Below are 57,671 nucleotides of genomic sequence, written 5' to 3'. Positions count from 1 at the left end.
CCCTTGGCGTGCTCCTTGCCCTTGCTGATGTAGCCCCGCTGGCCGGCCAACTCCGGGTTCTCATAGCGCTGCTTTGCCTCGTCGGGCAATTGAAAAAAAGCCTGCACATCGGCATAAAGCTGCTTAGTTTGCTCATCGTTCAGCCCATGGTTTTTCAGGGCGATGAACCCGATGTTTTGGTAGGCTTCGCCGAGCTGCTGCACAAAACGAGCCTTGCGCTCGGGGTCGCCGGAACGGAAATCGGCGAGGTCAAGCGAGGGAATGTGTTCAAGAAGTTGGTCTTGCATGGGAAATTTGAGTTTACTTTGGGGCTGCGTAAGCTCCACGTGGTGGGTAACGCCGCAAGTTAATCAAAACCCCGCACCGGTTCTGCGCCGTAAGCGGCATCGCTCCAAGCTACTATTAAAATAAATTACTACCACTTTTTTTGAGTCTTCAGTCTATGAAACGCCCCCTCTGGCTGCTTTGCAGCACCACCGCTATGCTGGCCTTGCTGGCAAGCTGCGAAACAAGCAAGCCGGCTACCGATGTTAGCGCTACTGCTGGGGCCAACGGTGCTTCCACCAGCAGCACTTCCACCAGCGGCGAAAGCATGGAGTCGAATGGCATTCGTTTGACGCCCTTCGGCGACTCCCCCAAATTTCCGGAGGCACAGATGCAGCTCCGGTCTCCCATCGCCAACTCGACGGTCCCCAGCGGCGACGCACCGTTCAATTACCTGGTCACCAACTTCCAGCTCACCAAAATGAGCGGTGGTCCGCACATGGCCGAAATGGCTAATTCGATGAAAGGCCAGCACATCCATAACATCGTGGACAACGAGCCCTACACGGCGCACTACGAGACCAGCTTCACCAAGCCTATTCCTGACGGCCAGCACGTGGTGCTGTCGTTCCTGTCGCGCTCCTACCACGAAAGCCTGAAGCACCGCGGTGCCTACGACCTGCGCGTTATCAACGTGGGCAACACACCGCCCCCGGCCACGCCCATCATCGACGTAAAAGCCCCGAACCTGTTCTATAGCCGCCCGAAAGACACTTACGCCGGTGCCGATGCCAAACGCATCATGCTGGATTTCTACTTGGTGAATACCACGCTAGAGCCAGGTGGAAACCGCGTCCGGGCCACCATCAACGGCACCGAGTTCATGCTCGACCGCTGGATGCCCTACATGATGGAAGGCCTGCCCGCCGGCGAAAACACCGTGAAACTCGAGCTGGTAGACAGCAGCGCCAACCTGATTGCCGGCCCGTACAACTCGGTAACGCGTAAATTCACTGTAACGCCCTAAGTATGGTGCGGCTGCTTCAGCCTGAAGCCGTGGCTTTTGCGTTATTATTAAGTTATCCAAAAAAGTCTCCCGGCCCGGCCGGGGGACTTTTTTAGTTATGGCCGTTTGTTGCTGTAGCGCTACCTTCCCGCCATGTCCGCTGCCCCCACCGCTGCTACCATCCCTCCTCTGCTCACCCGTGAGCAGGTACTGCGGGCCCTGCGCCAGATAGCCCGCGAAGGCCACACCCTGCCGCCCAGCACGGTGTATGAACTGGTGTACCGGGGCCGCCGCTACCCACCCCGCGCCGTGGCCGAGCTAGCCTACCGTCTGGCCACCGGCAACGCCGCGGCGCACTGGCCCCGGCCGGCCGGCGCACCGACCAATGCCTTGCTGGAAAGCCTAGATTTCACCATCAGCACCAAGCGGCCGGTGCTTACCTCCGGCTCTGGCCCCGACGGGGAGGAAATAGCCCACCAACAGGCCGAAGACTTGTACACAGGTTTGGCAAAAGATACCGGACCACCACTTACAGTACCCACAAAAGCAGCCGAGCCAAGTGCCCCTTATACTGCGCCCGCCTACACCCGGGCCGATGCACTGGCCGAGCTTTTCATCACCGAAACGGAGTTGGAAGCCACCTTGGCAGGTCTGGAACGTCGGCGCAACCTGCTATTGCAAGGCCCGCCCGGCACCGGCAAAACCTTTCTGGCACGTCGGTTGGCCTGGCTCATGCTGGGCGCGCAGGATGAGCGCCACATCGAGCTGGTGCAATTTCACCCCAGCTATGGCTACGAGGACTTCATGCTCGGCTTCCGACCCGATGCCGAGGGCCGCTTTCACCTCGTGCGCGGCGTGCTGCCGCTTCTTTGCCAGCGCGCCGCTGCGGACCCTGGCCGGCCCTACTTCCTGCTCATCGATGAAGTGAACCGGGGCAATATCCCACGCATCTTTGGCGAGCTGCTGCTGTTACTCGAAGCCGACAAACGCGGGCCGGCACATGCCCTGCGCCTACCCTACGCCCCACCGGATGCCCCACGGTTCTTCGTGCCGGATAACCTATACGTCATCGGCACCCTCAACCTAGCCGACCGCTCGCTGAGCCCGCTGGATTATGCCCTGCGCCGTCGCTTTGCCTTTGTGGCACTGGGGCCGCAATTTGGTTCGCCGCTGCAACGCTTTCTTAAGTCACGGCAAGTCCCGTATGCCCTCATTGAGCAGCTTTGTGCCCGCATGCAAGCCCTTAACCAAACCATTGCCGACGACCCCGAGTTAGGCCCTGATTTTGAAATCGGCCACAGTTATTTCTGTCAGCCACCGGTGCAGCCGCAGCAGGCTGCCACATGGCTCCGGGCCATCATGGAGCAGGAAATCGGGCCGCTGCTGGCTGATTACTGGCGCGAGCAGCCTGCTACGGCCGCTACGCAGCTGCGTAAGCTATTGGCTTAGCTTTCCATCCTTTATGATTGCAAAGAATCTTATACTCGGTTTTCGGAAGGGCTGCATTCTACTGCTCAATCTGTCTGTTCTCGGGTGGCTGACAAAGGTTATTCTGCTCGATGAAAACAGTGATGTAGCGGGCTTACTTGTCCTAATCGTCCTTTTGTTTTTAGGAATCTACAATGCATATGCATGGTTCGTATATCAGCAGCGCATCTCTAAAACAGCGCTGTACATTGCTTTATTAGGCTTGCCTTTTATTCTCCTTTGGGCCTTTACATCCTGAGTCAGATAGAAGGGCAGCAGCAGAATTAATACTGTTTAGGAAATCAACACCGGGCCTGTGATACCGCTCCCCACCCTCTACTATTTCCTCTGCTACGCCTGGAACCGGCTGCCCGAACCGGCGGTGCTACAAGCCACTGAGGCAACGCCTTTTCATCGGCCGCTGGGGCTGCTGGCGCAGGTGCTGCTGCACGGCACTCGGCGCTTGCTACGTAATGGATTGCCGCGCACTTTCGCAACCCAAGAGGCGGAATTAGGCAGCCTGCGCGGCCGGGTAGAACTGGCGCCTACGCTGGGACGAGGCCTAATGGGCCAAGGCCGGGCCATTTGCACCTTCGACGAGTTGGGCGTTGAATCGCCTTTGCACTACCTCATCGTCCAAACGCTGGCCGTGCTGAACCGGGCTGCTGCGTTGCCGCTGGCGTTGCGGCGCGAACTGAGCCAGGTACGCCAACGGTTTCCGACTGTACTAACGGCAGTCAATATGCCATCGCCCACGGCTGCCACCTTTCGGGAGCTGCGGCGGCAGCGACCGGATGGTCAATCGGCCTTCCTGCTGCATGTGTGCGAGCTGGTCTGGCTTATGGCCCTGCCCGAGCCCACAGCAAGCGGCCGTAGCCGCTTCACCGATTTCCAGCGCGATGAAATATTGATGGCGCGGCTGTTTGAGCAATTCACGCGCAATTTCTTTCGGCGCGAGCAACGTCACTACCGCGTGTATGCCGAAACCATTGCCTGGCAAGCAGAGGCCCACCAACCCGACGACCTGGCCCTGCTACCCACCATGCTCACAGACACAACCCTCGACGCGCCCGACCGAAAAATCATCCTCGATACCAAATATTACGCCGCAGCCCTGCGCCCGCGCTACGACCGGCAGCGGCTCATTGCGCCGCACCTCTACCAGCTCTACGCCTACCTGCAAAACCAGCACCCCATCGCCGGTCAGGCACTGGAAGGTATTCTGCTCTATCCGGCCGCCACGCAGGCGGTGGACTTGCGCTACATGCTGGGTGGGCATCCCGTACGCGTTGTTACACTCAACCTGCACCAACCCTGGGCTGGTATTGCCGCCGACTTACTGCGCTTGATTGACTAATGCCTTCACAGATATTACGGGCACAAAAAAGAGGCCCGGATTCTCCATCAGGAAAATCCGGGCCTCTTTTTCTGAGATACGAAGTAAAGCGCTGGCCAAGGGCCAGCGGCTAATTACTTGGCAGCAGCAGTGGTATCAGCAGCAGGAGCAGCCGTTGCATCAGCAGCGGGAGCAGCCATAGCAGTGCTGTCGGTGGTAGTAGTCGTGGTGGTTTCGGCACCAGCAGCAGGCTGCTCAACCGTGGTAGTGGTTTCTTCGGTCTTCTTTTCGCCGCACGAAGTCAAACCAGCGGTGAGGAACAGGCCAAGGGCAGCAGCTTTAAACAGATTTTTCATCTTTGGGGGTAATTTTGAAAATGGGTTAACTTAAAAACGCCCTTTATCCCGGGTTTCTGAGAAGGTAACCCGGTTAAGAAAAATATTTTTTCGTTGGGTTACTTGCAGCCCGCGTTTGTATTAACCCCCAAAGTGAATGAGCAGAGGAAATTCCTCCGTTTTAACTCCCACCGACGACGCGCTGATTGCGGCCATTCGTGGCGGCGATGAGCGGGCGCTGGCCCACCTCTATCGGCTGCACTGGCCCATGGTATCGCACTTCGTGCTGCAAAACAGCGGCACTGAGGACGACGCCCAGGACGTGTACCAGGAAGGCGTGATGGTGTTTTATGAAAAGGTCCGCGACGGCTCCCTGGAGCTCAGCTGCCAAATCAAAACCTACCTGTACGCTGTGTGCCGCCGGCTGTGGCTCAAACGGTTGACCAGCAAAAGCCGCTTCGGCGTGCGCTTGCTGGATGACGAAGAGCACGGCGTGTACCTAAACACCGGTGCCGAGGACGACCTGCTTGCCGCCGAGGAACAGGACCGCCGTTTCGCCACCATGAGCGAGGCCCTGAACCACTTAGGGGAGCCTTGTCGTTCGCTTTTAGAAGGTTTCTACCTGCTCGATAAGTCGATGCAGGATTTGACAGCGGAATTCGGTTATACCAATGCCGACAATGCTAAAAATCAAAAGTATAAGTGCCTTGTGCGTCTAAAAAAATTATTTTTCACTCACTATAAAGAAGAGCCTATCTAATACCCATTAGCTGCGAGCGTTTGGCCCGCAGAAACGCCCATTCGCTTGCCGCCGCGTGTCTCCCACCCCGCGGCCTTTACCCATGATGACCGAAGCAGATTACTACGCCTTATTTGAATCTTACGCTCAAGGGGAGCTGGCCGGACCGGCCCGCGCCAACCTGGAAGCGCGCCTGGCGGCCGACCCGGCGCTAGCCCTGCGGTACGCCGATTTTACTGAGATGACCGGCACGCTACGCGCCTATGGCCAGCGCCAGCAAACCCGCCAGCAGCTCCGCAGCATCCACGCCGCCATGCTGGCCGCCGATGCGCCGGAAGAAGTTGCCCTGCCCGGAACCAAGCTCACCCACACCGTAAACCCGATGCTGCGCATTTCACGCACCGAGCGCAAGCTGCGTGAGTTCTGGAGCGGACACCGCGCCACGGTGGGTGTGGCCGCCTCGGTAGCCGTAATGGCCGTGTTTGCCACTCTGCTGGCTCTGGACATCTGGCGCACCAATCACCTCCCGATTCCCGCAGGTTATCAGGCACTGCGTCGCGAGATAAACAACCTCAAGCAAAATCAGAAGGCGCTTAACAACACCATCAAGCGCATCGACGTCAACGTGCCGCCACTGGCACCGGTGAGCAAGTTCAGCGGGACAGGCTTTGCCCTTACTTCGGAAGGCTATATTGTGACGAGCTACCACGTTATTCAGGATGCTGATTCCGTGCTGATTGAGGGACGCAACCACCAGCGGTACCACGCCGAGCCGGTATACTCCGACGTCAAGCATGACCTTGCTATTCTGCGCATTACCGATAAGAAGTTTACTGGCTTCGGCCGTTTGCCTTATGCCATCAAATCTGGCCAGGCCGATTTAGGCGAGCGGGTGTACACGCTGGGCTATCCGCGCGAGGACGTAGTATATGGTGAAGGCTCGCTGAGTGCCCGCTCGGGCTTCGAAGGCGACACCGCTTTCTATCAGGTGAGCATCCCGGTGAACCCCGGCAACTCCGGTGGCCCGCTCATGGACGAGCGTGGCAACCTGATTGGGGTGGTGAGCGGCCGACAGAACGATGCGCAGAGTGCGGCTTTTGCTACCAAGTCGTCTTATCTGGTGCATCTGGTCGATTCGCTCGCGGCAGCTAAGTCGGCGGCTACTTACCCTTACCACCTGCCACGCTTTGGCCAGTTGGCCGGCACCGGGCGGCCCCAGCAGCTGAAAAAGCTCCAGGACTACGTGTTCGTAGTAAAGGTGTTTGAATAGGAATTAACGCCTTCGTGGCGACTTCTTCTATTACGCAAAGGCCTGTTTCTTTATTGGAACGGGCCTTTGTGGTGTAATAACTTTCTCCTTGCTGCGATTAGTATCCGTGACCAGCTTAATCAGGCCGGTAGTTTTGTTAGTTGGCAGCGCGAATTGCTGCGTTTTTCATAACCTTAGCCCTCCTAATATAGTATTCAGGCTTTAGATAAGCCCTGCTTGTTTTTCTCTCTTTTTGCACTCAGTAAACTCCGAATTCCGTGGCTCAAAATACCCAAACCCCGCCTTCCAGCAATGATGTTGCCGGCTCGGCCATTTTCAAGAAATTCCTCCAAACGGCTGAAGGCTATATCAAGCAGCCTACCCGTCTGAAAAAGCTATTGACAGACGCTTACCAGAAAGCCAGCGAGAAAAACGAAGTCGGTACGCTGGCTCACGAGGCTTGGGAAACGCTTCAGACGATGTTCCGGCTCATCAAAGTGTCGATTTCGGGTGAGTACACCGGCGTGCCTGGCACCACAGTGGCCGCAGCCGTAGCCGTACTCATCTATTTCCTGAGCCCAATTGACCTGATTCCGGACTTCATTCCGGTGTTGGGCCTGCTCGACGATGTGGCGCTGGTAGCTTGGTTCTCAACCACACTCAAGCACGAGATGGACCGCTTTCAAGAATGGGAGCAGACCCGGCCAGCTGAAGTGAAAACCAGTATTGCTCAAGCTTCGGCTCCCACGAGCGGCCTCACGCCGGAAGCGACGCCTGCTGCTCATCCCTCGCACTCCAACGACCCAGCCGCTACCACCGCGCAGCCATCTTCTGAATCGGCAAAGCATGCGGGCCTGATTCACGAGTTTCCAACCCCTAGTACCGATTCCGGGCTGGGCTCGCCCGAGAGCAGCAACCCGAACCCGGTGCACGAGACCAGTCCCGATGCCGAATCTACTGGCCCCAACAGCGGCACTGCCAATGCCTGGGAAGGCAGCCGCAATGCCACTGACGCCGGCAATCTGGAAACCGGCGGCAACGCGCGTTAAGCACAAAACCCTAAGTCACAAAAAAGCCCCGCAACAGTATTGCGGGGCTTTTTTGTGGCTTAATGCTCCAACTCAATTCAAAGGCTGCTTAGGCAGCAGCGGCGTGGTCGCGCACGTAGCGCACGAAGTCGCCCACGGTGGTGAGCGGTACTTCGTCGGGGATGGTGATGCTGAAGTTGCGCTCCAGTTCAAGGATGATGTCGACTACGTCGACAGTGTCGAAGCGCAGGTCGCGGGCGAGGCTGGCGGTTTTGCGCACGCGGCTGGCCCGGATAGCCTTACGCTTGCTGATGATGCGAAAAACCTGCTGCTCGATAGTAGGCGTGTGATGAGCGGAGCTAGTGGATACGTACATAATAAAGTTGCGAAAAAAGGATGGCGGAGTGAAAGCCTTCCAAAGATGCTGAAGGCGCCCATCGGTAGTTGCTGCTGCAACAAAAACCAGCCGATGGGCCCCAACAACGCAGAAATTGTTAGGCTAGTACAGGCGGCGTGGCCGCCTGTATTTCTTCAGAGTCCACCTCGTGGGAATTGGTTGCAAGGTGGTCGGGATTTTTTCCGGAAATTTTTGCTTTGAGTGATTCACTCAGCAAATACATCACCGGCACTACTACCAGCGTAACGAGCGTAGCAAAGCTCAGACCGAAAATGATGGTCCAGGCCAGTGGGCCCCAGAACACCACCGACTCACCGCCAATGAAGAAATGCGGGTGGCCGGAGTTGAACAGCTCGTAGAAGTCAACGTTCAAGCCGATGGCCAGCGGAATGAGGCCGAGGATAGCGGCCGTAGCCGTCAGGATAACCGGATTGAGGCGAGTGCGGCCGGCCAACACGATGGCCTCACGCAGCCCCATACCCTGAGCGCGGAGCATGTCGGTGAATTCGACCAGCAGAATCCCGTTTTTCACCACGATACCGGCTAGGGCGATGATGCCCACACCCGTCATCACAATGCTGATGTTCATGCCCGAAATGGCCAGGCCCAGCAGTACACCGATGATGGAGAAAATAACTTCTGTGAGGATGATGAGCGGCTTGCTTACCGAGTTGAACTGCGTGACGAGCACCAGGAAGATGAGCGCCAAAGCACCGCCAGCAGCCACGCCAAGGAAGTCGGACGTTTCTTTCTGGTCTTCTTGGGCACCGCCCATTTTCACGGTGTAGCCGTTGGGCGTGGGGAAGGATTTCAGGGCGCGAGCAATGTTTACCACTACATCGGGACCAGTGAAGCCGTTGAGCACGTTCGAACTGATGGTGATGATTCGCTTGGTGTCTTTGCGCTTGATGCCACCATAAGTAGTGCCATAGCTCACGTTGGCCACCGATGAGATAGGCACCTGGCGGATGGAGCCGGTGGCATCACGGAAGGACAGCGGCGCGTTCAGCACCGTGCTGATGTCGTCGCGGTAGGGCTTGGCGTAGCGCACTTGGATGGGGTATTCATCGTCAGGAGTTTTGAATTTGCTGGCCTCGTAGCCATAGATGGACGTCCGCACTTCGGAGCCAATCTGGGCGGTGCTGATGCCTTCGCGGTTGGCACGGGTCCGGTCGATGTTGACAGCAATTTCGGGGTTACGGTCCTCCAGGTTGGAGCGCAGCTGCTCAACGCCGCCGATTTTCAGCGAATCGATGTAGCGGGTCACTTTCTTGGACAGGGCAGCCAGCTTAGGGTAGTCGTCGCCGCTTACTTCGATGGCAATGGCTTTGCCTTGGGGCGGGCCGGCGGCTTCCTGGTCAACCGAGATTTCGGCGCCGGGAATGCCTTTTACCACTTCCCGAATCTTATCCATATACAAGCCGGTGTGCGGGCCAGTCTGTTCGCTGAGCTCCTTGAAGGCCACGCCAACCTTGGCCAGGTTCGACTGCGAAACGCCGGTAGCGGTGGCTTCCGTTGGGTCGCCGGCGCCGATGGCTACGTTCGTAATCACCGATTCCACGTCGTGGTTGTGCTCGCCGATAACGCCGTAGATGCGTTTCTCCAGGATGCGGGCGATGGAATCAGTCACTTCAACCCGCGTGCCTACCGGCATTTTCAGGTAGGTGTAGATAAACTTGGGGTCGCCTTTGGGGAAGAAGTCCACCTTGGGTTTGCGGGCGCCCACGGCGAAAATCGAGAACACAAATAGCACTAACAGACCCAGCATGATAGCCCCCTGCCGCCAGAACGACCCGCCGATGGCGGCTGCTACCAAGCGCCCATAGGCATTCTGGAAGCGTGGCAGCACTTTGCTCTGGAAACCGGCAATCATGTACACGAACACGTACTTATCCAGCAAGCAGAGCACAATGATGGTCATCATCAGGTTGCCGAGGAAAGTGGAGCCGGCTAAATACCCAATCAGGGCAATGCCGCCCATTACACCCAGGCCAATGGCAAAGCCTTTGGTCATTTTGGGCTTATCGACGTGGTCCAAGTGCTCGTCGCGCTGCATGAAGCTCACAGCAAATACCGGGTTCATGATGAAGGCAACGATGAGTGACGCGCCCAACGTGAGGATGAGCGTAACCGGTAGGTAGAACATGAACGAACCCACGATGCCGGGCCAGAACATAAGTGGCACGAACGGCGCCACAGTGGTCAGCGTACCAGCTAAAACCGGAATAAACACCTCACCAGCTGCGTATTTGGCTGCCTGAGCAGTAGTCAGATTCGGATGCTCGTGCAGCAAGCGGTGGGTGTTTTCGATAACCACAATGGCGTCATCGACCACAATGCCCAGTGCCAGCAGGAAGGCGAAGAGCACAATCATGTTCAGCGAGAAGCCCAGGGTGGGCAGCAGCACGAAGGCCAGGAACATGGACAGCGGCACCGACAACCCTACGAACAAGGCGTTGGTGGTGCCCATGAAGAACATCAGAATCAGCGTTACCAGCAGGAAGCCGATGATGATAGTGTTAATCAGGTCATTCAGCGTCACGCGGGTGTCGTTTGAAGTGTCACCGGTCACGACGACGCTCAATTCCTTAGGCAGCGTGGTTTTAGAATCCTTGATAATTTCCTTGATTTTGTCGGAAGCGTCAATCAAGTTTTCGCCCTGACGCTTTACTACGTTCAGCGTCACGGCCGTTTTGCCATCGAGACGGGCGTAGCTTTCGCGGTCCTTAAAGGCATCTTCCACGGTGGCAATGTCGCCGAGGCGCACGGCCGCGCCGTTGAGGTTCTTCACCTGAATATCGGCAATGTCGGCGGCGCGGGCGTACTGGCCAGCCACGCGCACGGCGCGTTTCTGGGTACCCACATCCACGGAGCCGCCCGAGATGGTGATGTTTTCACGGGCAATAGAAGCCGTGATATCATTGAAGCTGAGACGCGAGGCGCGGAGCTTATTAAGGTCCACGTCCACGTTCACCTGCTGGTCGAGGGCACCCACGATGTCGACGCGGGTGATTTCGGGAAGCGCCTCAATCTTGTCCTGGAAGTCGTCGGCAATCTTCTTGAGCTGGCTCACGGGAAGGTTGCCGGCCAAGTTGACGTACATAATAGGCTGCTCCGAGATGTTCACCTCCTTCACCGTGGGGTCGGAGGGCAGGTCGTTCGGCAACTCGGTGCGCGCCTTGTCCACGGCGTCCTTGATGAGCTGCTTGGCGTACTGCACGTCCACGCCGGAGTTAAACTCTACGTCTACGATACAATAGTCCTGATTCGAGGTGGAGTTAATTTTTTTCACCCCGTTCACCCCTTTAATCTCCTTTTCGAGCTGGCGGGTCACCAGGTTCTCGATGTCGGCGGGCGACGTACCAGGGTACACCGTGGCCACGATGATACGCGGAATCACGATGTCCGGAAACTTCTCCTTGCCCAGCTTGATGTAGGCAAAAATGCCCATCACCGTCAACAGCAACGTAATAATGTAGATGCTGGTCTTATTATCAATGGACCAACTGGTGGGCCCAAACTCTTTTTCAATGTCCTGCATAATATGTTAGCTAGTAGCTTTTTGGTTGGACAAGCGGCTGATGAAGCCCAGGCCATCGGGTCGGTCCTCTGGAAAGGCGAACTACCCAATAAAGGCCATCGGCTCATAGCCCAATCTAGATTTTCACAGGCTGGCCGGGGTTCAGGTTTTCGTAGCCGGCCGAAATCACTTTGTCTCCGTCTTTCAGGCCGCTGGCGATTTCTACTTTGCCATTGTATGTCTGGCCTACTGTCACCACGCGGCGCTGGGCCACGGTTTTGCCCGACTCCTGAGCAGCTACATACACGTAGGAATTCTGGTCGTCGCGCTGCACCAAGTCCACTGGGATTACCGTGGCGTTGGCGCGGCCGTAGTTCTGGATGCGCACGGCGGCCACCATATTGGGGCGCAACTGGCTGGCTTTGTTCGAAGGCAGGCGCAGCTCCACCGTGAAGGTGCGGCTGGTGGCATTGATGCCCTGGCCTACCGTGCGGACGGTAGAGGTAATTTCCTCGTCGCCAAGGTCGGGGATTGTCACGATGGCTTTGTCGCCCGGCTTGATGCTGCCTGCGTAAGCTTCGGAGATGTCGGCCAGGATTTTGCCGCCCGTACCGCTAGCTAAGCGCGCCACCGGCGTACCGGGAGCCACAGCCTCGCCCAGTTTCAGCATCACATCATCTACAGTGCCGCCGAAGGGCGCCACCACGTTGTAGAGGGCGCGCTGCTGGTTGAGGGTGCTCAAGTTGCGCTGCAGGGCCTCGTAATTGTTCTTGGCTTGCAAGTACTGTACTTCGGTACCGATTTGCTGCTTCCACAGGCCAGCTTGCTTGTCGTAGATGGTTTTGGCCAAATCCATGCGGGTGCGCAGCTCGGCAATGTTGGCGTCGAGCACCGAGGCGTCGATGGTAGCCAGGGTCTGGCCCTTGCTCACCCGGTCGCCGCGCTGGATGCGCACGCTGGTGAGGGTACCGGCAGCGCGGGCGCCCACGTTGGCGTTCTGGTCGAAGTCGACGCGGCCCTGCACCTGGAGGTAGCTGTTGAAAGCCGTCGGGGCAATGTTAATAACCGATACCGGCGTGGCTTCGGTGGCCGGGTTGGCAGGCGTGCCGGTTTTGGCTTCCAAGTCAGCAATTTTGGCTTGGGTAGCAGCCTGCTGCTCTTTCAGCTTGGCCAGCTCGGCCTTGGGGTCTTTGCCGCCCCCATCGCCGCACGAGGCCAGAAATAGACTGGTAGCGAGGAGCTGGTAGCTGATGGCTTTGGTGAAATTGGTATTCATATCAAAAAAGGTGTTTCGAAGGAGAAATGGCTATCAGCTAAAAGCTACTTTTTGACCTGGTTATAGAGTTCGCCGGTGGCTTTGTCGCGGTCTACCTTGGCTACCAGCACGTCGTAAATAGCGCCGTAGTAGTTGGTCTGGGCCGAGCGCAGGTCGGTTTCCGCAGTAATTACTTCCAGGTTGGAGCCCACCCCGGCGTTGAACTTGATGCGCGTCACGCGGGCCACATCGGTGGCCAGGTCAAGGTTAGCTTTCTGATTGTCAAGCACGTCCAGGGCGTTAATGAGCGTGGTGCGGCTCTGGGCGTCCTGCAGGTCGATGCTTTGCTTGAGCGTTTCGAAGCCGCGCTCGATGGTTTGCTGCTGCAGGCGGCTCTGTTGCACCAGGTATTTGCGGCGGAAACCATCAAACACCGGCACCGACAAGGTCAGGCCCACGTTGCCGAAACCGAACCAGTTCTGGTTGGCGAAGCCGTTGCTGTTGCGCGAGTCGGGCCCACGGAAGGCAAACAGGTCGCCCGCCGTTGGGGCCGAGCCGGTGAAACCGTAGGCACCCGACAGCACGAGGCGCGGGTAAGCGCCGGCCTGGCGATTGCGCAGGTCGAGGCCAGCCAGGGCCTGCTGGGTTTCCAGGGTTGAGAATTCGATGCGGTTGTTGTAGTTGATGGCTCCGAGGGCTGCCGGTGGCAAACCGCCCGACAGCGCATTTTGCTGGTCGACACGGTTTTGAGTGGTCGTGTTATCACCGCCGGGAGTGGCAGGAGCCGTGGGCACAGCGCCCAGGCCCACCCCGCCGTTGCTCAGGCTGGCTACGCCGAGGCGCTGGCGCAGCGCTCCGGCATCGACCACGGCCGCGCCGAGTGAATCGGTCAGCTGCACGTTCTGCTGCTGCGACAGGCCCATCTGGAATTTCAGCAATGACACGCTCAACTCGGTGAGGCGCTGCGCTTTCTGCTGCTCCACCACCAGGTTGTTGCGCTGCACACGCAGGCGGTCCACGTCGAGCTTCTCCGCAAAACCGGCCTTGAATGTTTTATCGGTTTGGTAAAGCACAGTGTCGAGGCGCTGCACGTTGCGGGCCAGCAGGGCGAGGCGCGAGCGGGCTACCAGCGTGCTGTAGTAGGCCTTGCTGACCTGCTCGGCCACGTCGATTTCGGCTTGCTGGGTTTGCTTTTTAGCCAGCTCGGTATACACCTTAGCGGCCTTCAGGCCAATGAGGTACGAGCCATCAAAAAGCAGCTGCGATACCGACACACTGGAGTTGCCGGCGTATTGCAGGCCGAAAGCAATGGCCTGGGGCGGCAGCGCCACCACGGGGGCCGCTACCTGGGTCAGGTTCACGGTCTGGCCGCCCTGCGCGTTGGCAATGTCGGTGGCCGTGAGGGTGGTATTGCTGGCCCCGCCACCGAAAGCGCCCACGTCTACCAGGCTTTTCTGCAGCTTAAAGTTGTCCGACAGCGTGGCTCCCACGTTCACCTGGGGCAGGCCCTGGCTCTTGATTTCGCCCACTTTGGCCGCCGCTGTGGCCTCGGCCAAGCGAGTAGAAAGCAGCGTCGACTTGTTCTTGATGGCGTAGTCCACGGCCTGCTGCAGGCTCAGAGGCATGGTGCCTGTGGTAGGCGGTGCGGCCGGCATCGCGGAGGGCGAGGTTTGGGCAAGCAGCACCTGCGGCCCAGCCATGCCAAGGGCAGCAACCAGCAGGAATCTGGTTCGAAACAGCATCTTCATAAACAGCAAAAAAGGTAACAGTAAGCGAGGAAAAGCAGGATTATTCGGCTTCGGTGATTTGCCGGTAATGATTGATGAGCTTGTGCCCCTTCAGGGTAGCCACGCCCAGCAGAAAATGCTCGTCGAACACGCGGTTAACACGCATCGGGCTGAACTGCGAGGCAGGAAACAGCTCCGAGTCGAACGCCATTTCTATCTGAGCCAGGTTGAGGCGGGCCAGCACTTCCACGTCAAGGTCGGGCCGGAACAGGCCCTCGGCCATGCCACGGCGCAGGTTCTGAACTATCTGGGCCAGGATGAAGGTGTTTTTATGCGACCGAAATAGCTCCCAGGCCGTGGGATGGTATTTCTTCATATCGTTGAAGATGCTCGGGTGAACGTCGGCAAACTGCTCATCGGCCCACTTGGATATCAGCAACATTTCCTCCACGGCATCGGCCGCTTTGCTGGCCATCACCGCGCAGTCGCCCTGCACACCGGTGAGGTGCTGGGTGATGCCCGCCATCACAATCTGGTCTTTGTTTTCGAACCATTTGTAGAGGGTCTTTTTCGACATCGCCATGTCGGCGGCGATGTCATCCATGCTCACACTTTTGATGCCGTTGCGCAGGAAAAGTTTCTGGGCGTGGTTCAGGATTCGTTCTTTGATTTCCATAACTAACGCCGCAAAGATACAACGGAAACTTTCATTGTACTCAAAGTTTCCATTTTCTTTTTGGCGTTCCCAGCCAGCCCGGGCACTTTTCGCCACTACTTGACGTACACCCAGCCCGATTACTTTACCATATCCCGAAAAAAAGTGAGTTGCGGCCCGCATAGCCAACTAATTTGCCTGGTAATACAAAGCTAATAATTTTAGCCGAATAATATTTACTAATTCCAGTATTAATTTAAAAAAAGGCTTTGTCGCCCCTGCCAGCGCAATACCACGGCTGCGGGTACTTTTGCGGCGGCCCTGTCGGCCCGCTCTTATTTCGACGCTTATGAAAATCCGAACCGGCTTCGGCTACGACGTTCACCAACTACAGGAAGGCCTGCCGTTTTGGCTCGGCGGTATTCAGGTGCCGCACACCCACGGCGCCCTTGGCCACTCCGATGCTGATGTGCTCATCCACGTTATCTGCGACGCGCTGCTGGGTGCCGCCAACCTGCGCGACATCGGTTTTCACTTCCCCGACACCGACCCACAATACAAGGGCATCGATTCGAAAAAGCTGCTTTCCGGCGTGATGCGTCTGCTTCGCGAGCGCGGCTACGAGGTGAGCAACATCGACTCGACCATTTGCCTGGAGCGGCCCAAGGTGAACCCTCACATTCCGGAAATGCAGCGCGTGCTGGCCGCCGTAATGGGCATAGCCGAGGAGGATATCTCCATTAAAGCAACCACCACTGAAAAACTGGGTTTTGTGGGCCGGCAGGAAGGCGTGGCAGCTTACGCCAGCGTCCTTATCCAGAAATCGTAACCCTTGCTGTTGCCGCCCGGCATGGCGACCTGGTTTGACTCCCATCTACCCTATCCAACCCGACTCCCACCACACCAATTAAAATGAACAAAACTCCCCTCCTACTGGCGTTTCTGGCCCTGGCCAGTACCGCGCCGGCCCATGCTCAAAGCAAGGTTAAAGTCAAAAACAAGTCAGACAAAAACACTACGAAGGACATTCTGCGCGCCTCCGACCCGGCCGTAGCACCCGAAAAGGTGAGCGTCGATGAAAGCGTAAAATACGCCGACCTGGTGAATGCCGAGCGCCTGCGTAAGCATTTGGCCGTGCTGGCTTCGGATGAGTACGAAGGCCGCGAAACCGGCATGAAAGGCCAGCACATGGCCGCCACCTATGTAGCCGAGCAGTTTAAGGCCGCCGGGCTGACGGGCCCGTTAAAAACCGACGACCCGTACCAGCAGCATTTCAACGTGGAGCAGGTGACCTGGGCCGACGGCGCCACGCTGAAAGTGGGCAAAACCAGCTACGCCTGGCTGACGGATTTCTATGGGTTGAACGACTCGCCATTCGCGCAGGAAACCACCGTTAAACCCGTTTTTGTAGGCTACGGCATCGAGCAGCCAGGCTATTCCGACTACACCGGCGTGGACGTGAAGGGCAAAGACATTCTGGTGCTGATGGGCGAACCCACCGGCGACGGCGGCAAGGCCCTGCTCAGCGCCGACGGCTCGCCTACGAAATGGGGCAATGACTACCGCGCCAAGGCCCAGCTGGCCGCGCAAAAAGGCGCCCGCACGGTGTTCTTCGTAAGCTTCAACCCCACCAGCAACTTCGCCAAGCAAACGGCACGCATGGCTCCTTACATCAGCCGGGCCGCTACGGTGATGGTGAGCGACGACAAGCCCAGCCGCACGCCGTCGTTCTTCATTTCGCCAGCCGTGGGCCTGCAGCTATTAGGTACCAAAGACGCTACGATGCAGGCTTATCTGGCCAAAATCAACACGACAAAGCAGCCGGTGCCCGCCACTTTTAAGGTGGTGCCCATGCAGATTAAAGCGGAGCGCAAGCGCACGACCCTGGATACGGAGAACGTGCTCGGCTTCATTGAAGGCACGGACAAGAAGGACGATATTATCGTCATCTCGGCTCACCACGACCACCTAGGCATCCACGATGGACAGGTATTTAATGGCGCAGATGATGACGGCTCGGGCACGTCGGCCATTATTTCGATGGCCGAGGCTTTTGCCCAAGCTAAGAAGGACGGGCACGGCCCGCGTCGCAGCTTGCTGTTTCTGAGCGTGACGGGCGAGGAAAAGGGCTTGTTTGGCTCCGAATATTATTCTAAGCACCCGGTGTTTCCGCTGGCCAACACGGAGGCCGACCTGAACGTGGACATGATTGGGCGCACCGATGTGGAGCACGAAGGCAAACCGGACTACGTGTACGTCATCGGGTCCGACAAGCTGGCCTCGGAGCTAAAGGTGATTCTGGAAGCCCAGAACAAGCAGTACAACCCCATCGACCTGGACTACCGCTTCGACGACCCGGCCGACCCAAACCGCTTCTACTACCGCTCCGACCACTACAACTTCGCGGTGAACAAGGTACCAGTAGCCTTTTTCTTCAACGGTGTACACGCCGACTATCACCAGCAGAGCGACGAAATCGATAAAATCGAGTTTCCGAAAATGGAGAAGCGGGCCCGCTTAGTATTCCACCTGGCCTGGGAGCTGGCCAACCGCGAAGGCCGTATTGTGGTCGATTCGAACAAGCCCTAAAGAGGTTGTTTGCGTAAGCATCGCTGGAACGTCATGTCGGGCATCGCCGGGACACCTCGCGGGCAGTAGTAAACCAATCGATGGAGCTATTACCGTCTGCGAGGTGCCCCGACGATGCCCAACATGACGTTCTTCAATTTTCCGCGTCTCTCCTACTTCCGCTCTTTTGAATTGATGAACAAACTGATAATGCAGGGGCTGCTGGCCCTGGCTTGCGGCCTACCCGCTGCCGCGCAGCAAGCACCTGCCAAGATTAAAGTCAAGACCAAAAATGCAGCGGCTTCCGCTACCTCCGCAGCCGTGGACTGGTCGCGCACCTACGCTGCTACCATTGTGCCCGCGGAACTGCGCCAACGCCTGACGGTAGTGGCTTCCGATGCTTTTCAGGGGCGCGAGGTGGGGCAGCCGGGCCAAAAGCTGGCGGCGGACTATTTGGTGAAGCAACTCACAGAAATTGGCTTGCAAGGGCCGGTGACGGGTGGCGACACCCCGTATTTGCAGCACTTTCAGCTAACACGCGGCAACTACGCCGAGGGCGGCTATTTGAAGGTGAACGACCAGCGCTTTGAGTGGCTGAGCGACTTTTTCAGCTACGGGCCCATGGCTTCGCCTTTTTTAAAGGAAACGGTTTCGAAGCCGGTGTTTGTGGGCTTTGGGGTGGAGCAGGGAACGTATTCAGACTATAACGGGCTCGATGTGAAAGGCCGGGACGTGGTGGCCCTGATGGGCGAGCCACAGGACGACCGGGGCCACAAGCTGCTCAAGCCCATGGGCCGCAAGCCCGACTACTGGGACTCGGGCCTGCGCAAGGCGGCGTTGGCCAAGGCGCACGGGGCCCGCAGCATTTTCCTGGTGACGTTTGCGCCCACCGCGGCTTTTCGGAAGGAGGCCGAGCAGTTTGCCAGCACCTTGCACGACCCCGCTTTTTCGCTGCCCGAACCCGGCCCGGAAATCATCGACACGGTGGCGGAAAACATCCCGCCTGGCATCGGCGTGTACCTGACCTCGCAGGACCTGGGGCTGGCTTTGGCCGGCACTACCATGAATGGCTTGCTTGACTACGTGCGGGCCGTGGGCGCTGCCGGGCGGGCGCTGCCCTCTCCCTTTCAGTCCCCCACAGCCACCGTTTTTCTGCCCCAAAAGGAAGAGCAGCTGACCACCGAAAACGTGATGGGCTACCTCGAAGGCTCCGATAAGAAAGACGAGGTGCTGGTGATTTCGGCCCATTATGACCACCTGGGTGTGAAACACGACACCATTTACAACGGGGCCGACGACGACGGCTCGGGCACAGTGGCGGTGCTGCAAATTGCCCAAGCGTTTGCCAAAGCCAAAAAAGAAGGACACGGCCCGCGCCGCAGCATCCTGTTTGTGCTGATGACGGCGGAGGAAGAAGGGCTTTTCGGCTCGGAGTATTACACGGCACACCCGGTGCTGCCGCTGGCCAGCACCATCGCCGATTTAAACATCGATATGGTGGGCCGCACCGACCGCAAGCATAGCCCGAAGAAGCATTTTGTGTGCTTGGTGGGCTCGGATAAGCTGTCGTCGGAGCTGCACACCATCAGCGAAGCAGCCAACCGTGACTACACCAAGCTGGAGCTGGACTACCGCTTCAACGTACCGGGCGAGCCGGAGCATATCTATTACCGCTCTGACCATTACAACTTTGCACGTCGCAAAATCCCGGTAATTTTTTACACCACGGGTGAGCACGTTGACTACCACAAAGCCACCGACGATGTGGAGAAAATTGAGTTTGATAAATTAGCCGAGCGGGCGCAACTGGTTTTCCACACGGCCTGGACGCTGGCCAACCGCGAGCAGCGCATTGTTGTTGATTCGAACAAGCCATGACCAACGCCACCAAAGCCAGCCAATTTCAGCTCGACGCCGAGCGTAAAGCCTTCGACCGCGAGCACCGCCGCAAAATCCGCTTCAACATCGGCAAGTACGATGCGGCCGTGAGCGCTGGCATGAAGCTTTACCACGAGCACGAGCTGGCCCGCGACCGCGGCGCCTACCTGAAAGCCTCCGTGCTGGAGAAGCTCGACGAGTACCTGCTGCAATTCGAAACGGCTTTCACGGCCCGTGGCGGCCGGGTAATCTGGGCCCGCGACGCAGCCGAGGCTCTGGCCGAAATCGGCAAGCTGACGGCGGCCCGCAACACCAAAACCGTGGTAAAGGCTAAGAGTATGACCACCGAGGAAATCCACCTCAATAAGTACCTCGCCACGCAAGGCATTGAATCGGTGGAAACGGATTTGGGCGAGTACATTGTGCAGCTCAACGGTGAGCGGCCCTACCACATTGTGACGCCCGCCATGCACCTGAGCAAGGCCGACATCGCCGATATTTTTGTAAAGCACCTCGGCATTGAGCATACCGACGACGCCCAGACGCTGGTGCTTACGGCCCGGCACCTGCTCCGCAACAAGTACACCAGCGCCGAAGTAGGCGTAACCGGCGGCAACTTCCTCATTGCCAAAGAAGGTGCCATTGCCGTGACCGAGAACGAGGGCAACGCCCGCCTCTCGGCCACCTTCCCCAAGCTACACATTGCCATTGTGGGCATCGAGAAAGTCATTCCGCAGCTCACGGATTTAGACCTGTTCTGGCCCCTGCTCAGCACCAGCGGCACGGGCCAGCAAGTGACGGTGTACAACACGGTGTACTTCGGCCCGCGCCAGCCCGATGAAGTGGACGGACCGGAGGAAATGGTGGTCATCCTGCTCGACAACGGCCGCACCAACCTGCTGGCGCAACCCGACAAGCGTGCCGCCCTGCGCTGCATTCGTTGCGGGGCCTGCCTAAACGTGTGCCCGGTGTACAAGAACATTGGCGGCCACACCTATGAAACCACGTATTCCGGCCCCATCGGCTCGGTTATCAGTCCGCACCTGAGCGGCCTGCCCGAGCACAAGCACCTGAGCTACGCCAGCAGCCTGTGCGGCGCGTGCACCAGCGTGTGCCCGGTGCGCATCCCTTTGCACAACCTACTGCTGCTCAACCGCCAACAGAGTGTAGAAGAAGGTTATGCACCAACGGAGGAGAAGGTGGCCATTAGCCTGTGGAAGTGGAGCATGCAGCACCGCTGGGCCCTGGATATTCTGCCCACCAAGATGAAAGACTGGAGCCTGGGCCGACTGCTGGGCCAGGTGGGCTGGAGCAAGCGGCGTGAGAGCCTGCACATTGCCGGTCCGTCGTTCCGGGAGTTGTGGAAGCAGCGCACCCCGCCGACTGAGTAGCCGCAGCAAATCAACAGGTTTGCAGCAAGGTAGCAACTCATCAGACAGGCCACATAGTGACGACAGAAATGCCCAGGAGCCTGTCGCCGCTATGCGGCTTCATTCTGCGCGCCCATTTTTGCTACAGAGCAGTCGCACTACGCACCACCTCAACACTTCAGGACTAGTGCAAATGGACTATGAGGGCTAAACTCCCGTAGTGTTGCCGCATGTTGCATTGCCAAGCAGTTTGCCTCCTCTACTACTCAATAAATGGCAGGCATGAATTAAGCTAATTAATAGCCTATTTTTTGCACTACTAATTAGACCATTACCCCACAATATGATAATTAATAAGCACAACTATACACCAAGAGCCATTCTTATTGACTTTTTCCGTTATTCATTAGTCAATCGATTGTCTAGAATTTTGGGAAATTAAGCTTCTCTTATAGCTTTTGAGCAGTAGTTAACCAAGCTTATTGCGCTATATTTCGGACAGCAAAACAATAATTTACTACTTGATTAATTGAGGCTCGCCTTGCACAGCGATGTCTTTATTCAATTTGGTCATCGGATTTTTCTTAGCAAGCAATATAATTGTTATAGCTACCACCCAGCTATTAGCTCGCGCTTTCCAATATAGAATTTTCCTTTGAACTAGCTGTTTGCAAAAAAGGCAAATCGTGCCCCAGCACGATTTGCCTTTTGGAAGTTTTTTCTCCTCTTTTTCTTATTTTCTATGCTGGAGCTTTTTCATTCCGGAGGGCGAAGCGTGCCTCATTCTTTCCACAGGCGTTGGTGCTGCCAATGAACTGTTCCGGGCCGCTACTACAGGTATATCCATGCCCTGACCGAAACTCAATGAGCGCCTATCCGGCCTCATTGGTATTTCCTGGGCCGGTAGCATAGCGAGTTGCCAGACTGGCTACGTGCTCTACCACCAGAAGGGGCCACACAACCGCTGAGAATATATCGGGAACCGCCGCGGTGCAAGCCACACCAAGGCTACTGGGTTGGCCATGCTATTGCTGCCAGCTCCGGCAGCCTGCTTTGGCACGCCCATGTTTTTCCACAAAAATTTAACAATCAATTTTTTTAATTACGAAGGCATGACCCAACCCGTACTTCCCCATTGGCCCCTCCGACAGCCGGCTCCATCAACTCGAACTGCCTGCTGGCGGTGGCTGCTGCCGCTTCTCACACTGCTCCTTTGCCATGCGGGAGGCTGGGCGCAAAGTACTGCTAACTACGGGTTCGTGACGGAAAACAGCGGTGGTAACGCTACACTGGTGAGCATGACCTCTACCACCAGCTTGCTTGCGACCGGCACCTACCGCGATGATGTCGCATCAGCGGTGGTACCCATTGGGTTTGATTTTGGGTTCATGGGCAAGCGCTACAGCGAGTTCAGCGTCAACTCGAACGGGCAGCTCCGGTTGGGTGCATCCCTTATCGCAGGCACGGGCTACACGGCGCCGGTTGCGGGGGCGGCCATCATCGCGCCCATAACCGGCGACAATGATATGCTGGCCACGGGCAAGGTTCATTACAAGCTTATCGGTAGTGCGCCAAACCGAATCCTTGCCGTGGAGTGGCTGAACATCCGCCTTCCGGGAGATGATGCCAACCCAACTACGGGCACTGCAAGCCTTGTGCAGGCAACCTTAAGCGAAACGACCGGAGTCATTGTGTACCGCTACGGCGCCATGGTCAACAACTCGACCACGTCGCAGGCGCGCTCTGTGGCTTTCTCCTCGGGCCTGGGCACTGCCGCGGGCCTGGTAGGAGCCGTGACCACTATTACCGGAACTCCTGCTTATACCGCAACGGGTGTTACGCTCTACGCCACGACGTCATTTACTGCTTCGGCAGCGATGACCAACTTAAACAGCACCAACAACACGACCCGGCGCGTCTTCACCTTCACGCCGAACGCAACCCCTAGCGCCGCGCCTACTAATCTGACTTTCACCTCTATCGGCGCAAGCTCGCTGGCACTAAACTGGACGGATAACGCCACCAATGAGGTGGCCTATTCTATTTATCGGTCGACGGACAATGTCAACTTCACCTTCGCTGGGGAGACGGCTGCTAATGTCACTTCGTTCACAGACATGGGCCTGACGCCCGCCACCCTGTACTATTACCAAGTGCGGGCTACGGCGGAAGCCAAGCAAAGTGCTTCGCTCACCGGGAGCGTAACTACGATTGCTCCGGCGCCGCTCAACGGACTTTATACCATCAACCAGACCGGCTCGGGCAGCAATAACTTCGCGTCGTTCACGTTGGCCATTAATGCGCTAAACGACAAGGGAATCAGTGGGGCCGTGACGTTCAATGTGGCGGCGGGCCAGACGTTTGCGGAAAACCCGCCGGCCATCACTGCCACGGGCACGGTGGCCAATCCCATCGTGTTCCAGAAAACTACCGGCACCAACCCGGTACTGCAAGTGACGACCGGTGCGGCGGCCATCGACATTGCGGGCGGCGACTATTTCACCTTCATGGGCATTGATGTGAGCGCCGGGGCCACTGGCCCCATTTATGGCTACCGCATCCGCAACGCCACCGCTACCAACGGGGCCTTTAACAACACAGTGCAGGATGCCCGTATCACCCTGGACCGCACCACCTCCACCAGCGGCGCAGGCCTAATTCAGACCAGTAACTTTATCGGCGGAGGTGTGGATGCCTCAGCTGGTAGTGGCCTAAACCAGAACAACCGTTACCTAAACCTAGCCATATTTAACGCTTACAACGGCATCTGGCTATATGGCACCAGTACCGCCGCAGCCGATTTAAATACCGAAGTGGCCTACTGCACCGTGGGTAACCCAGCCGTGCCCGGCGACATTGGGAATGGCAACGGGACCACGGCCACCACGGCTTACGGCATCCGCTCGGTGCTGCAAAACAAGCAGTCCATCCACGACAATACCGTGACCAATGTGTGCGCGACCACCACTGTGTATGGCATTAGCATTGAGGACAGCTATGGCACGGGCGCAAACAGCGGCAAGTTTTTCAACAACCGCGTGAGCGGGGTGCGCAACAACACGAGCACCACCTCGTCGACCACCGTAGCCTACGGCATTCGCGCTGATGTGGTCACCACTGTGGGCACCCACACGCTGAACATCTACAACAACTTCATCTGGAACATTACCCACGGCCGGACGGGCACCACGGCAACTGCCACCCGCATTATCCGGGGCCTCTACTTACAGAGTGTAGGCAACGGCTCGGGTTCGGCCATTAATGTCTATTTTAACTCGATAAGCATCGACGGCTCGGGCTCGCCGAGCGGCAGCAACACCTGCCTTGAGATAGCCACAACCTCGGGACCGGTATATAACATTCGTAACAATGTCTTCGCCAACATTACCGGGGCGCAGACAGGAGGCAAGCATTATACTTTTGTTTCAAGCAGTTCGACGCTTGTTGGCGCGGCGGGCTCGGTGTCGAACTATAACGACCTGTACGTGGCCGGCGGTACCGGCGACGCTACCCACGGGTACGTGGGAGCCATGGGCGCGCCGTCGACCACCGTACCCAGCACCTCCGACCAAAGCATGCTGACGGACTGGCGGATGGCCAATTCGCAGGACGCCAACTCCAGCTCGACCGACCCCCTGTTTACCTCTGCCACCGACCTGCACCTGCTGGCGACTTCGCCCGCGAAGGGAGCCGGGCAGGCCATTGCCAGCTATACTACTGACATAGATGGCGATACCCGCAAAGCCATTCCCGACCTAGGCGGCGATGAGATTCCGGCTTCAGGCACGGACGTAGCCACTTCTACCCTCAACGGGCCCACCACGGGCTTCGCGCCTGGTGCCATGCCCGTCACCATCAGCATTGCCAACGTTGGGCTCTCCACCATCAGCACGGTAGACGTCAGCTACGTTCTCAACGGCGCCACTACCAACCTGGGCACCATCACGCTGCCTACACCCCTAGCCTCTGGGGCTTCGACCATCGTTGCGCTGGGCAGCCTCACGTTTATTGACGACGTCAACACACTGTCGGCCATGGCCACGACCGTCGGCGATGCCGACGCCAGCAACGATACCAAAGGCCCGCTTAGCTACCGACCGGCGCTCAGCGGCGCCTACACCATCGACAATACCCAACCCACAGCGGCCCACAACTTCGCAAGCTTCACCGACGCGGCCGCGGTGCTAAACACGGCCGGGGTGCGTGGCGCGGTGACGTTTGCGGTAAGCAACGGCCCGTATAACGAGCAAATCAGCCTCGACCCTATTGCCGGAGCCAGCGCCACCAACACCATCGTATTCGACGGCAACGGGCGCACCATTCAGTTCGGCTCGAACGATTCCGACCAGCGCGCCGTCATCCGCCTCAATGGGACCGATTTTGTCACTTTCGACAATTTACTGATTGACACCACTGTGGGCGGAACCTCGGCTACGACCTACGGCTGGGGTGTACAGCTAATTAATGCAGCTGACTACAACCGCATCCTGAACTCGACTATCATCTGCACCGTGGCTTCGACATCGGTTGGCTACGCTGGCATTGTGGCCAGTGGCTCGAACAGCTCGCCCACCACAGCGGGCGACGCGGCCAACTTCCTGACCGTGCAGGGCAACACGGTTGTGGGCGGCTACTACGGCATCATCCTCAACGGCAGCAGTGCCGCTGCACTGGCCGGTGCCCACCAGATTCGCAACAACACCATCCGGGACTTTTACACCTACGGTATTGATGTGGAAAGCAATAATGGCGTCCAAATCATTGGCAACGACATTCATCGCGCCACCCGTACAGCTGCGGTCAGCTCCTTCCTAGGCATCTACATCACGGGCGGCACCATCAACGCCGACATCGAGAAGAACCGCCTTCACGATACGTTCACGGCCACATCCAGCACCAGCGGGGCCGAATACGGCATCTATTTCTCCGCGAACGACGCCACGACCACCACGGCAAACGACGTTGTGAACAACCTGCTGTACAACTTCAATTCTCCAAGTGGCCTTGAATATGGCCTGTACAACACCGACTCCGACTACGTGCGCTATTACCACAATACGGTGGTGCTGAACACGGTTAGCGCGTCGACCACCTCGACCACGGCGGGCTTTTACCAGCTCACCGCGGCCACGGGCATTGAGTTGCGCAACAACCTTTTCAGCGTGACGCGCAACGCCGCCGGCACCGGAAGCAAATACGCGCTGGCTTTTGGCACCGCCACCTCGACCATTGCCTCGAACTACAATAACCTGCACATCGGCACGGGTACGAACTTCTACACTGGTCTTAAGGCCAGCACTTACGCTACGCTGGCTAACTGGCGGACGGGTTCAGGGCAGGATGCCAACTCGGCGCAGCTGGACCCCGGCTTCGATGCCGCCTTCAAGCCCAGCCTCGTGGCCCTCGATAACCTGGGCGTGCCGCTGGCACGTGTCACCGACGACTTGGCCGCAGCACCCCGAAGCGCAACGACCCCCGACATGGGCGCTTATGAGTTCACGGGTGCGGCCTGTGGAACGGTCCTCAACCTAACCGCGACCAACCTGAAGGCTACTTCGGCTGACCTCACCTTCAACCCCGGCGGCAGCAATACCAGCTTCATTGTGATGGTGAACGACGGCACCACGACCACTACGGTAACGCCCAGTCCCACGGCCTCGCCGGTGTTGCTAACCGGCCTGCTGCCAGGCACCGAATACACCGCTACCGTGACCGCCGACTGCGGCGGTGGGCAAACCTCGCCGGCCGCTACCGTGATATTTACGACCCGCGTAGCCAACGACGAGTGCGCCGATGCCATACTGCTGACGCCCGGTGCGGCTGGGGCAGGCTGCACCACACCCACCAGCGGCACTACACTCAACGCTACCTCGACCCTGGCGGCCACGCCCTGCACCGGCACTGCCGACGACGACGTGTTCTACTCATTCGTGGCCACGACCACCCAGCACTCCATCGTGATGAACGAAGGCACCGGCTTCGACGGCGTTATCGACCTACGCTCGGGCACCTGCAGCGGCACCAACCTGCTGTGCCAGGACCTGACCGCCAGCGGCGGCGTGGAAACCATGGTGGCAACCGGCCTGACGGTGGGCGGCACCTACCTGGTGCGCGTGTACAGCTTCTCGGCCACGGCTCCTACGGCAAGCAACAGCTCGTTCACCATCTGTATCACGACGCCAGCGGCATGCGACGTACCGACCACTGTGGCAGTCAACACCATCGCGCTTACCTCGGCTAATGTCACGTTTGCCGCAGGCTTTGGCGCGACTTTTTATACTGTAACAGCTACCCCGGCTTCGGGGCCCGTTGTGACGGCAACGGGGCTCGGCTCGCCCATTGCCCTGACCGGCCTGACCAGCGACACCCAATATTCGGTGGCTGTGACCAGCAACTGCGGCGGGGGCGCGACGGCAACATCTGCGCCTGCCGTCAGCTTTAACACCCTCATTACCAACGATGACCCCAGCGGTGCCATTGCGGTAGCGCTGACGGCTGATTGTACGTCGGTCACATATGGCACGAACGCAGGTGCCGGTACCACCACGGCCAACGGCTATGCCAACCCTGGCACCGCATCCAATAGCTGCGGTATTGCCACCTCTCCTAAAGACGTGTGGTACACCTTTACCACGCCGGCCACAGGTGCTGGCAGCGTTATTATTACGGTGACGGGCAACCCCGCCGGGCAAATCCGGGCGTTTTCCAGTGCTAGTGGCACGGCGGGCCCGTTTACCCAAATTGGCTGCTCGGCTTCAGGTGCTGCCAATATGGTGGCACCGCCGCTGACTTTATCAGGCTTAGCGGCTTCTACTACATACTTCGTGCGCGTTGCCGGTTACAGCACTACCGATACGCAAGGAGCCTTCACTCTTTGCATCACGACGCCGCCGGTGAGCTGCGGCGCTCACACGCTCCTAGCCGTAGCCAACATTACTCAGACCTCGGCTGATGTGACCTTCACGGCCGGCTTGGGCAACACCAGCTTCACGGCTATGGCTATGCCCCAGAGCGGCGGCGCAACAATCACCGGCACGGGCACTGGCTCGCCCATTACCCTAACTGGCCTCACGGCGGGCCTTACTTACGACCTAAGCCTGCAGGCCGTGTGCGCGGCGGGCGGCACCACGCCGGCCGTGACCACAACCTTCAGCACCCCGGCCACCTGCACGCTCACTACCTGGACCGGGGCTACCAGCGACAGCTGGTTTGCCAGCACCAACTGGAGTAGCTGCGTGCCATCGGCCGGCACGGACGCTGTAATTCCGGCCGGCCTAGCCCGCTACCCAAGCCTGACCACCGGCACCGCCGACGTCCGGACCCTGACGCTGGCCAACGGTGCCAGTCTGCACCAGAGCGCTGGCACCCTGAACGTGTACGGCGACCTGACCAGCAGCACACCCGCTGCCAATGTGAGCCTGACCGGTGGCACCGTCGCCTTTCGGGGTGTGACGCCAACCGTGACCGGCCCGCTGACCCTCTACGACCTGACTGTGAGCCTGACCGCGCCCGCTGGCATATTGGCCCTGAACGCCAGTTCCACTGTGACCCACACCCTGACTATGACCCAGGGCGTGCTGACCACCGGCACGTTTGTCCTGACGCTGCCCACCGCTGCTACCATCAGCGAGACCAACACCAGCTACGTGCTCGGCCATGTAGCAGTACCCGGCCGCAGCCTAGCCACGGCCACCGCTGAAACGTTCGGCGGCATCGGCCTGACCCTGACGCCGGATGCGGCCTCTGCCGTTTTCCCTGGTCCGACCACCGTGTTCCGCACCACCGGCACGGCCCTGACCGGTGCTGGTACTAGTACGAGCATCACCCGCTACTTCGACATTCAACCCACGGTGAACACCGGCCTGAACGTAGCCCTTGACTTTGCTTACTTCGACCACGAGCGCAACGGCATTGCCCCGAGCAATCTGGTGCTGTTCAAGTCCGTGAACGGCCCAGCCGGCCCCTGGGCGAACCAGTCGCCCGTTACTACCCCGGGCAACTTGGTGCGCAAGACCGGCATCACCGACTTCTCTATCTGGACACTGGGCAGCATTGCGGCCCCACTGCCCGTGGTTCTAACCACCTTCACGGCCGAGCGGCAAGGCACCGATGCGGCCCTGACTTGGACCACGGCCAGCGAGCAGAACAACCGTGGCTTCGAGGTGCAGAGCAGCGCCGACGGGCGGGAGTTCCGCACGCTGGATTTTGTAGCCGGGGCCGGTAGCAGCACCGTTCTGCACCGCTACGCCTTCGCCGACCACGAAGCGGGCACCGCCGGCCGCCGCTACTATCGCCTGCGCCTGCTCGACCTAAGCGGCGCCATGACCTACTCCCCCATCCGCAGCGTGCGCTTCGACAACGAGAGCCTGACTGGCAGCTTCACGGCTTCACCTAACCCATTTGCGGGCGGGTTTATGCTGGGATTGCAGGCCCGGACGGCACAAGCGGCTGTGAAGGTCACCTTGCTTGATGCCACTGGGCGCCAGGTGTACCAAGGCTTGCTTGATGTGCCAGCCGGTGGCAGCCAGCTACCGGTTGCGGGCCTAGAAGGACTGCCTGCCGGGATGTACCTGCTGAATCTGACGCTGGATGGCCAGGCCCTGCGCCTGAAGATGATAAAAAATTAGTGCTGCACTGAACAAACTGACCACCCACAGATAGCCATCAAACAGAGCCCCGCTGGATTTCCGGTGGGGTTTTGTCTAGCACGCAAGCTGTGAAAGGCTTTTGCACGCAGGGTATCGCCAAAACTACTGCCTGAAACAACGGGTGCGGTAGGCCTGAGCCTTCGGCTGCTAGTGAGTGAGGACGAAGAGCGTTGGACTTCCCCAAAGGGGCTGATTTGTAGCTAAATTGTTTGCAAAGTGCGAAAAGTCTACTGTTGAGTCGTTTGTTGTCAGCACTTCACCAGGCTTGCTCGTATTAGGGCATTTGGCTAATTATGTACGCTTATCTGTTGATTGCCTTGCGCATCATTACCGGCCTGGGCGGCATGGTATTGGTCATCACGACGCTATCGGCGGCTATTCGCTCGTTTGTGTTGCCGCGCAACGAGGTGGTGCGGCTGAACGTGTGGGTTTTCATAAGCATTCGCGTGTTTTTCAACTTTGCCGCGAAGCTGGCCAATTCGTATGAGCGGCGCGATAAAATCATGGCCCATTACGCGCCGGTGGCCCTGGTAGCCCTGCCTGTGGCCTGGGAAACGCTGGTTAGCGTAGGCTACACGGGCATGTACTGGGCAGTGGGCGAAGGCAGCTGGCTGCACTGCTACCAGCTAAGCGGCAGCTCGCTGCTCACGCTGGGCACCATTGATGACTTTAGTGTTGCGGGGGGTATTCTGACATATTCTGAAGCCACGCTGGGGCTGCTGCTGCTCACCCTGCTACTCTCCTACCTACCCACTATTTACCAGGCATTTGCGCGGCGCGAGACGACGGTGGCGCTGCTGGAGCTGCGGGCCGGCACGCCGCCCACCGCTGCCTGCCTGCTGGGCTGGCTCAACCACGACGGCTCGGTGCAGAACGACGACCAGCAGTGGGCCGCCTGGGAGCAATGGTTTGTCGAGATTGAGGAAAGCCATACCTCGCTGCCCATCCTATCGTTCTTCCGCTCGCCGCAGCCCGGCCGCTCCTGGGTAAGCAGTAGCGGCCTGATTCTGGACACGGCCGCGCTGCTCTTCGCCGTCGTGGATGGGCCGCGCCCCCGGCAGGCCCAGCTCACGTTTAAAGCCGGCTGCCTGACCCTGAACCGGGTGTACCGCTTCTTCGACGACCGGGCTGGTGCCGAGCCGACCACCCTGATGCCCCCCGACGATGAGCCAGCCAACTCGAACGGTCAGGCGGAATTTGACCAGGCTTGCCAGCTGCTGGCGGAGGGCGGCCTTAAGCTGTGCGCCGACCGCCAAATGGCCTGGCAGCAATACCAGGAGCTTCGCAGCCGCTACGTGCCCGCGCTCGATTTCCTGAGCAAGCTGACCATGGCCCCGCGCCACACAAATGCTATTTGAGACACCCGATTTACTTACTGCTATCAGGTGGCACTACGGTACTGCTTTATCAGCAATTAGTCAGTTGCGGTACAGCTACCTCACGCGGGGCAGCTTGGGTATGGTGCAAGCTGCTTCGTCTCGGGGCATGGCACGGCGCCATGCCCGGAATTATTTTAATACCCCTACTTCGCCTTTTACCCATTTAAATAAGGGTTTTTTAAAGGATTGAGCGGCTTTTTGGGGTTTCGGTAGTGGGCTGAACAAAGATGATGAAGACCTGAGTGTGAGGCAGTGCCAATTGCTGCTTAATTTACATCCCCATTTCATCAGAATGCTCATTTTATATCGGTAAGCAACTGCTCTCATTTCATTTTCCCACCCTTTTTTTTCTCCCTATTTCCCAACTTTTATGCACAACCCTTTACTTGCTAACCGGCTGGGCCGGTGGCTGGCGGCTACGGCTTTTGGGCTGCTGGCCGTGCCAGCGGCGCATGCCCAGCTGGCCGGCACCAAGGCCATTCCGGGCGACTATGCCACGGTGGCGGCGGCCATCACTGACCTAAACACCCAGGGCGTGGGCGCTGGCGGCGTCACGTTCAACATTGCGGCGGGCTACACCGAGACATTTGCCAGCCCCACAGCCGGTGCCATCACGGCCACTGGTACCAGCGCTAACCCCATTGTGTTTCAGAAATCGGGCACGGGTGCACGGCCGGTCATCACGGCCGGCGTGGGCACTGCCGCGCTGGATGCCATCATCAGCCTGGCAGGGTCTGACTACGTGACCATTGATGGCTTGGAACTGGCCGAGGCCGCGACCAACACTACGACCGCGACCCAAATGGAATTCGGCATTGCTCTGTTCCGCCCTTCTCCCACCAACGGCTGTCAGAACAACATCATCCGTAACTGTGTGGTGACGCTGAACAAGACCAATACCGGCACCTTTGGCATCTACGGCGCGGCTTCAACGGCGGCCCTGGCTACTTCGGTAGCGGCCACGGCGCCCAGCGGCGCCCACTCCAACAACAAGGTGGATGGCAACATCATCACCAACTCCGCGACCGGGATGTATTTCACGGCTTCGACCTCTACGACCCTCGCTAACTATGATGTGAGCAACGAGATTGGCGTGGTGGCGCCCAACATGGTATATAACTTCGGCACCACGGCCACAGGCTGGGGCATCGGTGGCAACTACCAGAGCGCCTTCAAAGTGGTGAACAACGTGGTGAACAATACGCTGAACTACGCTGGCGGCACCACGGCCGCCGTAGCTGCTTCTACGGTTACCAGCACGCTGCGCGGTATTTATGGCAATGCGTGCCCCTCGGCCAGCATCGATATCACGGGTAATACGGTGACGCTGGCCAGCGGTGCTACTACCTCCCTCATGACCGGCATCGATAACGGCATTGGCAGCACCCCCGCTTCGAACACGGTGAACATCACGGGCAATACCGTGACGATGACTTACGCCACGGCTACCACGGCGGCTATCACGGGCATTACGAACGCGGGTGCAGCCACCACGGTGAACATCACCGGCAACACGGTCCAGAACTCGACGGCAGCAGCAGCAACCACGGCTACGTTCATTGGTATCACGTCGTCGGCAGGTTCGGCCATTAACCTAAACAGTAATACGGTTACCAACAACGTCATTGCCGGCACCGGCACTATGACGCTGATTTCGTCGAGTCTGGTGTCGGTTACTACACCGGTCAGCATCAGCAACAATACATTGACCGGCAATAGCAAGACGCCTACTGGTACCTCGTCTAGCACCTCGCTGCTGTGCCTCACGCTGGGCTCGGCCACCACCACCATCACGGGCAACACCATCACCAACAACACCATCGTGACGGCGGGCGCTTCTACTACGGCGAGTACGCTGGTTGGCATCAACAGTACTGCTTCCTCGACGACCAGCGAAACCCTGTCGAACAATGTGATTACAGGCTTGAGCATCAGCGGCACCAGCACGGCTACCACGCATGTAGTACGCGGTATCGTGACGGCCGCCAATGGCTCCAGCGATGTGCAGACATTAAACCAAAACACCATCGGCAGCTTGTCAATTGCTTCGGGCAGCGGCGCGGTAACGGGTATTTCGGTGCCCACCGGTGGCGGCACCGGCAGCATTATTAGCCGCAACAAAGTATATGACCTGAGCGCAACCGGCGCGGCCGCCAGCGTAACTGGTCTGCTGATTTCAGCCGGCGGCACCTACACCGTAGCCAACAACCTCGTTGGCGACCTGCGCACGCCAGCCGCTACGGGCCTGTTGGCTGTCACGGGCCTGAACGTAGCAGGTTCTACCGCTGTGAACGCCTACTATAACTCCATCTCCCTGAATGCTACCAGCACCGGTGCTACGTTTGGCACGTCGGGCATGTACTTGAGCTCAACTTCTACCATCCTCGACGCCCGCAACAACATTGTGGTGAATAAGTCGACGGCGGTGGGCACGGGCGGTTACAGCGCGGCCCTGCGCCGGCTGTCGGGCACCGCGGGCACGGCTCCGGCTAACCTGGCTACTACCACCAACAACAACCTCTACTACGCCGGCACGCCTTCGGCTACCAACCTGCTTTATGTGGAGGGTACCACCACGGCCACTAATGCTCAGCAGACGCTGATTGGCTATAAGTCCTTTGTGGCTGCGCGCGAGTCCAACTCGGTTACTGAAGACGTTCCCTTCCTGAGCACCACCGGCACGGCTGCCACTTTCCTGCACATCAACACAGCCGTAGCTACGCAATTGGAAAGCGCTGGCACGCCCATCTCGGGTATCACAGTTGATTTCGATGGTGACACGCGCAACACGACTACGCCAGACCTGGGTGCCGACGAAGGCACCTTTATCCCCCTCGACCTTACCGGCCCATCCATCCAATACACTGCGCTGGGCAACACGAGCAGCACTGCCAACCGCACGCTAATTGTAACCATTACCGACGCCAGCGGCGTGGCTACAGGTGCTAACGCCCCCCGGCTGTATTTCAACAAAAACGGCGGCGCTTATTCGTTCGTCAACGCCACCACTGTCAGCGGCAGCACCTACACATTCACCTTCGATTTTTCGTTGGTAGGCGGTATAAGCAGCTTCGACGTTGTTCGGTACTACGTGGCGGCGCAGGACCTAGCGGCTACACCCAATATCAGCACTTTGCCTTTTGGCGGCAGCGGCGTTACTCCTCCCGGCACTGCCTTCACCGGCACTGCCAACCAGTTCGTTATTCAGGGTACGTTGAGCGGCGTGTACTACGTAGGCACCAGCACTTCGCCCCAGCCCACGCGGACCTATGCCACGCTCACAGAGGCAGCTAGTGCATACAGCAATAACCTGTTGGGTGGTGCCGTGACGTTCCTGCTGCTCGACAATGCTTATGGCACAGCCGAAACGTTCCCCATCGCATTCCAGGCCAATGCTTCGGCTTCGGCTACCAACACGCTCACTATTCGTCCCAACACAGGCGTAGTGGCCAGCACCATTGCCAGCTCAGGCACGGCTACCGCCACGATTCAGTTCAACGGCGCCAGCTACATCACGCTGGACGGGGCAAATACGGCCGGTGGTACCACGCGCAACCTGTCCATTACCAACGCTAACACAGGCGGTGGCTCAGCTGTACAGATTATCAGCCTCGGCCTGGGCACGGGTGCTACCAACGTGGCACTGCGCAACCTGAACCTGTCCACTGCTTCGGCTAACGCCGGCATTGCCATTGCGGCAGGCGGTACAACGGCTGGTTCGGCCGGTGCCGACAACGACAACCTGACCATTGAAAACAACAACATCGGGCCGGCCTTCCTTGGCATTTACGCTGCTGGTTCGACGGCAGTGAGCGCTGGCGGCCTCGACGGGCTGGCCATCACGGGCAACACCATTGGTGGCGCTACGAGCGGTGTGGGCACGGTGGGCAGCCAGGGCGGCTTCATCGCCAACGCAGTGGCTCCGAGCATCACCCTGAACACGGTGCAGAACCTGACCGGCGCAAGCGCCCTCTATGGCTTCAACTTTACCACAGGTGTAACCAATGCTACTGTGTCCCAGAACACGGTACAGAATCTGCTCTCCACGGGTGCCAACTCCATTGGGCTGTTCCTCGGTACGGGCTTTACGGGCGGCAGCGTTACCCGTAATAAGATTCTGAACATCAGCGCCAACAGCACGAGCGGCTACGGGGGCAAAGGCATCGACGTGCAAACGGGCTCGGCAACCAGCAACCTGCTTATCGCCAACAACTTCGTTCAGATTACAGCTATTTCGGGCTGGAGCACCCTATCCAGCGATGCCAACGTGGGCATCCGACTAGGCATTGGCAGCGCCGTTGGTGGCGTCAACGTGTACCACAACTCAGTGAGCATCACCGGTACCGACGTGACAGCCTCGGCTGACTTGTCGGCCGCACTCTACGTGGGCTCGAGTTCGACTGCGCTCGACATCCGGAACAACGTTTTCCGTAACGACGTGGCTAACCCAGGCAGCACCTCTGCCAAGAACTACGCCATCTACTCGGCAGCGGCCAACACGGCCTTCACCAATATCAACTACAACGACTACTTTGTGAGTGGTGCGCGCGGTGTGCTGGGCTACCTGAGCAGCGACCGCACTACGCTGGCCGCCATTCAGACGGCAACTGCCAAAGACGCTAACTCGCTCAACACAGACCCGCTGTTCCAGTCTGCCACCGACCTGCATGCAGCTTCAGCGGTCATCAACAACGCGGGTACGCCCATTGCTGCCGTAACGGTGGATATTGACGGCGAAACACGTTCGGCTACGACGCCCGATATGGGTGCCGACGAGTTTGCACCCGTTGCCGTGGACATAGCCGCTGGTATCCTGGTAGCACCGGCTCAAACAAGCACCAACAACTGCTTTGGCTCGGCTGAAGCGGTGACGGTACAAATCCGTAACGCAGGTTCAACGACCATCGATTTCAGCGTTAACCCCGCTACAGTATCGGTGGTAGTTACTGGTCCCGGTACTCCTGGCACCCTCGCTCCTGTCACCATCAATACCGGTATTCTGGCCCCTGGCGCGACGCAAAACGTAACCCTGGCCAGCACAGTTAACCTTTCGACCGCCGGCACCTATTCGTTTGCCATCACGGCCACAGCCACCGGCGACGGCAATGCAGCCAACAATACACCCGCAACGGCTCCAACGGTGGTAGTAAATGCCCCGGTGGCCGGTACGCTCCCGCTTACGGTGAACATCTGCCGCAGCGGTACGGCCCTGCTATCGCTCGTTGGTGCGGCCAATGGCACGATTCAACTCCAGCAAAGCACGAGCGCCACGGGTACGTTTACGGACATTACAGGCGCTACCACAGCTACTTTCACGACCCCGGTGCTGACGCAAACGACCTATTACCGGGCCTTGGTAACCTGCGGCACCAACGTAGCAACGTCGAACGTGAGTGCCGTGATTGTGAATGACCCACAAGCCACTGTGACCACACCCCTAACAGTGTGCGCTGGTAGCCCAGCCACGCTTACGGCTACGGCTCCGGCTGGCAGCACCACAGCGTTCCGCTTTTTCACCACGGCCACTGGCGGCACTCCCCTGGCAGGCGCCACCACCACGGGCAACACTACGTCGCTGACGACAGGCAACCTGACAGCTCCGGCCCAATACTACGTCGAAGCCTATACGCCTGGTGGCGGCAGCGAAAGCGTAGGCTTGGCGACCACTACAACCGGCACTGCCAGCCTTTCGCTCCCTTCGGGCCTGCAGTTCAACACCACGGGGCCGACCACTTTCTACTCGGCCGTTATTTATCCGATTGGCACGGGCACAGTTACGGTATCCATCCTGAACGGCCCTACGGGTACTGAAGTAGCGACCACGCCTGCCATTCCGGTTACGGGTACAGGCCTGGCCACGCCAGTTACAATTCCGCTCAACTTGAGCTTGCCCACGGCAGTTACCGGCTACGTGATTCAAGTGAAAACCAGCACGGGCATCACCGGCCTCATCCGGGACAACCCGCTGCCCACTGGCTCAACCTTCCCGTTCCCCACTTCGGCTGGTGGTTTTACCATTACCACAGGCATCAACATTGGCTCGGCCCTGGCGGCTTACTATTTCCTCTACAACATCCAAGTAAGCGCCGATTGCGTTGCTCCTTCGCGCACGGCTATCCAGGTGAACGTGAACCCGACTACGACGGCCGGCTTCACGTATGGCACGGCTTCGACCTTCTGCGTGAGCGGCACCACTGCTCCGGCAGTAGTGCTGGGCACAGGCGCCACGGCGGGTACCTTCAGCTCGACCACGGGTCTGACCATTGACCCCACCACGGGAGCCATTACACTGGCTACCTCCACGCCCGGTACCTACACCGTGACCAACACGGTGCCGACCAACGCCAACCAGTGTGGCAGCACGGCTACCACTACCGTAACCATCACCGCCGCACCGGTAGCTACCTTCAGCTACCCCACGGCTACTACTTACTGCGCCGGCAGCACCAGCACCGTAACGCCTACTTTGGGCACCGGTGCTTCGACTGGTGTGTTTAGCTCGACTACGGGTCTGACCATTGATGCCGTTACGGGTGTTATCACCCTGGCTACTTCCACGGCTGGCACCTACACCGTAACCAATACCATTGCGGCTTCGGGTGCTTGCGCGGCGGCTACGGCTACCGCCACGGTAACCATCACGCCGGCTACTTCGGCGGCCTTTAGCTACGCTACCAGCACGCTTTGCCTGAGCGGCACAAACCCAACCCCGACCGTGACAGGTACTGCGGGCGGCGCCTTCTCGTCTACTACTGGCCTAAGCATCAATGCTACGACGGGCGCCATCAACCTGGCAGCCTCTACGGCGGGCACCTACGTGGTAACCTACACCGTAGCAGGCAGCTGCGGCAGCTCTGCTACGCAGACGCTGACCCTGACCACGGCTCCAGTCGCTTCGTTCAGCTACAGCACCACCAGCGCCTGTGCCGGTTCGGCTACGCTGCTTACGCCCACTTTGGGCACGGGTGCTTCGGCTGGTGTGTTTAGCTCGACCACAGGCCTGACCATCAACGCTACTACGGGCGCGGTGAATCCGGCTACTTCTACGGCCGGTACTTACACCGTGACCAACACGATTGCTGCCAGCGGTAGCTGCGCCGCCGCTACCAGCACCGCCACGGTAACCATCAACGCGCTGCCGGCCACGCCGACGTACACTTACACCTACCCCACGCGGAGCACGGTACTGTTTACCAGCAGCGTGGCACCGGCCGGCACCACTTACCAGTGGTTCCTGGGCAGCGTAGCCATCACCGGTGCTACCAGCCAGACCTACACGGCCAACGGCACGACAGCGCCCGGTAACTACACCGTACGCTTCATCAGCACGGCTACGGGTTGCCAGTCGGCTGCTTCGACACCGCTGGCTGTGACGGCCACTAATCAAGCCCTGGCCGGTTCGTCACTGACCCTGTTCCCGAACCCCACGGCCGATGGCAAGCTTACGCTCCAGCTCAGCGGCTACGCCAAACCCGTAACGCTGTCCGTCATCGACGCGCTGGGCCGGGTGGTACTGACGCAGCAAGTAGCTGCCGGCCAGTCCGAAGCCAAGCTTGACCTATCGGGCGCAGCCAGCGGCGTGTACATGCTGCGCGCTGTTACCGAAGGCGGCACCGATATCCGTCGCATTGTGCGCGAATAGCGAATAGCCGCTCATTGAAAAGCCCCGCTGGTATTACCAGCGGGGCTTTTTTTGTGTCTAGGCCTGTCCGTTATTGCAAGTACAGCAGTGATGGATAGATGACTCCTCCGCGCCGCGATGGCCGCTTACTCGTCATCATCGGGCAGAATGTTAACGTCCTGCACCAGCACCATTTTCTCAATTTCCTTGCCGCGCGTGGTGTTGGCTAGGCCCCCGAGGGCGGTTTCCTTATAGCGGGTTTCCATGCTCTGGCCCACTTCGCCGAGGGCGGCCACGCACTGGTCGACGGGAATGACGGGGTCGATGCCGGCGATGGCAATCTGGGCGGAGCTGAAGGCAATAGCGGCGGCCGAGGCATTGCGCACCACGCAAGGCACTTCCACCAGGCCGGCCACGGGGTCGCATATCAGCCCAAGCATGCACTGGATGGTGACGGCCACGGCGGCAAAAACCTGCTCGACGGGCCCGCCCAGGCAGTACACGATGGCCCCGCTACCCATGGCTGCGGCCGAACCGGTCTCGGCCTGGCAGCCGCCCACGGCCCCGGCCAGCGAAGCATTCTGCTCAATGATGAGGGCAATGCCAGCTGCCACCAGCAGCCCCTCCAGAATCTGACGGTCCGACAGCTTGTGCAAGTCTTGGATGGTGACGAGGACGCCGGGCAGGATGCCGGAGGCCCCGGCGGTGGGTGCGGCCACCACGCGGCCCATGCAGGAGTTCACCTCCTTGGCCCCAAGGGCGCGGGTGATGAGCTGCTTGAATTCCGGAGAGAGGACGGTGACGGGCGAAGCCGCAATCTTCTTGGCCCCGTTGTTTATCATGCCCGAGCGGGAGGTCATGTTGCCGGTCAGGCCCTCGTGCACGGCATCGCGCATCACATCGTAGGCCCGTTGCAGGCCGTCCCATATTTCATCCTCCGTGCGGCCCTTCTGCTCGATTTCGTAGGTGAGCACGGGTTGGTAGAGGGGCTCGCCGGTGGCGGCACAATGGGCGCCCCAGGAGGCGAAATCGTTGAAGAGAAGGGACATGGCGCGGGTGGGAACAGCAGGCTAAAAAGATGTAAACGCAAAGCCCCGGCCGAAGGTGTCTTCGGCCGGGGCGCAAAGCTACAGGTTTAGAACGCGGACGGGCCGCTAGCCGGGGATGCCGGGATAAACGAGGGTTTCGGGCAGGCGCCGCGCCGGCGCATCCAGCCAGTCATTGCTTTTCGTTAGCGGTATAATGAAGCTTTCGCCGGGCATGGTCAGGGCGCCGGCCAGCTTCTGTGCCAGGGCCGCGCTGGTGGCGTCGGGCACGCTACGGCCCGCCGACTGCTCCACCACCAGCACGTAGAGCGGATGCTCAACAAACTGCGTCAACTCCTTGCGCAGCAGCCAGACCCTCTTGATTTCGGTGCTGTACTCAGCCAGCTGGGCGCTGAGGGTGGTCAGAGAATCGGCTGGCAGTCCGTGGGGTAGGAAGTGGTCGGTGGGCCGGATGTTGTCGCGCTCGGCCTGGGCTACGTCGCTGCGGTCGGCGTGGCGCAGGGTTTCGGTTTGCAGGCGGCGGGCTTCGGCTTTGTCGCCACGGCGCTGGTGGTAGGCTTGCTGAAGCAGCAGGCCGGAGGCGCGGGCGCTGGGCACCTGGGCCATCACTTCATCAAGCAGCGCCAGCCCGGCAGGGTCGTCCTGCAACGTGAGCATGCGCCCCACGGTAAACTTGGCCCCTAGTCCGTGCTCTTTGTCCTCAAACAGGGCCTGGAACAGGGGAAGGGCTTCGGCTGGGCTGGCGTGGTCCTCGGTCAAGTCGGCGTGTTCCCAGGCTTCATCGGGTGACAGGATTCCGCCGGCAGCGCGCCGCTCATTCAACGTGCGCAGGCGCTGCTGCTGGGTGCTCAGAAACTGGTGCCGTTCCTTCCAGAAGCTTTCCCGCTCCAGGGCCCAGGCTGTGTCGAGCTCGGCTGCTAATGCGGGCAGGCCCGCTCCAAACCAAACCTCAGCGGCTGTGACAGTGGGCGGGGCAGGCACTGCGGGCTGCTGGCGCAGCGCCGTGAGCCGCTCCAGCAGCACCGGGTGGGTGTCGAATACGTCGGGGTCGGCGGCCAGGGCGGTTTTGAGGAGGTCACCTTCGGTAGTGTCATCGAGGCGGGCGCTTTTGGCCAGCGGCAGCAGGCGGCTGATGGCGTCGGTGGGCGGGTACGGCTGCGCGGCAATGCTCGCCGTCACCACATCCCAGTGCAGCTTGTCGAGGGCTGAGTCGCGCACCACCAGCGCACACAGCGCCTGGGCCAGCGCCTGCGGAGACGTTACGCGGCCAGCGGCGGCATCGGCTTCAAATTCATCGGCCCGCCGCAACGGGTGCGACCATGCGTTGAAGCGCGGCACGTACCAATCGGCGAACTTGCTCAGCCAGGTACCGGTTCTGTTGCGCTCCATCTGGCCCATCAGCTGTTCCCACGACTGCCCTACCCGGTAGACCCAGGCGCTGAACTTGCCGTGCCCGCCGCGCAGGTGACCCAGCTCGTGCGCTACCACGGCGGCCGCCTGCTCTGGACTCAGCGCCTGCAGCAGCGGCAGGCCCACCATTAGGTAGTTGCGGGGCCAGCCTAGCACGCCCAGGCGGGGCAGCTGCACAATAGCAGCGTTAAAATCGGTGGTGAGCAGCACCCGATGGACCGGCGGAGCTGCCATGGCCCGGGCTTGCTGCCGCAGTTCATCAAACAGTGGCGCAGCCTCATCCGGCGTAAGGGCCCGGCCCTGGGGCGGGTCGAATTTCACCCACAGCGAGCGCAGGACCTTCCAGGCGAAGAAGCCCAGCAGCAAGCCGACTTTCAGCAGCAGCGCTACGGCCGTGCCGAAGGCCAGCAGCGCCAGCACACCCAGCATGGTACCCACTGTGCCAAGCAGCAGCAACAGGATGAAGCCGTAGCCCAGCAGGGCCCAGCCGCGCACGCGCCAGCGGTAGCCGCCGGGGTCGGCCACGGCCAGCGGGTGGAGGTGTTCGAGGCGGGCAACGAAGGCTTCGCGGGTCATTGGGGGTAGCAACGAAAAGGGCTTGACTGGCAATGCGCCAATCAAGCCCGAAGCTACAGGAAGCCGCCGAATATTACGCCACCGAAGTGGGCTGTTTTTCAGCTTCCGTCACCAGCTTGATGCTGGCCGAGTTGATGCACAGGCGCAGGCCACTGGGCGCGGGGCCGTCTGGAAATACGTGGCCTTGGTGGGCGTCGCACACGTTGCAGAGTACTTCCACGCGGGTCATGCCGTAGCTGGTGTCTTTCTTGTAGCGGATGGCGCTTTCGTCGACCGGCGCGGTGAAGCTGGGCCAACCGGTGCCGGACTCGAACTTGGTGCGGGAATCGTAGAGCGGGGTGCCACAGCACACGCAGGCATAGAGGCCGGCTTCGTGGGCTTCACAGTACTCGCCGGTGAAGGCGCGCTCGGTGCCGTGCTCGCGGGTGACATGGTATTGCTCGGGCGTGAGCTGGGCACGCCACTCGGCGGGCGTCTTCTCCACACGGCGGGGCGAAGGGATGGGATTGTTGGCGAGGCGGATAACGTCGTTCCAGGTTTGCATATGAGATTGGGAGTAACTTTAAAAAGAAGCAGGAATAAAGTAAACGCAGCCGCAAGTGGGAGGTTTGCAGCCGCCAGGAGATAGACGCATCAACAGTTATTTCCTTACCGCCACTCGCCTAGCAGCGCTAGCCCCGCCGGCCACTCGCCGTAGCCGCTGGCCGTGTTGATGTGGCCGGCCTCACCGATGTCGACCAGCTCACTGCCCCAGGCTTCGGCAAATTGCCGGGCGCGGGCGGGCGTCACCCATTCGTCGTTCTGGCTGAATACAACTGTGCTCGGGAAGGGCAGCCGGGCCAGGGGCATGGGGCCAAAGCCAGTGGTAGGGAAAGCGGCGTAGTGGGCGGTTTCCACGTCGCTGGGTGCCACCAGCAGCGCGCCCTTTATGCGGTGTCCGTACTGCCCGGCCCAGTGCGCCACTGTCACGCAGCCCAGGCTGTGGGCCACCAGCACCACGCGGCTCAGGTCTTCGGCGGCCAGGGCTTGCTCCAGCGTTTCCACCCACTCGGCGCGGTCAGGGGTGTCCCATTCGCGCTGCACGATGCGGGTAAAGGCCGGGTTGATGCGTTCGAAGTGGGTTTGCCAATGGTCAGGGCCGGAGTTGCCGAGGCCGGGGATAATGAAGATGCGGGCGGTTTCTTGCATGGCGCAAAAGTAGCTTTGCGCTCTCCTTCCCTTCCAAGCTATGAAAATTCTGTCCGCGGCCCAGACCCGCGAGCTCGACCAAGCCACCCAAACCGAGCAGCGCCTCATCTCCGTGGAGCTGATGGAGCGCGCCGCCAGCGCCTTCGTCGCCTGGCTGTCGAGTCGGTACAGCTCCGCCGACGCAGGCGAAATCCTCATCCTCTGCGGCCCTGGCAACAACGGCGGCGACGGCCTGGCCGTGGCTCGCCAGCTATTGCAGCGCGGCTACCGCGTACGGGTGGCCCTGCTACCCGCCACCCGCCACTCGCCCGACTGGCAGCACAACCGCCAGCATTTGCCCAAAGCCGTTCCATCGAGCGAAATCAGCACAAAAAAGCTACCCGATATTGCGGCAGGCGCACTTGTAATCGACGCCCTTTTCGGCACTGGTCTCAGCCGGCCGCTGGCGGGGCTGGCGGCCACCGTGGTCACGCACCTCAACCAGGCGCGGGCCCGCGTCATTGCCATCGACATTCCCAGCGGCCTCTTCGCCGACCAGTCCCAGCCCGCCGACAGCGCCGTGGTTTGTGCCCAGCACACCGTGAGCTTCGGCCTGCCCAAGCTGGCTTTTCTGCTTCCGCAAAACGCCGAATACATGGGCGAGTGGAGCATTGAGGACATCGGGCTAAGCCAGAAATTTGTTGCTGACACGACAACGCCCTGGCACTACACCAATGCCGCCGCCGTAGCCGGCGCTTTACCAGTCCGGCCCAAGTTCAGCCACAAGGGCACCTTTGGCCATGCGCTGCTATTGGCTGGCAGCCGGGGCAAAATGGGCGCGGCAGTATTGGCAGCGGGGGCTTGCCTGCGCAGTGGCGTGGGCCTGCTCACGGCCCACATTCCTGGCTGCGGCTACGACATTTTCCAGACCAGCCAGCCCGAGGCTATGTGCCTGACGGATGCCAAAGCCGACTTCATCAGCGAGCTACCGAAGCTGGACGGCTACCAGGCCGTCGGCATTGGGCCCGGCCTGGGGCAGGATGCAGCCAGCCTGGCCGTGCTGCGCCAGCTGCTAAAAGCCGCTGCCAAACCCACCGCGAAAACTGGCAAGCCCCTCCCCCTCGTCATCGATGCCGACGCGCTGAACCTGCTGGGCCAGCACCGCGAGCTGCTCAAGCTGCTGCCCGAAAACACCGTACTCACCCCCCACCCCAAGGAGTTCGAGCGCCTCACCGAGCCCGCCCGCGACGACTACCACCGCTTGGACCTGCTCCGCGACTTCGCCGTCCAGCACCATTGCCTCGTGGTGCTGAAAGGTGCCTGCACCTGCCTGGCCACACCCGAAGGCGAGCTGCACTTCAACAACACTGGCAACCCTGGCATGGCCACCGGCGGCAGTGGCGACGTGCTCACTGGCATATTGCTGGCCCTGCGCGCTCACGCCCAATTGTCACCCTTCGAAGCGGTGCGGCTGGGCGTGTACGCCCACGGCCGGGCCGGCGACCTGGCTGCCACCCACTCCGGACAGGCTGGCTTGGTAGCCGGCGACATCGTGCGGCACATTGGCCCAGCACTGAAAGAGTGGGAATAGCACGTGTGCCCCGATATTTTATTTCGACTCGGTTGAACAAGTCGTTCTTGTGGGCCGAAGTAAAATGTCGGGGCACACGTGCTATTCGCCTCAGCTTAGTAGATACAGCAGTGCCGGCACCAGCAGCACCCCATCAGCCCAGAGGGCGAAGAAATAGTCGCTCCGGCGCTCATCGGCCAGCACAATAACCGTGGCCGCCGCCAGCGCCGTGAGGGCCAGCCCCAGAGGCGGCGCGCCCCGCTCGAACCCCAGCACCATGGCCCCGGCCAGGAAGGTCAGCGCCGAGACTTTGGCCCCAGCAATACCCAGCACTACGGGGAAGGTGCGGGTACCCGCCGCTTGGTCGCGGCTCAGGTCACGGATATCGAACACAATAGCCAGCGCCAGCACCAGGCAAAAGCGCTGGGCCAGCAGCCCAACCGCCTCGGCTAACGGGCGGTGCAGCGCCAGTGTGGGCAGCCCCACCGTGATGGCCGACCACACCCCCGCAATCAGGAATATTTTGAGCAGCGGCACCTCGCGCAGGGCTCTGGCCCGCCCGCGCCAGCGCCCCAGCGGCCAAGAGTAGAGCAACGCCAGCGCCGCTAGTGGCAACAGTGCGGGCAGATAGCGCCACCAGCCATCGGCCAGAAACAGGTAGCCGCCGCCCAGCGCCGCCACTCCGGCCAGCAGCGCCAGCGCTTGGCGGTGCCGCTGCTGCCAGGCCTTACGCCCGGAGGCCCCGGCCGGCTGCCCGTGCTTGAAGGGCAGCACTGCATCGAGGTTGTACACCAGCAGCGTGGCGGCAAATACCAGCATCACCACCCGGCTATGGGCTGCGTTCCAGTCATCAACTGGCCAGCGCCGAAAGGTGGCGGCCGTCTGGGCTGCTGCCGCGCCGGCCAGCCAGACGCTGCTGTACAGGACGGCATCGAGCACTCGACGCAGCCAGAAACGGCTAGCCACTGGGACGGAAGGAGGCGACAACGATACCACGAAACGAAGGTAAAGCAGCGCGAACATCTGTCATTCGGAGCCATCGGTCTGCCTGCTTAGCCTGACCGATAGCTCCGAATAACAGACCATCTCCTGCTACTCCCTTTTACTTCCCGGTTTCGTTGTGGGCGGCGTCTACAGGTTTGCTTTCGGGAGAGCCATGCTGCCGCAGGAAGATACTGAGCATTACAATGCTCAGTATACTTAGAAACTCGCTCTGCCAGTTCTGCAACGACTCGAACCAGAACCGCGAGGTGGCCATGTACTCCCAGGTGCTCACGGGCGGCTGGCCGTCGTGCACCTGCTCGATGCTGTAGACTTCGGCCCCGCCGCGGGCATGCAGGAAGAATGCCCCGAAGAACAGCAGGAAGAAGGCAATGCTCAGGGAGTTTTTGTACAGCTTGAGCAGCCAGCCGCCCTGGCGCACAGGCCACGGGGCGTCTTCCTTGCTGGCATCCGGCTCGGCGTCAACTTCCTCTTCCTCATAGAGCTTTTTCGACTCGGAGGAGCCGCGCTGGCGCAGCCATACGGTGAGCAGCACGTAGAGGCCCATCTGCAGGAACTCGCTTTCCCAGTTCTCGAACGTGGCTTCGAGGAAGTGCCCGGAATGGAAATACTGGCCGGCCGAAAGCTGGGCCATGCCCATGCTTTTCAGCTCGTCGTTGTTGTCGTGCCAGCCAGTCACGAACTGGCCCGCGAGGGTGCCCAGCGTGAGCAGCACAATGACGATGGCGAGGCTATGCTCGTATAGAAAACGCCAAAAAGGCGAAGCTGGGCGGTTAATAGCCATGCTTCGCCTTTACGGGCATCTTCAAAAAAGGTAGCTCAGCCGTAGCGCTTAAGCGTTGCGTTTGCCGAAAGTATCTTCGTAAAGCTTAATGCTGTCGTTGATAATGCGGTAGGCATCCTCCTTGCCCATGAAGCGCTCTACGGTCACGTGCTTGTTGTGCTCCAAGGCTTTGTAGTCTTCGAAAAAGCGCTGCATTTCCAGCAGCGTGTGCGGGGGCAGGTCCGAGATGTCGTTGTAGTGGTTCACGGAAATATCGTGGGCGGCCACAGCGATGATTTTATCATCTTCTTCGTCCTGGTCCACCATCTGCATCACGCCAATGACTTTGGCTTCTACGAGGCACATGGGCACGATATCAACCGAGCAGAGCACCAGAATATCCAGTGGGTCCTTGTCGTCGCAGTAGGTCTGGGGAATGAAGCCGTAGGCAGCGGGGTAGTGCACGGCCGAGAACAGCACGCGGTCGAGCTTCAGCAGACCACTTTCTTTGTCGAGCTCATATTTGCCCTTGCTGCCTTTGGGGATTTCGATGATGGATTGAACGACGGTCGGGGTTTCATCGCCGCGCGACACGTCGTGCCAGGGGTTAAAATGAGTCATAGCGTAAAAAAACAGTCGCCTACCTGGCGGCTGGGGATGTCAAAATTACACGCCAACAGGGTAGTTTGTTAATGAGGCAGCTTAGAAAGTCGTTTTCAGTAACATCTGCCATCCTGAGCGGAGTGAAAGACCTTATCACGCTCAAACAATGACTAGTCCGGGCGTGATAAGGTCCTTCACTCTGCTCAGGATGACAGGATTTTTGATGCTCCGTGAAAGCCAACGCCTACCGGCCCAGCACCTCGTGCAGCGGCACGCCTGAGCAGCCGCTGGGCTCCTGAATGTGCAGAAACTGCGCAATGGTAGGCGCGATATCGGTGATGTGCACGGCGGCCGACGACTCGCCGTGTTTCACGCCCCAGCCCCAGAACAGCAACGGCACGTGCGTGTCATACGCACCGGCCGAGCCGTGGGTAGTGCCTTTCACCACGGGGTAGGCGTAGGCTTCGAGCCAGCCAGGGGCCAGCACGGTGAGCACGTCACCAGAGCGCGGGGCATAGAAGCCATTTTCCTGGTACATGCCCAGCCCCTCGCTCCAGTGGGCGCGCTGCAGGTCGAGGGCGGTGAGGGCCTGCGTCACACCGGGCAGCGTGAGCAGCGCAGCGGCCACATCGGCCTGCGCCTTGCCGAGGTCAATATTTTTTTTGCGGAGCAGCTGGCGGTTGAGGTATACCTGCTGGTTTTCGTAGCTCAGCACCCACTGGCCGGGGCCGTACTGCCGGGTGAGGGCCCGCTGCACCGAGTCGCGCATGATGGAGGGCCCCACGCCGCCGCTGGGCAGCCGGTGCGCCTGGGCAAAGCCCACGGCGTGGGCCGCGGCATGGTCGGCGGTGAGGAAAACAAGGGTCTGGCCCTTGCCCACCTGCTTGTCCAGCGCCTCAAACAGACGCGCCAGCTCCCGGTCGAGGCGCAGGTAGGTGTCTTCGGCTTCGATGGAATTAGGGCCGAACTGGTGGCCCACGTAGTCCGTGCTGCTGTAGCTCACGGCCAGGAAATCGGTGATGCCGCGCTGGCCCATCTGCTCCTGACGCAGGGTTTCAAGGGCAAAATCCGTGGTCAGGCTATTGCCAAACGGCGTGCTGCGGATGAGGTCGAGGTTCTGGTTGGGCGTCTGGGGGTTCTTGGTGTCGCCGGAGTTTTTGAGGGCCGGCTGCACCGAGGCGGGCGCGCCAGCCGCCAGCGTGGGCAGGTCGTGCGGAAACACCGGATTCGTTTCGCCCTTGAAAGGGGCTTCCCAGGTCACGTCGTCGGGCGAGCTTTCGGTGTAGTTGGCAATGGGCAGCAGCGTATTCCAGGGCTTGGCCAGGTACCCGGCGGCATGGCCGGCCGCGTTGAACTTGCTTACCCAATCGGGCAGGGCCGGCTGGTAAAACGTACTGCTGATAAAGCCCCCGTTGGTGCCATCGTACCAGTACGCCGCCGTGGCCGAGTGGCCGGCCGGCAGAATACTACCCCGGTCCTTCATGCTAACGCCAATGGTTTTGGCCTGGAAGTTTGTGGCCAGCCGCAGCTCGTCGGTGATGGTGGTGCTCAGCAGGTGGCGCGGCGACATCTGGCCGGCAGCGTCGGTGCCTCCCACGGCTTGCACGGTTTTGTCTTCGGTCACGTAGGTGCCTTTGCCGGTTTCGCGCTCAAACCAGTTGTTGCCGATGATGCCGTGCACGGCCGGCGTGGTGCCCGTGTACACGCTGGCGTGGCCGGGGCCGGTGTAGGTGGGCACGTAGTTGTAGTGGCAGCTCTCGTAGCTGAAGCCCTCGCCCAGCAGGCGCCGGAAGCCGCCGGCCGGGTACTTGCTCCAGTAGCGGTAGATGTAGTCGTAGCGCATCTGGTCTACCACGATGCCTACCACCAGCTTGGGGCGTTTCAGGGGTTTTTCGGGTCCGGCAGCTAGTGTGGGCAGGGACAAGAGAGCCAGCGCGATAATTTTTTTCATAGAATAGCAAAAAGCAAAAGCCCCGCAAAGATACCGCCGCTCCATCCCCCTCATGCGTAGGCAAGGTTACCAAACCAGCAAGGTGCCCCCATTTTAGAGCCTTTATCCTTCGCTATGAAACCGACCCTCATCTTCGACATGGACGGCGTGATTGTCGACAACACGCCGGTCCAGGCGCGCGCCTTTCAGCTCCTATTCCGCGACCTGAGCCTGACCACCAACGCTCGCAAGCTCCTAGCCCGCCTCAACGGCATGCCTACCACGGCCATCCTCAAAACGGTGTTCACCAACCCCGTACCGGAGAAGCAGCTCAAGCAGTACGCCGACCAGCGTGAATTTCTCTACCGCACGCTGTACTGGAGCAAGCGCCGCGAAACGCCCGGCCTCACCACCTTCCTGAAAGCGGCCCGCGCTGCCGGCTTTCCTATTGGCCTGGGCACCGGCTCACCACCCGAAACCATTGCCTACATCATCGACTACCTGGACCTGCGCGGCTACTTCGATGTGGTGGTGGGCAAGGCAGACGTGGACAAGGGCAAACCCCACGCCGATACCTTCTCGGTAGTGGCCGCCAAGTTGGGAGTCCCTCCTGAAGAGTGCATTGTGTTCGAAGACGCCGTGCTGGGCGAGCAAGCAGCCTACAAAGCTGGTATGCGCTGCGTGGCCGTGGCTTCCACGCTGCCCGCCAAGTCCTTCCAGCATCCGCTCACCGTCATCAAAGACTTCACCGGCCTCACGCCCGAGCGGCTACTGGAGCTGCTGGCCGGGCAACCCAAGATACCCAAGCCGGACCAGCAGCGCGCCCAGCGGAAGTACATGCACCTGGAATAGCCGTCGGCCCGGCGCAGGGGCGCATATTTGCAGCTGCTCGCTGAGCAGCTGGCCCGGCAATGCCCGCGCTGCGAACCCCGAGCCGCAAAACCCTACGTTGCGGCCTTGTTTTGAGCCATCAGCTGCCTGGCCCCACCGAATTCCGCCGCTCCCATGAACCGCTTCGACCGCATCACGGCCATTTTTCTGCAGCTTCAGTCGCGCCGGGTGGTGAAAGGGGCCGACCTGGCCAAACAATTTGGGGTGAGCTTGCGCACCGTGTACCGCGACCTGCGCACGCTGGAAGAAGCCGGGGTGCCACTGTCCGGCGAGGCCGGCGTGGGCTACTCCCTGGCCGATGGCTACCGCCTGCCGCCCGTGATGTTCACCCGCGAGGAAGCCACGGCCCTCATCACGGCCGAGAAGCTGGTGGCCCAGCTCACCGATGCGCACACCGCGCAACTCAGCCACGCGGCCATGGACAAGCTGCGCGCCGTGCTGCGCCGCCCCGACCGCGACTATCTTGAAGCCCTGAGCCCCCGCATCACAGTGCTGCACCCGGCCCGGCGGCGCCCCGAACTGCTGACCCACACCAATGTTCACCAGCAGTTGCTGGCGGCCATTGCCGGGCAGCAAGTAGTGGCCCTGAGCTACCGGGCCGGCTATGAAGGCCGGGCTTCTGAACGCGACGTGGAGCCTATTGCCGTGTATTTTGGTCAGTACTGGCACGTAGTGGCCTTCTGCCGGCTGCGCCAGGAGTTTCGGGACTTCCGGCTCGACCGCATCGAGCAGCTGGTGGTGCGCGCCGAACAGTTTGCCCAGCGCCCCGAAACCCTGCAATCGTTCTGGCAGGAGCGCACCCGGCAGCGCCAACCCACCGCCGCCACGGTGCGCTTCAGGCCCGAATCGGTGGGGCGGGTACACGAAAACAAGCAGCACTTCGGCGCCACGCACGAGCAGCCCACGCCCGATGGCGGGCTGGAGGTAACCTTCCTGGTTGGCTCGCTGCAATACCTGGCCCGCTGGCTGCTGCTTTTCGGGGCCCACGCCCACATTGTGATGCCCCCGGAACTGCGCGAACACGCCCGGCAATTGGCCCAGGCCGCCTACGAGCACTTTTCGGCGGAGCTGTGAAAACAAATTTTAGCAGCCGTATTTCCTGCTGACATAGGGCTGTCACTACCTCACGCGTGCTTTGGGATATCAATCAACCAACCCCCAATCCGCTATGCTGACCGCCACTGTCGAACCCCAGTCCGCCACCTTCCTGCCCGAGCTGGAGCACGAAATCATCCTCACCCGCCGCGTGCTCGAGCGCCTGCCCGCCGCCAGCTTCGACTGGCAGCCTCACCCCAAGTCTATGCCCCTGGGCCGGCTCGCCACCCACACGGCGGATATGATGAGCTTCCTAGCCACCACGATGCAAACCCAGGAAATCGACCTGGCCAACGAACTGGACGTGTACCAGCCTGCCACTACGCCCGCCGACGTGCTCCAGCGCCTCGCCGATGGCGGCGAAGCCGCAAAGCAAGCCCTGGCCGCCGCCGATGACGAAGCCTTTGGCCTCGTCTGGACGATGCGCAACGGCCAGCACGTCATCACAGCACAGCCACGCCGGGAGGTAGTGCGCCACCTCATCAGCCACATGGTGCACCACCGGGCGCAGCTCATGGTCTATCTGCGCCTGCTCGACGTGCCTGTGCCGGCCATCTACGGGCCTTCGGCCGATGAAGCGTAGCACAGGCCAATAACTGTCTAAAGACAATGTAGGGGCGCAGCTTGCCCATCGTTGAACGAAATCATTGAAATGGTGCGAACATTGGGCGGGACAAGCCGCACCACTACATTGTGCTGAAAAGGAAAAAGCTCCAGCCACGCGGCCGGAGCTTTTTTCACTAGATGGCAAACCCCTCTTTACTCCACTACCAGGCGCAAAGCTTTGGTACTGGTGCGCACCACGTATACGCCCGCTGGCAGCCCAGCCGGCAGCGCCAGCGTGGCCGTCCCCGCTGCATCGGCCGAGGCCGAAGTCACTTGCCGGCCCAGCGCGTCGAATACCGTTGCGCTGCTGCCAGGCACCGCGCCCGTGAGCGTGGTGACCTCATCGTGAGTCGGGTTGGGAAATAAAGCCAGACCAGCCAGCGAGCCCGTTAGGGCCACACTACGCACAGGCGAGTAGGCGTACGTACCGTCTGCGTCTACCTGCTTGAGTCGGTAGTAGAGCAGGGCTGCGCCCACGGGTAGTTCCGCGTCTACGAAGTCGTAACTGCGTTGGGTGCTGCTGCGGCCGGCGGCAGCCACCGTACCCAAGGCACTAAATGACTGACCGTTCAGGCTACGCTCGACCTCAAAGCGCTTGCTATCCTTTTCCGATGCCGTAGTCCAAGTCAGGCGCACGGCGGCCGGGCTCGCGGCCGTGGCCGTGAACTGCGTCAGCTCCACAGGCAGCGGGGCCGTGCTGCCTGTGAGATAAAACTCGGAGAAGTGGTCGGCTACGGCAGCCTGGGCCACAAACCAATTGGTGCCATTGGGCGCGCTGGCGGCCAAGCTCAACACCCGAAATTGGCCCGTGCGAAAGTCGTTGTTGCCCAGCTCGCAGTCCTCGTTGGCGCCGCTGTACTGTGTGGCTTTCAGGTTGGCATAAGTCACGGCCAGGTCGGCGGCCTGGAGGCGGATAAATTCGCTGGTGAGGCCATAGAAACGCACGTTTATGCTACTGCCCGTGAAGGTGGGATTGGTAGCCGTGAAGCGGAAGTTGCGGTCAAGGTACTTATGGCCGCGCCCATCCTGGCGCACGGCCCCGGCGCTGCCGGTCGCTTGCAGGCTCACCGTCACGGTGCCCAGGGCAGCACGGGTGTCCTGCCAGGCAGCCACCACGTCGCCGGCTGGGGTGAGCAGGTAGCGCCAGCTGCCACTGCCCGTAGCCGTGTAGCTAGCTGAGGCCAGGCAGCTGATAGGACCGGCATACACGGCCAGTACCGTGAAGGCCGGTGCGCTGATACTGCTTACCCCGGCCGTCCTAACCACCACGGCGCTGCTACCGGGGGCCGCACCAGTGGGTACCACTGCCGTGAGCGAGGTGGGCGAGTTGTAGGTAACGCTGGTGGTTGGTACCCCGCCGAAGCTTACGGTACTGCTGTTTGTAAAGCTCACACCCGTGATGGTAATAGGCAGGCCGGGCAGCTCGGCAGGCAGGCTCAAGCCCGTCACCTGCGGCACCACGCCAAAATTGCAGGGGGTGGTGGCCGTGCCAGCGGGCGTAGTAACGCTCAGGGCACCAGAAACACTGGTGTTGCCTACAGTGAAGGTGAACCCCGATGCTGTAGGTGTGCCCGTAACAGTGCCCGCTACCCCACCCACCTGCACAGCCGACACGGTAGCCAAATTAGCTCCCGTTACCGTGACACTGCTGCCCACTGCCGCGCTGCCGGGGCTGAAGCCGGTAATAACCGGAGCTGTGCCTTTGTAATAGCGCACGGTGCAGTTGATGCTGCGGTCGTTAATTGCACTGGCCAAAAACGCATCGCCGGCGCTACGCCCCGTGCCCCCTATCACACTCAGGTCGGCGTTGGTTGCAATGGTGGTGCGGCCGCTGTTGTTATTGTAGCGCAGGCTATTGCCTCCCAGGCTGGAAATGTAAAAAGCAACGGTTTGCCCGGCAGCAATAGGTACGCTCAGGTTGAGGAGCAGAGGTGTAGGCACGTTCGCCCCCTGCGCCGTCACTCCGTTGACGGTGGCAACCCGCGTCCAGTTCGCCGCCGTGTTCTCGGAGCCGATGTAGCTGCCAGCCTTCGTATAGATTTCGAAACTACCGGAGGTTATCAGGTTGAGATCAAACGAGGTGATGGTAAGGGCTGTAGTAGCCACCACATCGAATTGGCACCCGCCGCCAGTGTTGTCGGCGCTATAAGGCGTGGCCAAGGTGGTGGCCGTCGAACATTGGGCCATGGCTGGACGGATGCCCACCAACAGAGCGAGCAACAAGGCCAGCAGTACGAAACGAGAACGGTTCATTAAAAATAAGTTATGCTGTAAAAAACCCAAAGTTCGTAACAAATATTTGGATAGTCATAGAGAATTACTTTCCTATTATTTGAACGAGAGGGAAGCTATTGTCTGTCCACTTCTAGCAGCTGTTCTCGTGTTTCACACGCTCCGGCCCTTCTCCGGTGGCGGGGTAGTAGCCACGCTCAAAACGCACACCGACTACGCCAGTAAATGCGGCCTGCTCAACCACTATATCTCTCCAACCACCGCACGGCAACCTTACGACATCGGCCACCAACACAGCTTGCTCCTATCGGAAGGCAAAATAAATTTACCCCAGATGTTTGGCCAGGAAGCTTCCAGCCAGGTCCAGCGCCAGCCCGGCGGCCTGAAAAACGCCCACGCTCGTAGGAAAAACATGCGGCATCCCCTCCCAGAAGTGCAGGTCAGTTGTGCTGCCCGCAGCCTGCGCCCGGACCACGTAACGCGTCGAATCATTCAGCAGCACTTCGGCTTCGCCCACGTGCACCTGCACGGGCGGCAAGCCCGCAAGGTCGCCGTATACGGGCGAGGCTTGTGGGTCGTGGGCATCGTGGCCGTGTAGGTAGAGCGCTGCACAAGCCGCCAACGACTCCTGGGTTAGCACGGGGTCGGCCTCAGCCTGTGCCTGCATGCTGGCCGACGTCAGGGCTACATCCGTCCAAGGCGAAAAGACGAGGGTGGCTCGGGGTACCACGGGCTCTGCCTGGCCGGCGGCACGTATGGCCTCGGCCACCGTTACCAAGGCCAAGCCCCCGCCGGCAGAGTCGCCGGCCACAGCAATGTGGGTTTTGCCCAGCTCCACCAGCCCGCGATACGCCGCCAAAGCGTCATCCACGGCGGCTGGGAACGGATGTTCCGGGGCCAGGCGGTAGTCCGGCACGAAGAAGGCGGCCCCTGTGCGGAGCACCAGCTGGCTCACGAAGTTGCGGTACGCCAGGGCCGAGCCTAGGACGTAAGCCCCGCCGTGCAGGTACAGCACGGTGCTGCCCGGCATTGTATTAGTAGCCGGGCAGCACCACCAGCCGGGTACTCCGCCCACGGTATCGGCCGCAAACGTGACGCCCTCCGCAACTGGGGTGTGCTGCATAATATCATCGAACAACGGCCGGGCAGCCGGACCATTGACTTTTCCTTTTACGGGAGCCGTGGCTACCCGCATGGCGGCCATGGCCGTTGAGTCGGCCAGCATCATGCAATGCACCGTGCCGGGAATTTCAAAAGGAAGCATGGAATGGACAAGTAGTGGACGGCGGCACGCGCAAACACCTCAGTTTGTGCCTTGACAGCCAGCAGAATGCGACAAATGTCTTATGTGCAGCTACCTTTGTCAAGTACCTACTTGGACGTCAGCTACCTACGCCCAGGTAAGAAACATTGACCATCAGCTTGAAAAAATGGCCCTGTCATCGCAAGAATTATCTACTACGCCCGCTCCGTCCCGGCTGCCGCCTACGCTGGCCGGCCCACCCTGCCCCGTGCGCCGGGCCATGACCCTGATTGGCAGCAAGTGGAAAGTGTTACTCCTGCAATGCCTGCGCGACGACCGCCGGCGCTACGGCGAGCTCAAGCGCATGCTACCCGACATCAGCGAGAAAATGCTCATCAACGAGCTAAAGGAGCTGGTCACCGCGGGCCTAGTCGATGAGCACTCCTATCCCGAAATCCCTCCTCGCGTGGAATACTGGCTGACCCACAACGGCCAGCAGGCTCTGCCGGTATTGGATAGCATTGTGGCTTTCGGCAAACAGTACCTGTAGCCACATTAGCAGCTTAATAAATAATTGGTTCTGTGTGACAGTACCCCATCTGCTCCTGCATCAGGCAATGCTCTGCAAAAGGACAAGCAAAGGCCCACTTCCAGGAGGAAACGGGCCTTTGCCTAATCACCAAATCACCTTCTGCCCCTGCTAATGCCCCGCACCGCCACCCACGATTCTCAGAGAGTTTCTGCTGCACAGGCTATCTGGGCCCGTTTGACTCAAAGCTGAGTGGTTTATAGGCCGCAGCTGCTACTCCACCATCAGCACCCCGTTGGCCTGCTCTGAGTCCGCTTGCACCCGCAGGTGGTAGAGGCCGGGGGCCAGGCCCGTCACATCCAGCGTGGCCGTGCCAACCTGGGCAGGCACCGTTCGCACCGTGCGACCCAAGGCATCGCACAGGTCGGCGCGGGTAGCAGCGAGCGGCAGGCTTAGATGCACTCGGCCGGTGGCAGGGTTGGGGTAGGCCGTGAGGGCAGTAAGCGCAGTGCTGGGCGCGGTGGCCAGCGGGCCGGTACCGTCGTTCAGGTAGGTATTAAGACTCAGGTTTAAGTCAGCAATAACGCAGTCGAGGTCACTATCACCGTCCATGTCGACCATCACCATCTCGCGGGGCGCCCTGTTTATCGCGGCCATACCCGTTGAATTAAAGATGCCGGCGCCGTTGTTCTGCCACACGTTCAGCCGGCCACTCTGGTCGCCTACCAGCAGGTCGGGGTCGCCGTCGTGGTCCACGTCGCCCACGCTCATGGCCAGGGGCGACACGCCAATGGGAAAAGAAGCACTGTTCTGAAAAGCACCCATACCATTGTTCAGAATAATGCCCACCGTGCCAATGCTCGTCGTGCCAGAGGCCGGATTGAGCATGGCCATGTCAAGAAAACCGTCACTATTAACATCGACCAGAGCAATGATGGAGGTGTTGTTACCCGTGCCTGTGCTCTGCGCGTAGGTAAAGGCCGCATGGCCGTCGTTGAGGTGCACGGTCACGGCACCACTGCCGGAGCAAGCCGTCGTCACATCCAGGTCGCCATCGTTGTCGACGTCTCCCAAGGCAATTGCCACCGGGTTCACACCCGTTGTGAGGGCCGGCGCGGCGGTAAATAGGCCCACCCCATTATTAAGCAGGCAGCTCACAGTGTTGCCGTTGCCACCGCCACTGGCCGCCGCCAGCACGTCGAGGTCACCATCGCCGTCGAGGTCGCCCACGGCCAGCCCGGTGGGGCCAAAATCAGTGCCCACATCCTGCACTCCGCTGAAGCTGCCCAGGCCATTGTTGAAGCGCACGCTCACGGTGCTGGGCAGGGCGTTGGCCGCCAGCAGGTCGAGGTCGCCGTCGCCGTCCACGTCGGCTAGGGCCACGCCGCGGGGGCTTTGGCCTACCGTTACATTTACTTCGGCAGCATACACGGTGTAGCGCACACTCAGCCGCACGCTCACGGTATTGGAAATGGGGTTGGCGGTCACCATGTCGGGCACAGCGTCGCCGTTGAGGTCGCCCACGGCCAGGGCCGCCGGCTGCGCACCCAGCGTTAGGCCAAAGCCCCCGCCGTAGAGGCCGCGGCCCGGGCCACCCACAGCGGCGACAAATTGCCCCACCCGGGGCGTGGCCAGTGCTCCGCCGGCACTGGCCGCGCCACTGGTCACGGTGTAGCTCACCGTTTCGCCGGGCCGGAAGTCGTAGGCCGACGGGGCAAAAGTGAGCGTGCTACCCGCCACGGCTGCCGTGCCTGCCCCGCGCAGCCCGCCCCGCTGCTGACTAAATACCTTAAGCGCCCCCGCTGAAGCGGCGGTGAGCGGCTGACTGAACGTGGCCACCAGGGAGGCATTGCGGGGCACATTTCGGGCATTGGCCGCCGGACTAATGCTGGTAATAGTAGGCGCCTGGGCCAAGGCTGACACGAAGGCTCCAGACAGTAGCAGCCCGCAGGCCGCCCCGGCCAGTCGAGAGGAGAAGTTTAACACGGGAAGGAAAAGATAGAAGAGTGATTCAGGATGCCCACAAGGCGCCATCGTAGTACAAAATTAGCGCAACTGCTGAATGACATGCAGTCGTTGATAAGGTGCGCAGATTACAGAGTTCGCGCCACAGCCCTATCCAAGCAGAAGGCCCGCCTCCTCTCGGAAACGGGCCTTTCAATTTTTACGTCGTTGGCTATCAGCCCGCCGCCAGTGCCTCGGCACCACCCACGATTTCGAGAATCTCGGTCGTGATGGCCGCCTGACGCGTCCGGTTGTAGGTCAGCTTGAGCGACTTCAGCAACTCACCGGCGTTGTCGGTGGCTTTGTCCATGGCCGTCATACGAGCGCCGTGCTCCGAAGCGTTGCTTTCTAGCACTGCCTTATAGAGCTGAATCTTGATGGACTGCGGAATCAGCGTCTGCACGATTTCTTCTTTCGAGGGCTCGAACAGGTAGTCCACGTTTGACTCCGGCGTAGCCGTGGCGGGCGCTTCTTCCTGCACCAGCGGCAACAGCTGCTGGGTCCGGATAATCTGCGTGGCCACGTTGCGGAACTCGTTGTACACCATCACCACTTCGTCGTA

36 protein-coding genes and 1 pseudogene (2 of these 37 running past the window's edge) are annotated in these 57,671 nt (G+C 60.1%); 18 read left to right on the top strand and 19 right to left on the bottom strand.

The annotated features are described in order from the left end of the window. Positions 1–287: the 5' portion of an isopenicillin N synthase family dioxygenase gene (locus tag J4E00_RS06365; RefSeq protein ID WP_208174278.1), read on the bottom strand. The gene continues 691 nt to the left of window position 1, outside the view; 287 of the gene's 978 nt are visible here — the first part of the coding sequence; its start codon is at positions 285–287; the stop codon falls past the left edge of the window. A 155-nt stretch (positions 288–442) separates the two neighbouring features. Here J4E00_RS06365 and J4E00_RS06360 point away from each other — a divergent pair, with 155 nt between their 5' ends. The 3 genes from J4E00_RS06360 (at position 443) to J4E00_RS06350 (ending at position 4,094) form a co-directional block, all read left to right on the top strand. Then, on the top strand, positions 443–1,291 hold the full coding sequence (locus J4E00_RS06360; RefSeq protein WP_208174277.1) for a hypothetical protein: 849 nt from the start codon (positions 443–445) through the stop codon (positions 1,289–1,291). A 132-nt stretch (positions 1,292–1,423) separates the two neighbouring features. Continuing rightward, positions 1,424–2,719, top strand: coding sequence for an AAA family ATPase (locus J4E00_RS06355; protein WP_208174276.1), 1,296 nt, complete (start codon positions 1,424–1,426; stop codon positions 2,717–2,719). A 334-nt stretch (positions 2,720–3,053) separates the two neighbouring features. Next, entirely contained in the window at positions 3,054–4,094 is a 1,041-nt protein-coding gene (locus J4E00_RS06350) for a 5-methylcytosine restriction system specificity protein McrC (RefSeq protein ID WP_208174275.1), read from the top strand. Between the two features lie 113 nt (positions 4,095–4,207). On the opposite strand, the gene J4E00_RS06345 is transcribed toward J4E00_RS06350, so the two are convergent. After that, positions 4,208–4,429: a hypothetical protein gene (locus J4E00_RS06345; protein WP_208174274.1), complete on the bottom strand. Its 222-nt coding sequence runs from the start codon at positions 4,427–4,429 to the stop codon at positions 4,208–4,210. Positions 4,430–4,565: 136 nt separating this feature from the next. Between J4E00_RS06345 and J4E00_RS06340 the strand changes: the two genes are divergently transcribed. From J4E00_RS06340 to J4E00_RS30200, 3 genes and pseudogenes are all read left to right on the top strand, one after another. Beyond that, on the top strand, positions 4,566–5,168 hold the full coding sequence (locus J4E00_RS06340; protein WP_208174273.1) for an RNA polymerase sigma factor: 603 nt from the start codon (positions 4,566–4,568) through the stop codon (positions 5,166–5,168). 82 nt (positions 5,169–5,250) lie between these two features. Next, on the top strand, positions 5,251–6,417 hold the full coding sequence (locus J4E00_RS06335; RefSeq protein WP_208174272.1) for a serine protease: 1,167 nt from the start codon (positions 5,251–5,253) through the stop codon (positions 6,415–6,417). Positions 6,418–6,875: 458 nt separating this feature from the next. Beyond that, positions 6,876–7,037 (top strand): annotated as a pseudogene (locus J4E00_RS30200) (YkvA family protein); the annotation flags it as partial. 496 nt (positions 7,038–7,533) lie between these two features. On the opposite strand, the gene J4E00_RS06325 reads toward J4E00_RS30200, so the two are convergent. The 5 genes from J4E00_RS06325 to J4E00_RS06305 all read right to left on the bottom strand — a co-directional run bounded on the left by J4E00_RS06325 (position 7,534) and on the right by J4E00_RS06305 (position 14,999). Then, positions 7,534–7,800: an acyl carrier protein gene (locus J4E00_RS06325; protein WP_208174271.1), complete on the bottom strand. Its 267-nt coding sequence runs from the start codon at positions 7,798–7,800 to the stop codon at positions 7,534–7,536. Positions 7,801–7,918: 118 nt separating this feature from the next. Further along, complete coding sequence (locus J4E00_RS06320) at positions 7,919–11,362, bottom strand: efflux RND transporter permease subunit (RefSeq protein ID WP_208174270.1); 3,444 nt, start codon at positions 11,360–11,362, stop codon at positions 7,919–7,921. 115 nt (positions 11,363–11,477) lie between these two features. Next, complete coding sequence (locus J4E00_RS06315) at positions 11,478–12,617, bottom strand: efflux RND transporter periplasmic adaptor subunit (protein ID WP_208174269.1); 1,140 nt, start codon at positions 12,615–12,617, stop codon at positions 11,478–11,480. 44 nt (positions 12,618–12,661) lie between these two features. Then, positions 12,662–14,344, bottom strand: coding sequence for a TolC family protein (locus J4E00_RS06310; RefSeq protein ID WP_208174268.1), 1,683 nt, complete (start codon positions 14,342–14,344; stop codon positions 12,662–12,664). A 40-nt stretch (positions 14,345–14,384) separates the two neighbouring features. Continuing rightward, complete coding sequence (locus tag J4E00_RS06305) at positions 14,385–14,999, bottom strand: TetR/AcrR family transcriptional regulator (protein ID WP_208174267.1); 615 nt, start codon at positions 14,997–14,999, stop codon at positions 14,385–14,387. A gap of 328 nt (positions 15,000–15,327) precedes the next feature. On the opposite strand from J4E00_RS06305, the gene ispF reads away from it, so the two are divergent. The 7 genes from ispF to J4E00_RS06270 all read left to right on the top strand — a co-directional run bounded on the left by ispF (position 15,328) and on the right by J4E00_RS06270 (position 38,463). Beyond that, complete coding sequence (gene ispF / locus J4E00_RS06300; protein WP_208174266.1) at positions 15,328–15,807, top strand: 2-C-methyl-D-erythritol 2,4-cyclodiphosphate synthase; 480 nt, start codon at positions 15,328–15,330, stop codon at positions 15,805–15,807. Positions 15,808–15,890: 83 nt separating this feature from the next. Continuing rightward, positions 15,891–17,567, top strand: a complete 1,677-nt coding sequence (locus J4E00_RS06295; RefSeq protein WP_208174265.1) for a M28 family peptidase — start codon at positions 15,891–15,893, stop codon at positions 17,565–17,567. 174 nt (positions 17,568–17,741) lie between these two features. After that, positions 17,742–19,424 (top strand): M28 family peptidase, encoded by a 1,683-nt coding sequence (locus J4E00_RS06290; protein ID WP_236049528.1) that lies wholly within the window; start codon positions 17,742–17,744, stop codon positions 19,422–19,424. Beyond that, positions 19,421–20,815 (top strand): LutB/LldF family L-lactate oxidation iron-sulfur protein, encoded by a 1,395-nt coding sequence (locus J4E00_RS06285; protein ID WP_208174263.1) that lies wholly within the window; start codon positions 19,421–19,423, stop codon positions 20,813–20,815. Before J4E00_RS06290 ends, J4E00_RS06285 begins: the two co-directional genes overlap by 4 nt. Positions 20,816–22,092: 1,277 nt before the next feature. Beyond that, the gene (locus J4E00_RS06280; RefSeq protein ID WP_208174262.1) at positions 22,093–29,421 is read left to right on the top strand and encodes a fibronectin type III domain-containing protein; all 7,329 of its coding nucleotides are present in this window, start codon (positions 22,093–22,095) and stop codon (positions 29,419–29,421) included. A gap of 314 nt (positions 29,422–29,735) precedes the next feature. Continuing rightward, the gene (locus J4E00_RS06275) at positions 29,736–30,800 is read left to right on the top strand and encodes a hypothetical protein (protein ID WP_208174261.1); all 1,065 of its coding nucleotides are present in this window, start codon (positions 29,736–29,738) and stop codon (positions 30,798–30,800) included. A 391-nt stretch (positions 30,801–31,191) separates the two neighbouring features. Next, a complete protein-coding gene (locus J4E00_RS06270) occupies positions 31,192–38,463 on the top strand; it encodes a T9SS type A sorting domain-containing protein (protein WP_208174260.1) in 7,272 nt (2,423 codons plus the stop codon). Between the two features lie 125 nt (positions 38,464–38,588). On the opposite strand, the gene sdaAA is transcribed toward J4E00_RS06270, so the two are convergent. From sdaAA to J4E00_RS06250, 4 genes are all read right to left on the bottom strand, one after another. After that, positions 38,589–39,491, bottom strand: coding sequence for an L-serine ammonia-lyase, iron-sulfur-dependent, subunit alpha (gene sdaAA / locus J4E00_RS06265; protein WP_208174259.1), 903 nt, complete (start codon positions 39,489–39,491; stop codon positions 38,589–38,591). A gap of 105 nt (positions 39,492–39,596) precedes the next feature. Then, entirely contained in the window at positions 39,597–41,474 is a 1,878-nt protein-coding gene (locus J4E00_RS06260) for a M48 family metallopeptidase (RefSeq protein WP_208174258.1), read from the bottom strand. Positions 41,475–41,547: 73 nt separating this feature from the next. Continuing rightward, complete coding sequence (gene msrB, locus J4E00_RS06255) at positions 41,548–42,018, bottom strand: peptide-methionine (R)-S-oxide reductase MsrB (protein WP_208174257.1); 471 nt, start codon at positions 42,016–42,018, stop codon at positions 41,548–41,550. A 104-nt stretch (positions 42,019–42,122) separates the two neighbouring features. Further along, on the bottom strand, positions 42,123–42,662 hold the full coding sequence (locus J4E00_RS06250; RefSeq protein ID WP_208174256.1) for an RBBP9/YdeN family alpha/beta hydrolase: 540 nt from the start codon (positions 42,660–42,662) through the stop codon (positions 42,123–42,125). Positions 42,663–42,702: 40 nt separating this feature from the next. Between J4E00_RS06250 and J4E00_RS06245 the strand changes: the two genes are divergently transcribed. Beyond that, positions 42,703–44,232 carry an NAD(P)H-hydrate dehydratase gene (locus J4E00_RS06245; protein WP_208174255.1) on the top strand — a complete coding sequence of 510 codons (1,530 nt, stop codon included), beginning with the start codon at positions 42,703–42,705 and terminating at the stop codon, positions 44,230–44,232. A gap of 90 nt (positions 44,233–44,322) precedes the next feature. Here J4E00_RS06245 and J4E00_RS06240 read toward each other — a convergent pair whose 3' ends face one another. The 4 genes from J4E00_RS06240 to pafA all read right to left on the bottom strand — a co-directional run bounded on the left by J4E00_RS06240 (position 44,323) and on the right by pafA (position 48,530). Then, positions 44,323–45,177, bottom strand: coding sequence for a UbiA family prenyltransferase (locus J4E00_RS06240; RefSeq protein ID WP_208174254.1), 855 nt, complete (start codon positions 45,175–45,177; stop codon positions 44,323–44,325). Between the two features lie 136 nt (positions 45,178–45,313). Beyond that, positions 45,314–45,997: a DUF6766 family protein gene (locus J4E00_RS06235; RefSeq protein WP_208174253.1), complete on the bottom strand. Its 684-nt coding sequence runs from the start codon at positions 45,995–45,997 to the stop codon at positions 45,314–45,316. 48 nt (positions 45,998–46,045) lie between these two features. Further along, on the bottom strand, positions 46,046–46,597 hold the full coding sequence (locus J4E00_RS06230) for an inorganic diphosphatase (protein WP_208174252.1): 552 nt from the start codon (positions 46,595–46,597) through the stop codon (positions 46,046–46,048). A gap of 226 nt (positions 46,598–46,823) precedes the next feature. After that, positions 46,824–48,530, bottom strand: coding sequence for an alkaline phosphatase PafA (gene pafA, locus J4E00_RS06225; RefSeq protein WP_208174251.1), 1,707 nt, complete (start codon positions 48,528–48,530; stop codon positions 46,824–46,826). A 114-nt stretch (positions 48,531–48,644) separates the two neighbouring features. Here pafA and J4E00_RS06220 point away from each other — a divergent pair, with 114 nt between their 5' ends. From J4E00_RS06220 to J4E00_RS06210, 3 genes are all read left to right on the top strand, one after another. Further along, positions 48,645–49,361: an HAD family hydrolase gene (locus J4E00_RS06220; RefSeq protein WP_208174250.1), complete on the top strand. Its 717-nt coding sequence runs from the start codon at positions 48,645–48,647 to the stop codon at positions 49,359–49,361. A gap of 153 nt (positions 49,362–49,514) precedes the next feature. Next, on the top strand, positions 49,515–50,474 hold the full coding sequence (locus J4E00_RS06215; protein ID WP_208174249.1) for a helix-turn-helix transcriptional regulator: 960 nt from the start codon (positions 49,515–49,517) through the stop codon (positions 50,472–50,474). A gap of 94 nt (positions 50,475–50,568) precedes the next feature. Beyond that, positions 50,569–51,078 (top strand): DinB family protein, encoded by a 510-nt coding sequence (locus J4E00_RS06210; protein WP_208174248.1) that lies wholly within the window; start codon positions 50,569–50,571, stop codon positions 51,076–51,078. Between the two features lie 176 nt (positions 51,079–51,254). Here J4E00_RS06210 and J4E00_RS06205 read toward each other — a convergent pair whose 3' ends face one another. Then, positions 51,255–53,354 (bottom strand): T9SS type A sorting domain-containing protein, encoded by a 2,100-nt coding sequence (locus J4E00_RS06205; protein WP_208174247.1) that lies wholly within the window; start codon positions 53,352–53,354, stop codon positions 51,255–51,257. 304 nt (positions 53,355–53,658) lie between these two features. After that, positions 53,659–54,597, bottom strand: a complete 939-nt coding sequence (locus J4E00_RS06200) for an alpha/beta hydrolase (protein ID WP_208174246.1) — start codon at positions 54,595–54,597, stop codon at positions 53,659–53,661. A 166-nt stretch (positions 54,598–54,763) separates the two neighbouring features. Between J4E00_RS06200 and J4E00_RS06195 the strand changes: the two genes are divergently transcribed. After that, complete coding sequence (locus J4E00_RS06195; protein WP_208174245.1) at positions 54,764–55,126, top strand: winged helix-turn-helix transcriptional regulator; 363 nt, start codon at positions 54,764–54,766, stop codon at positions 55,124–55,126. A gap of 252 nt (positions 55,127–55,378) precedes the next feature. Here the strand turns inward: J4E00_RS06195 and J4E00_RS06190 are convergent, their stop codons facing one another. Then, positions 55,379–57,091, bottom strand: a complete 1,713-nt coding sequence (locus J4E00_RS06190; protein ID WP_208174244.1) for an FG-GAP-like repeat-containing protein — start codon at positions 57,089–57,091, stop codon at positions 55,379–55,381. 193 nt (positions 57,092–57,284) lie between these two features. Beyond that, positions 57,285–57,671, bottom strand: partial view of an ATP synthase F1 subunit gamma gene (gene atpG, locus J4E00_RS06185; protein WP_208174243.1) — the 3' portion only. It continues 498 nt past the right edge of the window; 387 of the gene's 885 nt are visible here — the last part of the coding sequence; its start codon lies beyond the right edge, outside the window; its stop codon occupies positions 57,285–57,287.

The sequence above is a fragment of the Hymenobacter negativus genome (assembly GCF_017571495.1).
GTDB classification, from domain to species: domain Bacteria; phylum Bacteroidota; class Bacteroidia; order Cytophagales; family Hymenobacteraceae; genus Hymenobacter; species Hymenobacter negativus.
This window is presented reverse-complemented; position numbering and strand designations above follow the sequence as displayed.

Bases quoted from the DNA above. Each gene is read 5' to 3' on its own strand.
- J4E00_RS06220 (WP_208174250.1), top strand. From the start codon at position 48,645: ATGAAACCGACCCTCATCTTCGACATGGACGGCGTGATTGTCGACAAC.
- J4E00_RS06305 (WP_208174267.1), bottom strand. From the start codon at position 14,999: ATGGAAATCAAAGAACGAATCCTGAACCACGCCCAGAAACTTTTCCTG.
- J4E00_RS06205 (WP_208174247.1), bottom strand. From the start codon at position 53,354: ATGAACCGTTCTCGTTTCGTACTGCTGGCCTTGTTGCTCGCTCTGTTG.
- J4E00_RS06315 (WP_208174269.1), bottom strand. From the start codon at position 12,617: ATGAATACCAATTTCACCAAAGCCATCAGCTACCAGCTCCTCGCTACC.
- J4E00_RS06345 (WP_208174274.1), bottom strand. From the start codon at position 4,429: ATGAAAAATCTGTTTAAAGCTGCTGCCCTTGGCCTGTTCCTCACCGCT.
- J4E00_RS06360 (WP_208174277.1), top strand. From the start codon at position 443: ATGAAACGCCCCCTCTGGCTGCTTTGCAGCACCACCGCTATGCTGGCC.
- J4E00_RS06200 (WP_208174246.1), bottom strand. From the start codon at position 54,597: ATGCTTCCTTTTGAAATTCCCGGCACGGTGCATTGCATGATGCTGGCC.
- J4E00_RS06215 (WP_208174249.1), top strand. From the start codon at position 49,515: ATGAACCGCTTCGACCGCATCACGGCCATTTTTCTGCAGCTTCAGTCG.
- J4E00_RS06210 (WP_208174248.1), top strand. From the start codon at position 50,569: ATGCTGACCGCCACTGTCGAACCCCAGTCCGCCACCTTCCTGCCCGAG.
- J4E00_RS06270 (WP_208174260.1), top strand. From the start codon at position 31,192: ATGCACAACCCTTTACTTGCTAACCGGCTGGGCCGGTGGCTGGCGGCT.
- J4E00_RS06275 (WP_208174261.1), top strand. From the start codon at position 29,736: ATGTACGCTTATCTGTTGATTGCCTTGCGCATCATTACCGGCCTGGGC.
- J4E00_RS06310 (WP_208174268.1), bottom strand. From the start codon at position 14,344: ATGAAGATGCTGTTTCGAACCAGATTCCTGCTGGTTGCTGCCCTTGGC.
- J4E00_RS06250 (WP_208174256.1), bottom strand. From the start codon at position 42,662: ATGCAAGAAACCGCCCGCATCTTCATTATCCCCGGCCTCGGCAACTCC.
- J4E00_RS06295 (WP_208174265.1), top strand. From the start codon at position 15,891: ATGAACAAAACTCCCCTCCTACTGGCGTTTCTGGCCCTGGCCAGTACC.
- J4E00_RS06325 (WP_208174271.1), bottom strand. From the start codon at position 7,800: ATGTACGTATCCACTAGCTCCGCTCATCACACGCCTACTATCGAGCAG.
- J4E00_RS06355 (WP_208174276.1), top strand. From the start codon at position 1,424: ATGTCCGCTGCCCCCACCGCTGCTACCATCCCTCCTCTGCTCACCCGT.
- J4E00_RS06230 (WP_208174252.1), bottom strand. From the start codon at position 46,597: ATGACTCATTTTAACCCCTGGCACGACGTGTCGCGCGGCGATGAAACC.
- msrB (WP_208174257.1), bottom strand. From the start codon at position 42,018: ATGCAAACCTGGAACGACGTTATCCGCCTCGCCAACAATCCCATCCCT.
- pafA (WP_208174251.1), bottom strand. From the start codon at position 48,530: ATGAAAAAAATTATCGCGCTGGCTCTCTTGTCCCTGCCCACACTAGCT.
- J4E00_RS06290 (WP_236049528.1), top strand. From the start codon at position 17,742: ATGAACAAACTGATAATGCAGGGGCTGCTGGCCCTGGCTTGCGGCCTA.
- J4E00_RS06335 (WP_208174272.1), top strand. From the start codon at position 5,251: ATGATGACCGAAGCAGATTACTACGCCTTATTTGAATCTTACGCTCAA.
- J4E00_RS06235 (WP_208174253.1), bottom strand. From the start codon at position 45,997: ATGGCTATTAACCGCCCAGCTTCGCCTTTTTGGCGTTTTCTATACGAG.
- J4E00_RS06340 (WP_208174273.1), top strand. From the start codon at position 4,566: ATGAGCAGAGGAAATTCCTCCGTTTTAACTCCCACCGACGACGCGCTG.
- J4E00_RS06320 (WP_208174270.1), bottom strand. From the start codon at position 11,362: ATGCAGGACATTGAAAAAGAGTTTGGGCCCACCAGTTGGTCCATTGAT.
- J4E00_RS06280 (WP_208174262.1), top strand. From the start codon at position 22,093: ATGACCTCTACCACCAGCTTGCTTGCGACCGGCACCTACCGCGATGAT.
- J4E00_RS06260 (WP_208174258.1), bottom strand. From the start codon at position 41,474: ATGACCCGCGAAGCCTTCGTTGCCCGCCTCGAACACCTCCACCCGCTG.
- J4E00_RS06285 (WP_208174263.1), top strand. From the start codon at position 19,421: ATGACCAACGCCACCAAAGCCAGCCAATTTCAGCTCGACGCCGAGCGT.
- ispF (WP_208174266.1), top strand. From the start codon at position 15,328: ATGAAAATCCGAACCGGCTTCGGCTACGACGTTCACCAACTACAGGAA.
- J4E00_RS06195 (WP_208174245.1), top strand. From the start codon at position 54,764: ATGGCCCTGTCATCGCAAGAATTATCTACTACGCCCGCTCCGTCCCGG.
- sdaAA (WP_208174259.1), bottom strand. From the start codon at position 39,491: ATGTCCCTTCTCTTCAACGATTTCGCCTCCTGGGGCGCCCATTGTGCC.
- J4E00_RS06245 (WP_208174255.1), top strand. From the start codon at position 42,703: ATGAAAATTCTGTCCGCGGCCCAGACCCGCGAGCTCGACCAAGCCACC.